Source organism: Streptomyces sp. CA-249302, from assembly GCF_050936785.1.
In the GTDB taxonomy this organism is placed as follows: domain Bacteria; phylum Actinomycetota; class Actinomycetes; order Streptomycetales; family Streptomycetaceae; genus Streptomyces.
Genome location: NZ_JBNJMG010000001.1, coordinates 2,162,522 through 2,217,591, shown reverse-complemented (window position 1 = coordinate 2,217,591; position 55,070 = coordinate 2,162,522). Strand labels below are relative to the sequence as shown.

Annotated in this window: 55 protein-coding genes and 1 pseudogene (2 of these 56 running past the window's edge); 30 read left to right on the top strand and 26 right to left on the bottom strand. The window is 71.8% G+C overall.

Annotation, left to right across the window (positions count from 1 at the left end):
• Positions 1-321: pseudogene (locus tag ACQEWB_RS09950) on the top strand (Zn-dependent alcohol dehydrogenase) (it extends 758 nt beyond the left edge of the window).
• On the opposite strand, the gene ACQEWB_RS09945 reads toward ACQEWB_RS09950, so the two are convergent.
• The 3 genes from ACQEWB_RS09945 to ACQEWB_RS09935 all read right to left on the bottom strand — a co-directional run bounded on the left by ACQEWB_RS09945 (position 311) and on the right by ACQEWB_RS09935 (position 2,701).
• Positions 311-1,240, bottom strand: a complete 930-nt coding sequence (locus tag ACQEWB_RS09945; RefSeq protein ID WP_432843724.1) for a DMT family transporter — start codon at positions 1,238-1,240, stop codon at positions 311-313. The pseudogene ACQEWB_RS09950 and the gene ACQEWB_RS09945 sit on opposite strands and share 11 nt — an antisense overlap.
• A 62-nt stretch (positions 1,241-1,302) precedes the next feature.
• Positions 1,303-2,013 carry an ArsR/SmtB family transcription factor gene (locus ACQEWB_RS09940; protein ID WP_432829205.1) on the bottom strand — a complete coding sequence of 237 codons (711 nt, stop codon included), beginning with the start codon at positions 2,011-2,013 and terminating at the stop codon, positions 1,303-1,305.
• Positions 2,014-2,059: 46 nt separating this feature from the next.
• A complete protein-coding gene (locus ACQEWB_RS09935; protein ID WP_432829203.1) occupies positions 2,060-2,701 on the bottom strand; it encodes a TetR/AcrR family transcriptional regulator in 642 nt (213 codons plus the stop codon).
• A 79-nt stretch (positions 2,702-2,780) separates the two neighbouring features.
• Here ACQEWB_RS09935 and ACQEWB_RS09930 point away from each other — a divergent pair, with 79 nt between their 5' ends.
• The 3 genes from ACQEWB_RS09930 to ACQEWB_RS09920 all read left to right on the top strand — a co-directional run bounded on the left by ACQEWB_RS09930 (position 2,781) and on the right by ACQEWB_RS09920 (position 4,934).
• On the top strand, positions 2,781-3,932 hold the full coding sequence (locus tag ACQEWB_RS09930) for an acyl-CoA dehydrogenase family protein (protein WP_432829201.1): 1,152 nt from the start codon (positions 2,781-2,783) through the stop codon (positions 3,930-3,932).
• 59 nt (positions 3,933-3,991) lie between these two features.
• On the top strand, positions 3,992-4,237 hold the full coding sequence (locus tag ACQEWB_RS09925) for a YiaA/YiaB family inner membrane protein (protein ID WP_360840954.1): 246 nt from the start codon (positions 3,992-3,994) through the stop codon (positions 4,235-4,237).
• A gap of 73 nt (positions 4,238-4,310) precedes the next feature.
• Positions 4,311-4,934: a TetR/AcrR family transcriptional regulator gene (locus ACQEWB_RS09920; RefSeq protein WP_432829198.1), complete on the top strand. Its 624-nt coding sequence runs from the start codon at positions 4,311-4,313 to the stop codon at positions 4,932-4,934.
• 25 nt (positions 4,935-4,959) lie between these two features.
• Here the strand turns inward: ACQEWB_RS09920 and ACQEWB_RS09915 are convergent, their stop codons facing one another.
• Entirely contained in the window at positions 4,960-5,421 is a 462-nt protein-coding gene (locus ACQEWB_RS09915; protein WP_432829196.1) for a MaoC family dehydratase, read from the bottom strand.
• Positions 5,422-5,528: 107 nt separating this feature from the next.
• Between ACQEWB_RS09915 and soxR the strand changes: the two genes are divergently transcribed.
• A complete protein-coding gene (gene soxR / locus ACQEWB_RS09910; protein ID WP_432829194.1) occupies positions 5,529-5,996 on the top strand; it encodes a redox-sensitive transcriptional activator SoxR in 468 nt (155 codons plus the stop codon).
• 18 nt (positions 5,997-6,014) lie between these two features.
• Here soxR and ACQEWB_RS09905 read toward each other — a convergent pair whose 3' ends face one another.
• On the bottom strand, positions 6,015-7,082 hold the full coding sequence (locus tag ACQEWB_RS09905) for an RNA ligase (ATP) (RefSeq protein ID WP_432829192.1): 1,068 nt from the start codon (positions 7,080-7,082) through the stop codon (positions 6,015-6,017).
• 159 nt (positions 7,083-7,241) lie between these two features.
• On the opposite strand from ACQEWB_RS09905, the gene ACQEWB_RS09900 reads away from it, so the two are divergent.
• Positions 7,242-7,976, top strand: coding sequence for a hypothetical protein (locus tag ACQEWB_RS09900; protein WP_432829190.1), 735 nt, complete (start codon positions 7,242-7,244; stop codon positions 7,974-7,976).
• Here the strand turns inward: ACQEWB_RS09900 and ACQEWB_RS09895 are convergent.
• Together ACQEWB_RS09895 and ACQEWB_RS09890 are read right to left on the bottom strand one after the other, a co-directional pair.
• Positions 7,940-8,662 carry a 3-keto-5-aminohexanoate cleavage protein gene (locus tag ACQEWB_RS09895; protein WP_432829188.1) on the bottom strand — a complete coding sequence of 241 codons (723 nt, stop codon included), beginning with the start codon at positions 8,660-8,662 and terminating at the stop codon, positions 7,940-7,942. The genes ACQEWB_RS09900 and ACQEWB_RS09895 overlap by 37 nt on opposite strands.
• Before the next feature lie 129 nt (positions 8,663-8,791).
• Positions 8,792-9,394, bottom strand: a complete 603-nt coding sequence (locus ACQEWB_RS09890; protein ID WP_432829186.1) for a hypothetical protein — start codon at positions 9,392-9,394, stop codon at positions 8,792-8,794.
• Positions 9,395-9,617: 223 nt separating this feature from the next.
• On the opposite strand from ACQEWB_RS09890, the gene ACQEWB_RS09885 reads away from it, so the two are divergent.
• Complete coding sequence (locus ACQEWB_RS09885; RefSeq protein WP_432829184.1) at positions 9,618-12,398, top strand: penicillin acylase family protein; 2,781 nt, start codon at positions 9,618-9,620, stop codon at positions 12,396-12,398.
• A gap of 46 nt (positions 12,399-12,444) precedes the next feature.
• Here the strand turns inward: ACQEWB_RS09885 and ACQEWB_RS09880 are convergent, their stop codons facing one another.
• Entirely contained in the window at positions 12,445-13,770 is a 1,326-nt protein-coding gene (locus ACQEWB_RS09880; protein WP_432829182.1) for a serine-threonine protein kinase, read from the bottom strand.
• Positions 13,771-13,851: 81 nt separating this feature from the next.
• Entirely contained in the window at positions 13,852-15,090 is a 1,239-nt protein-coding gene (locus tag ACQEWB_RS09875) for an exo-beta-N-acetylmuramidase NamZ family protein (protein WP_432829180.1), read from the bottom strand.
• 133 nt (positions 15,091-15,223) lie between these two features.
• Here ACQEWB_RS09875 and ACQEWB_RS09870 point away from each other — a divergent pair, with 133 nt between their 5' ends.
• The 3 genes from ACQEWB_RS09870 to ACQEWB_RS09860 are packed head-to-tail and all read left to right on the top strand — an operon-like array spanning position 15,224 to position 18,302.
• On the top strand, positions 15,224-15,997 hold the full coding sequence (locus ACQEWB_RS09870; protein ID WP_432829178.1) for an SDR family oxidoreductase: 774 nt from the start codon (positions 15,224-15,226) through the stop codon (positions 15,995-15,997).
• Positions 15,994-17,682: a class I adenylate-forming enzyme family protein gene (locus tag ACQEWB_RS09865; protein ID WP_432829176.1), complete on the top strand. Its 1,689-nt coding sequence runs from the start codon at positions 15,994-15,996 to the stop codon at positions 17,680-17,682. Before ACQEWB_RS09870 ends, ACQEWB_RS09865 begins: the two co-directional genes overlap by 4 nt.
• A gap of 26 nt (positions 17,683-17,708) precedes the next feature.
• The gene (locus ACQEWB_RS09860) at positions 17,709-18,302 is read left to right on the top strand and encodes a TetR/AcrR family transcriptional regulator (protein WP_432829174.1); all 594 of its coding nucleotides are present in this window, start codon (positions 17,709-17,711) and stop codon (positions 18,300-18,302) included.
• On the opposite strand, the gene ACQEWB_RS09855 is transcribed toward ACQEWB_RS09860, so the two are convergent.
• Positions 18,299-19,336 carry a response regulator gene (locus ACQEWB_RS09855; RefSeq protein WP_432829172.1) on the bottom strand — a complete coding sequence of 346 codons (1,038 nt, stop codon included), beginning with the start codon at positions 19,334-19,336 and terminating at the stop codon, positions 18,299-18,301. The genes ACQEWB_RS09860 and ACQEWB_RS09855 overlap by 4 nt on opposite strands.
• A gap of 58 nt (positions 19,337-19,394) precedes the next feature.
• Positions 19,395-21,386, bottom strand: coding sequence for a histidine kinase (locus ACQEWB_RS09850; protein ID WP_432829170.1), 1,992 nt, complete (start codon positions 21,384-21,386; stop codon positions 19,395-19,397).
• A gap of 185 nt (positions 21,387-21,571) precedes the next feature.
• On the opposite strand from ACQEWB_RS09850, the gene ACQEWB_RS09845 reads away from it, so the two are divergent.
• Entirely contained in the window at positions 21,572-22,147 is a 576-nt protein-coding gene (locus tag ACQEWB_RS09845) for an LGFP repeat-containing protein (protein WP_432829168.1), read from the top strand.
• A gap of 76 nt (positions 22,148-22,223) precedes the next feature.
• Here ACQEWB_RS09845 and ACQEWB_RS09840 read toward each other — a convergent pair whose 3' ends face one another.
• The 7 genes from ACQEWB_RS09840 to ACQEWB_RS09810 all read right to left on the bottom strand — a co-directional run bounded on the left by ACQEWB_RS09840 (position 22,224) and on the right by ACQEWB_RS09810 (position 27,221).
• Entirely contained in the window at positions 22,224-23,438 is a 1,215-nt protein-coding gene (locus tag ACQEWB_RS09840) for an acyl-CoA dehydrogenase family protein (protein ID WP_432829166.1), read from the bottom strand.
• Between the two features lie 6 nt (positions 23,439-23,444).
• On the bottom strand, positions 23,445-24,467 hold the full coding sequence (locus ACQEWB_RS09835; RefSeq protein WP_432829164.1) for a phosphotransferase family protein: 1,023 nt from the start codon (positions 24,465-24,467) through the stop codon (positions 23,445-23,447).
• A 166-nt stretch (positions 24,468-24,633) separates the two neighbouring features.
• Entirely contained in the window at positions 24,634-24,930 is a 297-nt protein-coding gene (locus tag ACQEWB_RS09830; RefSeq protein WP_432829162.1) for a hypothetical protein, read from the bottom strand.
• A gap of 97 nt (positions 24,931-25,027) precedes the next feature.
• Entirely contained in the window at positions 25,028-25,351 is a 324-nt protein-coding gene (locus tag ACQEWB_RS09825) for a DUF202 domain-containing protein (RefSeq protein ID WP_432829160.1), read from the bottom strand.
• The gene (locus ACQEWB_RS09820) at positions 25,348-25,740 is read right to left on the bottom strand and encodes a YidH family protein (RefSeq protein WP_432829158.1); all 393 of its coding nucleotides are present in this window, start codon (positions 25,738-25,740) and stop codon (positions 25,348-25,350) included. The genes ACQEWB_RS09825 and ACQEWB_RS09820 overlap by 4 nt, the downstream gene beginning before the upstream one ends.
• A 23-nt stretch (positions 25,741-25,763) precedes the next feature.
• Positions 25,764-26,288, bottom strand: a complete 525-nt coding sequence (locus tag ACQEWB_RS09815) for an NUDIX hydrolase (protein WP_432829156.1) — start codon at positions 26,286-26,288, stop codon at positions 25,764-25,766.
• 39 nt (positions 26,289-26,327) lie between these two features.
• Positions 26,328-27,221, bottom strand: a complete 894-nt coding sequence (locus tag ACQEWB_RS09810; RefSeq protein ID WP_432829154.1) for a DMT family transporter — start codon at positions 27,219-27,221, stop codon at positions 26,328-26,330.
• A 399-nt stretch (positions 27,222-27,620) separates the two neighbouring features.
• On the opposite strand from ACQEWB_RS09810, the gene ACQEWB_RS09805 reads away from it, so the two are divergent.
• From ACQEWB_RS09805 to ACQEWB_RS09790, 4 genes are all read left to right on the top strand, one after another.
• On the top strand, positions 27,621-28,562 hold the full coding sequence (locus tag ACQEWB_RS09805; protein WP_432829152.1) for a hypothetical protein: 942 nt from the start codon (positions 27,621-27,623) through the stop codon (positions 28,560-28,562).
• Positions 28,563-28,595: 33 nt separating this feature from the next.
• Positions 28,596-30,134, top strand: a complete 1,539-nt coding sequence (locus ACQEWB_RS09800) for an APC family permease (protein ID WP_432829150.1) — start codon at positions 28,596-28,598, stop codon at positions 30,132-30,134.
• Positions 30,135-30,248: 114 nt separating this feature from the next.
• Complete coding sequence (locus ACQEWB_RS09795; RefSeq protein ID WP_432829148.1) at positions 30,249-31,007, top strand: molybdopterin-dependent oxidoreductase; 759 nt, start codon at positions 30,249-30,251, stop codon at positions 31,005-31,007.
• Positions 30,991-31,617, top strand: coding sequence for a cytochrome b/b6 domain-containing protein (locus ACQEWB_RS09790; RefSeq protein WP_432829146.1), 627 nt, complete (start codon positions 30,991-30,993; stop codon positions 31,615-31,617). The genes ACQEWB_RS09795 and ACQEWB_RS09790 overlap by 17 nt, the downstream gene beginning before the upstream one ends.
• Here the strand turns inward: ACQEWB_RS09790 and ACQEWB_RS09785 are convergent.
• From ACQEWB_RS09785 to ACQEWB_RS09765, 5 genes are all read right to left on the bottom strand, one after another.
• Complete coding sequence (locus tag ACQEWB_RS09785; protein ID WP_432829144.1) at positions 31,528-32,643, bottom strand: hypothetical protein; 1,116 nt, start codon at positions 32,641-32,643, stop codon at positions 31,528-31,530. The genes ACQEWB_RS09790 and ACQEWB_RS09785 overlap by 90 nt on opposite strands.
• A gap of 108 nt (positions 32,644-32,751) precedes the next feature.
• Positions 32,752-33,789, bottom strand: coding sequence for an L-idonate 5-dehydrogenase (locus ACQEWB_RS09780; protein WP_432829142.1), 1,038 nt, complete (start codon positions 33,787-33,789; stop codon positions 32,752-32,754).
• Positions 33,789-34,547: an SDR family oxidoreductase gene (locus tag ACQEWB_RS09775; RefSeq protein WP_432829140.1), complete on the bottom strand. Its 759-nt coding sequence runs from the start codon at positions 34,545-34,547 to the stop codon at positions 33,789-33,791. Before ACQEWB_RS09775 ends, ACQEWB_RS09780 begins: the two co-directional genes overlap by 1 nt.
• 10 nt (positions 34,548-34,557) lie before the next feature.
• Positions 34,558-35,955 (bottom strand): gluconate:H+ symporter, encoded by a 1,398-nt coding sequence (locus tag ACQEWB_RS09770; RefSeq protein WP_432829138.1) that lies wholly within the window; start codon positions 35,953-35,955, stop codon positions 34,558-34,560.
• Positions 35,956-36,000: 45 nt separating this feature from the next.
• Entirely contained in the window at positions 36,001-36,519 is a 519-nt protein-coding gene (locus tag ACQEWB_RS09765) for a gluconokinase (protein WP_432829136.1), read from the bottom strand.
• 142 nt (positions 36,520-36,661) lie between these two features.
• Here ACQEWB_RS09765 and ACQEWB_RS09760 point away from each other — a divergent pair, with 142 nt between their 5' ends.
• Positions 36,662-37,363 carry a FadR/GntR family transcriptional regulator gene (locus ACQEWB_RS09760; RefSeq protein ID WP_432829134.1) on the top strand — a complete coding sequence of 234 codons (702 nt, stop codon included), beginning with the start codon at positions 36,662-36,664 and terminating at the stop codon, positions 37,361-37,363.
• 3 nt (positions 37,364-37,366) lie between these two features.
• On the opposite strand, the gene ACQEWB_RS09755 is transcribed toward ACQEWB_RS09760, so the two are convergent.
• A complete protein-coding gene (locus ACQEWB_RS09755) occupies positions 37,367-38,119 on the bottom strand; it encodes a hypothetical protein (RefSeq protein WP_432829132.1) in 753 nt (250 codons plus the stop codon).
• Between the two features lie 4 nt (positions 38,120-38,123).
• On the bottom strand, positions 38,124-38,543 hold the full coding sequence (locus tag ACQEWB_RS09750) for a LuxR C-terminal-related transcriptional regulator (RefSeq protein WP_432829128.1): 420 nt from the start codon (positions 38,541-38,543) through the stop codon (positions 38,124-38,126).
• 230 nt (positions 38,544-38,773) lie between these two features.
• Between ACQEWB_RS09750 and ACQEWB_RS09745 the strand changes: the two genes are divergently transcribed.
• The 7 genes from ACQEWB_RS09745 (at position 38,774) to ACQEWB_RS09715 (ending at position 48,642) form a co-directional block, all read left to right on the top strand.
• A complete protein-coding gene (locus ACQEWB_RS09745; protein WP_432829126.1) occupies positions 38,774-39,727 on the top strand; it encodes a hypothetical protein in 954 nt (317 codons plus the stop codon).
• A 22-nt stretch (positions 39,728-39,749) separates the two neighbouring features.
• Positions 39,750-40,733 carry a hypothetical protein gene (locus ACQEWB_RS09740; protein WP_432829124.1) on the top strand — a complete coding sequence of 328 codons (984 nt, stop codon included), beginning with the start codon at positions 39,750-39,752 and terminating at the stop codon, positions 40,731-40,733.
• 330 nt (positions 40,734-41,063) lie between these two features.
• Positions 41,064-42,281: a hypothetical protein gene (locus ACQEWB_RS09735; protein WP_432829122.1), complete on the top strand. Its 1,218-nt coding sequence runs from the start codon at positions 41,064-41,066 to the stop codon at positions 42,279-42,281.
• Positions 42,278-42,751 carry a hypothetical protein gene (locus ACQEWB_RS09730; RefSeq protein WP_432829120.1) on the top strand — a complete coding sequence of 158 codons (474 nt, stop codon included), beginning with the start codon at positions 42,278-42,280 and terminating at the stop codon, positions 42,749-42,751. The genes ACQEWB_RS09735 and ACQEWB_RS09730 overlap by 4 nt, the downstream gene beginning before the upstream one ends.
• A 22-nt stretch (positions 42,752-42,773) precedes the next feature.
• The gene (locus ACQEWB_RS09725) at positions 42,774-45,818 is read left to right on the top strand and encodes a carboxypeptidase regulatory-like domain-containing protein (RefSeq protein ID WP_432829118.1); all 3,045 of its coding nucleotides are present in this window, start codon (positions 42,774-42,776) and stop codon (positions 45,816-45,818) included.
• Positions 45,819-45,830: 12 nt separating this feature from the next.
• The gene (locus tag ACQEWB_RS09720; RefSeq protein WP_432829116.1) at positions 45,831-47,045 is read left to right on the top strand and encodes a hypothetical protein; all 1,215 of its coding nucleotides are present in this window, start codon (positions 45,831-45,833) and stop codon (positions 47,043-47,045) included.
• 97 nt (positions 47,046-47,142) lie between these two features.
• Complete coding sequence (locus ACQEWB_RS09715) at positions 47,143-48,642, top strand: M20/M25/M40 family metallo-hydrolase (RefSeq protein ID WP_432843722.1); 1,500 nt, start codon at positions 47,143-47,145, stop codon at positions 48,640-48,642.
• Here the strand turns inward: ACQEWB_RS09715 and ACQEWB_RS09710 are convergent.
• Positions 48,639-49,064 (bottom strand): YchJ family protein, encoded by a 426-nt coding sequence (locus ACQEWB_RS09710; protein WP_432829114.1) that lies wholly within the window; start codon positions 49,062-49,064, stop codon positions 48,639-48,641. The two genes, ACQEWB_RS09715 and ACQEWB_RS09710, sit on opposite strands and share 4 nt — an antisense overlap.
• 374 nt (positions 49,065-49,438) lie before the next feature.
• Here ACQEWB_RS09710 and ACQEWB_RS09705 point away from each other — a divergent pair, with 374 nt between their 5' ends.
• The 7 genes in view from ACQEWB_RS09705 to ACQEWB_RS09675 are tightly spaced (at most 49 nt apart) and all read left to right on the top strand, a layout consistent with a single transcriptional unit that may run on beyond the window.
• Positions 49,439-51,304, top strand: coding sequence for a phage tail sheath subtilisin-like domain-containing protein (locus tag ACQEWB_RS09705; RefSeq protein ID WP_432829112.1), 1,866 nt, complete (start codon positions 49,439-49,441; stop codon positions 51,302-51,304).
• A gap of 25 nt (positions 51,305-51,329) precedes the next feature.
• Complete coding sequence (locus tag ACQEWB_RS09700) at positions 51,330-51,854, top strand: phage tail protein (RefSeq protein WP_432829110.1); 525 nt, start codon at positions 51,330-51,332, stop codon at positions 51,852-51,854.
• 32 nt (positions 51,855-51,886) lie between these two features.
• Positions 51,887-52,627, top strand: coding sequence for a hypothetical protein (locus ACQEWB_RS09695; RefSeq protein WP_432829108.1), 741 nt, complete (start codon positions 51,887-51,889; stop codon positions 52,625-52,627).
• Positions 52,620-53,237, top strand: a complete 618-nt coding sequence (locus ACQEWB_RS09690) for a hypothetical protein (protein ID WP_432829106.1) — start codon at positions 52,620-52,622, stop codon at positions 53,235-53,237. Before ACQEWB_RS09695 ends, ACQEWB_RS09690 begins: the two co-directional genes overlap by 8 nt.
• Positions 53,213-53,338, top strand: a complete 126-nt coding sequence (locus tag ACQEWB_RS09685) for a hypothetical protein (RefSeq protein WP_432829104.1) — start codon at positions 53,213-53,215, stop codon at positions 53,336-53,338. The genes ACQEWB_RS09690 and ACQEWB_RS09685 overlap by 25 nt, the downstream gene beginning before the upstream one ends.
• Positions 53,339-53,387: 49 nt before the next feature.
• Positions 53,388-54,212, top strand: coding sequence for a DUF4255 domain-containing protein (locus ACQEWB_RS09680; RefSeq protein ID WP_432829102.1), 825 nt, complete (start codon positions 53,388-53,390; stop codon positions 54,210-54,212).
• A gap of 6 nt (positions 54,213-54,218) precedes the next feature.
• Positions 54,219-55,070, top strand: the beginning of a protein-coding gene (locus ACQEWB_RS09675; protein WP_432829100.1) for an ATP-binding protein. It continues 1,104 nt past the right edge of the window; 852 of the gene's 1,956 nt are visible here — the first part of the coding sequence; it begins with the start codon at positions 54,219-54,221; its stop codon lies off the right edge, out of view.

Sequence of the window (55,070 nt, the reverse complement as noted above, 5' to 3'; positions counted from 1 at the left end):
CGTGGGCCGAGCGGTCACCATCCGCACGGCCTGGGAGTCCACCCGCCGCGGCGGCCGCACGACGGTGGTCGGCATCGGCGGCAAGGACCAACAGGTCACCTTCAACGCCCTGGAGCTCTTCCACTGGGGCCGGACCCTCGCGGGCTGCGTCTACGGCAACTCGGACCCGTCCAAGGACCTCCCGATCCTGGCCGACCACGTCCGGGCGGGCCGCCTGGACCTGGCCGCCCTGGTGACGGAACGGATCGCCCTGGACGGCATCCCGGCGGCCTTCGAGAACATGCTGGCGGGGAAGGGGGACGGGCGCTGGTCACTTTCTGAGTGGTTCGGCGTCGCCCGACGATTCGAGCGTCCGCGGCGCCCGGGTACGGGGGCGCGACCGGGACACGGCCACACCCGCCAGGCACAGCACGCCCCCGCCCAGCGTCATCAACCCCGGCACCTCACCGAGCGCCAGCCACGACATCAGTACGACCAGGGCGGGCACGGCGTACGTCGTCGCGCCCATCCGGCCGGCCGTCGTACGGGCCAGTGCGTACGCCCACGTGGTGAACGCGAGCGCGGTCGGAAACACGCCCAGATAGACCATGTTGAGCGTCGCCGACACCGGCGCGTCCGCCGCCTCGCTCACCAACTGCCCGGCGAACGGCAGACACCCCACGGCCCCGACCAGACACCCGAACGTGGTCACCTGGAGCGCACTCCCGTGCCCGAGGGCCGGCTTCTGCGCGACGACCCCGCCCGCGTACGCGACCGCGGCGAGCAGACACAGCACGACACCCAGCACCGAGGACCCACCGCCCCCGGACATCGACAGCCCGACGGCCACGGCCCCCGCGAACGACACGGCCATCCCCGCCAGCAGCCGGGGCGGCATCGCATCCCCGAGCAGCCGGGCCCCGAGCAGCGCGATCAGGATCGGCCCGATGTTCACGACCAGCGCGGCGGTACCGGCGTCGACCTGCTGCTCGCCCCAGTTCAACGCGACCATGTAGAAGCCGAACCAGAGCACCCCGGATATGGCGATCCCCCGCCAGGCGGCCCGCGGCGGCAACCCTTCCCGCCGTACAAGACAGAGCACCCCCAGCGCCAACAACCCGGCCGACAACCGCCCGAGCGCCAACGCCCCCGGCGAGTAGGCGTCCCCCGCACTCCGGATGGAAACGAAGGCGGAGGCCCACAACACCACGGTGACGACTGCGGCAGCGGGGGCGAGCAGGTGGGTGTGACGGGGGTTCATCATGCTCCAGAGGCTAGGGGCGGTACGAGACGGAGGCTGGCGGATTTCGGACGGGGTGCTGTTCATCGCAACGCCGACGCATCGATGCCGAGGAGTTCCTGAAGTGCCTGCTCACCCGCCGTCGTAACCCTCACCGCCCGCCCCGACCCGACCCGCACACACCACCCCGCACCCAGCGCATGAGCACACAGCGCCGCCCCCGCGGCCCCCGCCAGATGCGGCCGCCGCTCGGTCCAGTCGAGGCACCCCCGCACCAACGGCCGCCGCCCCGTCCGCGCGAGCGGGATCCCCGCCGCCCCGAACCACCCCACCCCCGCCTCCGTCAGCGCGAACCCGGTGTCCTGTACCAACAACCCCCGTACCGTCATCGCGTCGGTCACCGCGATCCCGATCCGCCCCGCCAGATGGTCGTAACAGGTCCGCCCCCGGGCCATCGCGGCCCCCGCGCTCGACTCCCGCAACCCCCGAGGCGGTACGACATCCCCGGGCTCCACCTGCGCGACCAGATCCTCCACCAGCTGGGCCACCCGCCCGTCCGCGAACCGTACGTACCGGTGCCGCCCCTGCCGCTCCTCGGCCAGCAGCCCACCCGCGACGAGCTTGCCCAGGTGCTCGCTCAGCGTCGACGCGGCGACCCCCGCGTGCCGCGCCAGTTCGCCCGCCGTCCACGCCCGCCCGTCCAGCAGCGCCAGCAGACACGCGGCCCGCGTCTCGTCCGCGATCAGGCCGGCGAGGCGGGCGAGGCCGGGTGCCTGGTTCTCCCTGGTGGTCATGGGGCCAGCATGCGGTACGGACACTTCGGCGCCGGCCGAAGTGTCGTTACGTCGGCTGCCGCAGCTGCTCGTACTGTCCCGCCAGCCCGTCGAGCAGCGCGGTGAGGCCCGTCTCGAAGGCCCGCTCGTCGATCTTCTCCTGCTGCTCGGCGAGCAGATGCGCCTGCCCGAGGTGCGGATAGTCCGCGGGGTCGTAGGCCTCCGCGTCGTCCACGAAGCCGCCCGCGAACGAGCCGAGCGCGGAGCCCATGATGAAGTACCGCATCAGCGCGCCGATGGACGTGGCCTGCGACGCCGGCCATCCCGCGCGGACCATTGCGCCGTACACCGCGTCCGCCAGCCGCAGCCCGGCCGGCCGCCGCCCGGGCCCCTGCGCGAGGACCGGGACGATGTTGGGGTGGTCGCGCAGGGCGGCCCGGTAGGAGACCGCCCAGTCGTGCAGCGCGGTCCGCCACTCGCGGCCGTCCTCGAACATCGACAGGTCGACCTGCGCGCTCACCGAGTCGGCGACGGCCTCCAGGATCTCGTCCTTGGTGCGGAAGTGGTTGTAGAGGGAGGGGCCGCTGACCCCGAGCTCGGCGGCGAGCCGACGCGTGGAGACGGCCGCGAGGCCCTCCGCGTCCACCAGCGCTCGTGCCGTCTCGACGATCCGGTCGGTGCTGAGCAGGGGCTTGCGCGGTCGGGCCATGGCGCACATAGTAGGGCTGCACGACCGAAACTAGCAGTGCTAATTTAAATGTGCAGGATCTCGAGTGGGGTGACCGGTCATGAATCTGGGGCTCAGCGACGAGCAGGAAGCCGTCCGGCGGCTCGCCAAGGACTTCGTGGACCGCGAGATCGCCCCGCACGTCATCACCTGGGACCGGGCGGAGGAGGTCGACCGCTCGATCGTGAAGAAGCTCGGCGAGGTCGGCTTCCTGGGGCTGACCGTCGACGAGGAGTACGGCGGCTCCGGTGGCGACCATCTTGCGTACTGCCTGGTCACGGAGGAGCTGGGGCGCGGTGACTCGTCCGTGCGCGGGATCGTGTCGGTCTCGCTCGGGCTGGTCGCCAAGACGATCGCCGGGTGGGGGAGCGAGGAGCAGAAGCGGCGCTGGCTGCCAGGGCTCACCGCCGGCGAGTACGTCGGCTGCTTCGGCCTGACCGAGCCGGGCACCGGCTCCGACGCGGGCAACCTCACCACGCGCGCGGTGCGCGACGGTGACGAGTACATCGTCAACGGCACCAAGATGTTCATCACGAACGGCACTTGGGCCGATGTGGTGCTGCTGTTCGCCCGCTCCACCGACGCGCCGGGCCACAAGGGCGTCTCCGCCTTCCTGGTGCCGACCGACACCCCCGGCCTGACCCGCCGCACCATCCACGGCAAGCTCGGCCTGCGTGGCCAGGCCACCGCCGAGCTGGTCCTGGAGGACGTACGCGTGCCCGCCTCGGCGATGCTGGGCGAGGAGGGCAAGGGTTTCTCGGTCGCCATGTCGGCCCTCGCGAAGGGGCGGATGTCGGTCGCGGCGGGGTGCGTCGGCATCGCCCAGGCGGCGCTCGACGCGGCCGTCCGGTATGCCGGTGAGCGCGAGCAGTTCGGGACGCCGATCGCCGGGCACCAGCTCGTCCAGGAGCTGATCAGCGACATCGCCGTCGACGTGGACGCGGCCCGACTGCTGACCTGGCGGGTCGCCGACCTCATCGACCGCGGACAGCCCTTCGCCGTCGAGTCCTCCAAGGCCAAGCTCTTCGCCTCCGAGGCCGCCGTCCGCGCCGCCAACAACGCCCTCCAGGTCTTCGGCGGCTACGGCTACATCGACGAGTACCCGGCGGGCAAACTGCTGCGCGACGCCCGCGTGATGACCCTCTACGAGGGCACCAGCCAGATCCAGAAGCTCCTCATCGGCCGTGCCCTGACCGGGATTTCGGCGTTCTGAGTAGCGTCTAGGTACTTGCGCGGATGTGGGACCGGCCACATCCGTCGACCCTTGTCCCCATGAGTGACACACCGGGCAAGCAGCAGAACACGGCCGCCTTCTACGGCCAGGCCGTCGCCTCCTTCGCCGTGGCGATGGCCGCGACCGCCATCGGCATCTTCAAGCTGAACGCCGACGCATGGGTACGGGCCTTCCTCGCCATCGCCGTCCTGTACCTCGTCACCTCCGCCTTCACCCTCGCCAAGGTGATCCGCGACCGGCAGGAGGCCACCGAGCGGGCGTTCCACCCCTTCGAAAAGCTCTGAGCGGGCACTCTAAGCGGTTGCTCACCTTCAGCGGTATGGTTGGGGTCCTGTCGGTGAGAGGGGCGAGCGAGCGATGACTACGGCGGAGGAGACGGCCGGCGGCGAAGTGGCGCCGTGGGGTGAGGTCACGCCCGACGCGGCCCGGCGTTTGCTGATGGCCGCCGTGGAGGCCTTCGCCGAGCGCGGCTACCACGCCACGACGACCCGCGACATCGCGGGCCGCGCCGGCATGAGCCCGGCCGCGCTCTACATCCACTACAAGACCAAGGAAGAGCTGCTCCACCGCATCAGTCGGATCGGCCACGAGAAGGCGGTGGACATCCTGCGCACGGCCGCCCGGCGCGAGGGCACGCCGACCGAGCGGCTCGCCGACGCGGTCAGCTCCTTCGTACGGTGGCACGCGGGCGGCCGTACCACCGCCCGGGTCGTGCAGTACGAGCTGGACTCGCTCGGGCCCGAGGCCCGCGCCGAGATCCTCGCGCTGCGCCGGCAGTGCGACGCCGAGGTGCGCGGGATCATCGAGGACGGCATCGCGGCGGGCGAGTTCGACGTCCTGGACGTCAAGGGCACCACCCTCGCGGTGCTCTCGCTCTGCATCGACGTGGCCCGCTGGTTCAACATCGAGGGCCCCTGGACGCCCGACGAGGTCGGCGCGCTCTACGCCGACCTCGTGCTGCGGATGGTGGGGGTCAAGTAGCCCCCGTTGAGAGGCAGAAGCCCGGCTAGAGGTAGAAGCGGGCCACCGACTCGGCGACGCAGACCGGCTTGTCGCCGCCCTCGCGCTCCACGCTGTAGGCGACGGCCAGCTGGACCCCGCCGGCCACGTCCTCGACGCTGCTGATCGTCGCCGTCGCCCGCAGCCGCGAACCGACCGGGACGGGGGCCGGGAAACGGACCTTGTTGGTGCCGTAGTTGACGCCCATCTTCACGCCCTGGACCTCGATCAGCTGCGGGCCGAACAGGGGCAGCAGCGACAGGGTGAGGTACCCGTGCGCGATGGTCGTGCCGAACGGGCCCGCCGCGGCCTTCTCCGGGTCCACGTGGATCCACTGGTGGTCGCCGGTGGCCTCCGCGAAGAGGTCGATCCGCTTCTGGTCGATCTCCAGCCAGTCGGTGTACCCCAGCTGCTCGCCGACCGCCGCCTTCAGGTCGTCGACGGACGTGAAGATCCTCGGCTCTGCCATGTCTCGGCCTCCTCTGCCACTGATGTCTAAGCAACTGCTTAGCATGGTCGGCCGGGAAACCAATGTCAACGGACGGTGGCCCGGGCGGGGTGGGTAGGGTTCGAGGGGTGCCCCAGATTCCTGAGAAGATCCACGAGCTCACGGTCGGCCAGCTCGCCGCGCGGAGCGGGGCCGCCGTCTCCGCCCTGCACTTCTACGAGTCCAAGGGGCTGATCAGCAGCCGCCGCACCGCGGGCAACCAACGCCGCTACCACCGCGACGCGCTGCGCCGGGTGGCCTTCGTCCGCGCCGCCCAGCGCGTCGGCATCCCGCTGGCCACCATCCGCGAGGCCCTCTCCGCACTCCCCGAGGAACGCACCCCCACCCGCGAGGACTGGGCCCGACTCTCGGCGGCCTGGCGCACGGAACTGGACGAGCGCATCAAGCAGTTGAACCGCCTCCGGGATCACCTCACGGACTGCATCGGCTGCGGCTGCCTCTCCCTGGACACCTGTGTCCTGTCCAACCCGGACGACGTCTTCGGCGACCGGATGACGGGCTCGCGGCTGATGGTGGAGCGCCGGAGGGCCAGGTAGCCGTCGCGCGGCCCGTGGTCACTCGTACTCCGTCCCGCCCTTCCGCGTCAGATACGCCGGACTGACCGCCTTGGCGATCGCCCGGCCCCCGGTCACCGGGCTGTACCGTTCCACGGCGGGCCGGATCACCACGCCCTCCCGCAGGTGCAGCCCCCGGCCGGACACCGTCTCGCGTCCGCTCGCGACCTCCAGCACCCGCTCGATGTCGTACGCCCCCTCGTACAGCCGGGGCACCGACGGCAGCTCCCCGTCGAGCAGTTCGGCCGGGTCCAGCCAGCGCACCGTGCCGTCGATCTCCGCGGACACGTCGAAGACGGCGTAACCGAGGCTCTCCCGGCGTCCGTCCGCGCCGTACGTCAGGTCCTGCACCCCGGCCCCGTACACCTCGCCGAAGATGCCGACCCGTCGCGCCCCGAGCCGCTCGGCCAGCCGCGCCGCGACCCCGGCGACCCCGTGCCCGTGCACCGCACGCCAGTAGAGGTTGCGCGGATCCTCCTTCAGGGCGAGGGACTTGGCGCCGAAGCCCTTCGACGAGACGTGCACCCGGTCCTCGCCCGCGAGATACGTCAGCAGACAGGCCGAGCCGTGCAGCTTCTCGGTCAGGACCACAGCCTCGCCCGGTGTGAAGATGTCCGGAAACCGCTGGATGTTCTCGATGTCCACCCAGGGCAGCAGATCGGGCGCGGACTCGACGTCGCCGTTCATCGTGGGCGGGATCGGCGGCACCCACTTGGTGATGCCGAGCAGCTCCGCGAAGTCCGTCCCGTCCAGGGCGGCCCGCGCCAGGTCGACGCCGTCCAGCGCCTTCGGCCGGCACACGATGCCCTGCGACAGCTCGCCGCGCAGCCGCACCGCCTTCACCCGGTCCGAGTTGCTCCCCGCGAGGCGCCCGGTCAGCCCCAGCTCGTCGATCAGCCCGGCCGGCAGCACGGACTGCTCGGGGATGTAGACGGCGGTGTCGCCGGTGCGGTACGCGCCCTTGACGACGACGGCCCGGTACAGGCCCACCTGGGCCAGTTCGAGCGCATCGGCGTTGGGATGCTCGTGGACGGTCAGCACTTCGGCGGTGACGCGCAGCGTCGACATGGGACAGACACCTCGGTTCCTGGGTCGTTCAGTTCGGTTTCATCGCCTCCCAACTGTCCGGACGGGAAAGGGGTGGAGCGAGTGGATTAGTGGCTGGTAACGTCGTGATCTTCGGCCGGCCGAGACGCCGCGCACGGAGTCCTGACGGGACCAACTCCCTTGTCCTCTCCCGCCCTTGACGCCGCCCTCGCGGACATCGACACCGTCTTCAACGGGTTCGCCAGCCTTGCGGAGACCGGCTGCGGCCACTGCCACGCGCCCGAGGAGACGGCCTATCTGCGCACGCCGTACGTGCCGATACCGGTGGACGTGGTCCGGTACTACCTCTACGAGGTGCCCGACCACTTCGACGACCACCCGGCATCGATGCGCCGCCTCCTGCCGCAGGCCGCGCGGGCGATGGCCGACGGCTCCCTGGGCTCGATCGCATACGGAGCCCACGGGCTGACCCGCGCGGACTGGCGCTCCTGGCCGGCCGCGCAGGTCGCCGCGATCGAGGCCTTTCTGCATGCCTGGTGGCAGGACGCGCTCGCGACGCCCGAGCCGCCGTACGGCATAGAGGACATCTTCGAGACCTGCGTGACGATCGCCCGGACCGTGACCCCGTTCCTGAAGGGGTGGGTCGGCGGTCCGGCGGCCGACGCGCACCTCGTCCACATCGCCGACGTCTGGCTCTACGACCTGCTCTCCGACGCCTCTCCGTTCTCCTGGTGGGACGACGACAGTGAGGACGCGGGTGTCGCGGACCTGCGCGCCTGGTTGGCCGGCCCGGGTGCCGCCCGGCTGCGCGCGGCGGGCGAGGACGATCTCGCCCTGCGCTGCGAGCTCCAGGTCCTCCCCGAGGGCGAGCGCTGGGCTCACCCGTACTGGAGCAGCCCCTCGGCCACCAACTGAGCGTTGGACAGGGCCCGTTGTCCGTCCGGCAGGAGCAGCGTGTCCTCCAGGCCGATTCGGGTCGCCAGGCCCAGCCGTCCGGCCAGCCGCAGCACCGGCCAGGCGCCGCCGTCCTCGCCGTGCAGGAGTACCGGGCGGCCGTGGGCGGCCGGGCCGAGGTCGGTCAGAAGGCCGCGCGCGGTCCGCTCCGCCGTGTCCGGTGAGGTGTCCGTCACCTCGGCCAGCACCCTCAGTACCCGTGCGGCGAGCGGTGAGGCGGCGAAGCGGGCCGCGCCGTCCGTGCCGGACCAGATGCCGGCCTCGACGCCGATGCCCAGGTCCAGCAGCGCGGCGGCGATCTCCTCGGCGCCCTGCTCATGCCAGTTGACGGAGGCGTGGTCGGGCAGGGCTGACAGGCTCGCCCAGCTCCGTATCCGCTCCAGGCGGGCCGCCGGATCCGGTTCCGCCCATGCGCCCGTGGTCACGCCGACCGGCACCGACACCCGCGCCCGGATCGCCGCCAGCGTCGGCGCGAGCACCTTGGGCGACAAGGAGTCGTCCCCGCACGGGCTCTTGGGATGGACGTGCACGTCCGTGGCCCCGGCCGCGACCGCCCGCGCCGCGGACTCGGCCATCGCCTCCGGAGTCAGCGGCACCATCGCGCCGTCGGCGGATCCCCGCGATCCGTTCAGACACACCTGCACCATGCCCCAAGCCTGCCAGCTACCACTGACAACAGCCCGGCGGACAATTGCCGTAAAGGAGCCTTGCGTCGATCCGTTTCGCAGAAAGGGGACAAATAGGGGGTGCGGCATCCCCGGCGCACCCCCGCCGTGCTAGGCCGACACCAGCAGCCTTCCGCGCCTTGCGTCCGCCAGGGCCTCGGGCTTGAGCACGGGCCGTGGTACGAGAATTCCGCAGTGAGTGCAGACCGGACCCGCCGAGGGTTCGTGGTCCAGGTCGTACTTCCAGATCAGGCGCTCCCCGCCGCACACCGGGCACCCCGAGCCCGGTTCGCGCTCCAGGGCGGACGTCAGCCGGCGCAGCACCTCGGCCAGCGACTCACGGGGGTGCACCCGCGGGTCGTCGCACCAGGCGACACCGAAACCGCCCCAGGTCAGCCGGTGCCAGTCGTCCACCGTGCCCGGCCTGCGCAGTCCGTCGTGCTTTTCCTTCCGGCGCCGCTCGGCGAAGTCGACCTCATAGGCCAGCCACACCGAACGCGCCTCCTCCAACTCCTCCAGTGCGGCCACGAGCCGCACCGGGTCGGGAGAACGGTCCTCGGGACCGAAACCTGCCCGGGAACTCAAGTGGTCCCAGGTCGCCCTGTGCCCATAAGGAGCGAACCGCTCCAGGCACTTGCGCAGTGAGTACCGCCGCAGTGCCAGATCGCACCGCGGATCGCGGACCTGTCTCGCCAGACTCCGGAAACCGGCCATCGCCCTGCACCTCCGTCACACCTGCACCTGTACTTCGGTCACTTCGGCGTCGTCGTACGGACGTCGCCGAATAGACGTATCGACAAGCGATTCGGCTCCATCCGATTTCCGATGACCCCCATAAGCCGCCTCACCGAGTACCAAAACTTGACGCATGTTCATCTTCAAACCCGGGGATACCGCCGGTAACGTCCCGGCTCACCCCCCGTCGGTTGGAGCTGCCATGCCACGACGCACCTCGCGTACCACCCTTGACAGACTGAGAACTCCCGGCAGGCTCACCGGGTTCCTGAAGGGCGCATCGATATGCGCCCTGATTGCTGCCCTTCTGTCCCCGCTTGCCCAGGCGCCGGCGGCGGCCGCGGCCTCGAACGACTACTGCGGCGGCCAGTGTTCCGACATCCTGCCGCCGGGCGAGAACGGCAACGCGACCCTCGCCCAGATCCTCCTCAACCAGGCCTTCGGCACCCAGCCCGACCACGCCGAGGACCAGCTCGGCCCCTACGCCAACCTGGCCAAGGGCGCGTCCACGCTCACCGATGCCACGATCAACACGTTCTTCAACGACGCGTCGTTCGGGGTCGCTTCCGATCAAGTCGCCTCCACGGAGAAGCCTGCGAACCGCAGCGACGTGACGATCGTCCGCGACAAGAAGACGGGCGTACCGCACATCACCGGTACAACTAGGTACGGCACCGAGTTCGGGGCCGGGTATGCCGCCGCTGAGGACCGGCTGTGGCTCATGGATGTGTTCCGGCACGTGGGCCGCGGCCAGCTCACCACCTTTGCCGGTGGCGCCGCCTCCAACCAGGGCCTGGAGCAGGAGTTCTACCGCAACGCCCCCTACACCGAGGCCGACCTCCAGGCGCAGATCGACAACGCCGTCGCCAACAACGGCACCCGCGGCCAGCAGGCTCTCACCGACGCCAACGCCTACCTCGACGGCATCAACTCCTACATCGACGCCTCCGACAGCGGCCGCTACTTCCCCGGCGAGTACGTCCTCACCGGCCACAAGGACTCCGTCACCAACGCCGGCACGATCGACCACTTCAAGATCACCGACCTGGTCGCGCTGGCCTCCGTGATCGGCTCGCTCTTCGGCGCCGGCGGAGGCGGCGAGGTCAACAACGCGATCTCGCTCATCGCCGCCCAGTCCAAGTACGGCGTGGAGGCGGGCACCAAGGTCTGGGAGTCCTTCCGTGAGCGCAACGACCCCGAGGCCGTCCTCACCGTCCACGACGGCACGAGCTTCCCGTACGCCACCAAGCCGACCGACCCGCAGGGCGAGGCGCTGCCCGACTCCGGTTCGGTGACGACCGAGCCCCTCGTCTACGACGCCACCGGCACCGGCGCGAGCCAGTCCGCCACCGCCGCCTCCGAGACGGCGACCGCGACCGCCCTCAGCTCGGCCAGGCGCGGGATGTCCAACGCCCTCGTGGTGAGCGGCAAGTACACGGCCAGCGGCCACCCCATCGCCGTGTTCGGCCCGCAGACCGGCTACTTCGCACCCCAGCTGCTCATGCTCCAGGAGATCCAGGGCCCGGGCATCAGCGCCCGCGGCGCCTCCTTCGCGGGCCTGAGCATGTACGTCGAACTCGGCCGCGGCCAGGACTACTCGTGGTCCGCGACCACTTCCGGCCAGGACATCATCGACAGCTACGCCGTCGAACTGTGCACGGACGACTACCACTACCTCTACCACGGCACCTGCACCGCCATGGACAAGGTCGAGCAGACGAACTCCTGGGCGCCCACCACGGCCGACAGCACGGCCGCGGGGTCGTACACGATGAGAGTCTGGAAGACCAAGTACGGACCCGTCGAATACCGGGCGACCGTCGGCGGCAAGAAGGTCGCCTACACCACCCTGCGCTCCTCCTACATGCACGAGGCCGACTCGATCATCGGCTTCCAGATGCTCAACGACCCGAGCTATGTGAACAGCCCGCAGACCTTCCAGAGCGCGGTGCAGCACATCAACTACACCTTCAACTGGTTCTACGCCGACTCCTCGCACACCGCGTACTACAACAGCGGCAACAACCCGGTGCGCGCGAGCGGCGTCGACGCCGACTTCCCGGTGTGGGGCCAGGCCGCCTACGAGTGGAAGAACTGGGACCCGACCACCAACACGGCCGACTACACGGCCGCTTCGGCCCACCCCAACTCCATCGACCAGGACTACTACATCTCCTGGAACAACAAGCAGGCCCTCGACTACGCGTCCGCGCCCTGGGGCGACGGTTCCGTGCATCGCGGCAACCTGCTCGAGGACCGGGTGAAGAAACTGGTCGCGGCCGGCGGGGTGACCCGGACGAAACTGGTGCAGGCGATGGCGGACGCGGCCCTCGCCGACCTGCGCGCCGAGGACGTGCTGCCGAAGCTGCTGAAGGTCGTCAACAGCAGTACGGTGACCGACTCCACGGCCGCGGCGGCGGTGACCAAGCTCCAGGCGTGGGTGACGGCGGGCGCCAAGCGCACGGAGACGTCGGCAGGTTCGAAGACGTACGCCAACGCCGACGCGATCCGCATCCTCGACGCGTGGTGGCCGCTGCTGGTGAAGGCCGAGTTCCAACCGGGCCTCGGCAGCGACCTCTACACCGCGTTCAGCAACAACCTGCCGATCGACGAGTCCCCGTCGGCCGCGCACGGACCCACCGGCTCGCACGCGGGCAGCTCCTTCCAGTACGGCTGGTGGAGCTACGTCGACAAGGACATCCGCTCGGTGCTCGGCGAGACCGTGCAGGGACCGCTGGCGCAGACGTACTGCGGCGGCGGAGTCCTCAGCTCCTGCCGGGACATCCTGATCAGCACCCTCAAGACGGCGGCCGGGACGTCGGCCTCGACGGTCTATCCCGGGGACTCGCTGTGCTCGGCGGGCGACCAGTGGTGCGCGGACTCGATCGTCCAGCGGACGCTGGGCGGGATCAAGCACTACAACATCAGCTGGCAGAACCGGCCGACGTTCCAGCAGGTGGTGGAGTACACGTCACACCGGTGACATGGCAGACGTGTCATGTGGTATGTGACATAGCACTGACGGTGGGTCAGATGATGCGGCCCGCCGTCAGTACCACCCGCGCGAGTTCGGGGTGCACGATGTCGCTGTGCGCCCCGGACGGCGGGCCGCCGCGGTTGACCACCGCGGCCGCGTCGACGTTCACGCAGCCCGACGCGGGCAGCGGGCCGGCCAGGGCCCGGGCCAGATCCAACTGTTCAGTCCCCGACACGGCCTGCACCCCGTCGTGGCCCATCGCCCCCCACTCGGGTCCGAGGGTCCGCCCGAGGTCGAAGCCGGCGACCGCGTTGTTCTCGTTCGCCATCCGCGAGGCAAGTGGGTAGAGCGTGCCGAGCGCCTGGTCGAAGTGGGAGTAGCAGCACACCAGCGGACCGTCGATCCGGTTCTGCTGACCCTGCAACACCCCACCCGCGCGCGCGTCCTGAGGCAGCCGGGCCGCGAACGCGTAGTGCGAGAAGGCCCCTTGGAGCAGCGTCACCGACTTCACCGAGTGCACGCCCTCCGGCAGCCCGCGCAGCGCGAACGACACCAGCCGCCCGCCGAAGCTGTGCCCCACCAGATGCACCCGCACCTCCGGTGCCGCGGCGGCCAACTGCCCCACCACCCGGCCGAGTCCACGCTCGCCCACGGTCCCCGCGCGCCGCTTCATCGCGTAGTACGCCGCCTGCCGCAGCAGTTCCTTCGCCCCGTCCCAGGGATTCGGCAACGAGAACCCCTCCGGGTCACCACCGGACCGCAGCGACGCCAGCGCCTGCGCGAACTCGTCGCACAGCGTCGCCGCGTCCCCGGTGAACAGCACGGGCTCGCTCTGCGGGACGCCCTCCGCGAGGGTGTCCGCGGCGAAGAGCGGCTGGGGTCCGCCCGGCACGACCTCCACCAGCAGCCGCACCAGCCGCCCGAACTCATCGAGTTCGTTGTCCGGCCGCTGGTCCAGCATGCGGGCGATCTGGTCGACCACGGTGGCCCGCCCGGGGAACGCCTCGAACAGCGCGTGCCGGGTGTCCTTGTCGAGGGCCGACTCCGACGCCGGGGCCGCCTCCGCTTCCATGGCCACCACGGACTTCGGGAAGTCGGGGATCGGCTCGTCGCAGAACCGCATCGACGGCCAGACCACGCCCACGTACCCGATCTTCGCCTTCGGCGCGAGCTTCGGGATCGGCGCGAAGAACCGCCGGTAGAGGGAGGTCGCGCCCGAACGGTCGTTGTTCCAGCCGTGCGCGAAGACGATCAGGTCATGCACGCCGCGGTCCGGGACCTCGGCCAGCAGCCGGTCGCGCTCCCGCCCGTCCGGGTCCCCGTCCGCGTCGAAGGTCAGCTCCCAGTAAGGAGTCACGCTCATTGCGGGCTGTGCCATGACTGGCCCCCTCGTCCCCCGTAGTGGTGCGATGTGGGCGCATCGTCCTCCCACCGGGCAACGATGGCCATACGCCGCGAGTCACTTGTAGAGGAGGTATTCCTTTCGAATCCGCCGGAATCCCGCCAGTTCCTCCTGCCAGCCCGCCACCACCTCGTCGGTGCTCGCGCCTGCGTCGATCCGTGTCCGCACGTCGGTGGAGCCGGTGAGTCTGTCGATCCAGTTGTCGGAGCGCCAACCGAAGCCGCTCCACACCTTCTTGGCGGTCACCAGCAGGGCGACTCCGGTACGGACGGGGTCGTACGACGTCCGGTCGTGCACGTGGATCTGAACGCCGCCGATGGTCTTGCCCTGGAACTTGGAGAAGGTCGGCGCGAAGTACGCCTCCCTGAAGTGCACGCCGGGCAGGGCGAGTTCGTTCGCCGCGGCCGCCCAGCGGCCGTCGATGCCGTCCGCGCCGAGGAGTTCGAAGGGGCGGGTGGTGCCGCGGCCCTCGGAGAGGTTCGTGCCCTCGAACATGCAGGTGCCGGAGTACACGAGCGCGGTGTCGGGGGTCGGCATGTTGGGGCTCGGCGGGACCCAGGGGAGGGCGGAGGCGTCGTAGAACTCCGAGCGCTGCCAACCCGTCATGAGGACGGTCTCCAGGGGGACGGGGGCGGCGAGGAACTCGCCGTTGAACAGGCGGGCGAGCTCGGCGACCGTCATGCCGTGTGCCTGGGAGATCGGCTGCCGGCCGACGAACGTCGCGAACTCCCTGTGCAGGACCGGGCCTTGGGCCGTTCGGCCGGTCACGGGGTTGGGGCGGTCCAGGACGACGAAGCGTTTGCCGGCCAGCTGGGCCGCCTCCATGCAGTCGTAGAGCGTCCAGATATACGTGTAGAAGCGGGCGCCGACGTCCTGGATGTCGAACACGACGGTGTCGACGGCGGCGCTGGTGAAGATGTCCGCCAGGGGCCGGCCGCTCTTGAGGTACGTGTCGTAGACGGGGAGGCCGGTGGCGGGGTCGTCGTAGCGGCCCTCGGAGCCGCCGGCCTGGGCCGTGCCGCGGAAGCCGTGCTCCGGGCCGAAGACGGCGACGAGGTTCACGCGGGGGTCTTTGTGCATGACGTCGACGATGTGGTGGGCGTCTCTGGTGATGCCGGTGGGGTTGGTGACGATTCCTACGCGTCGGCCGTCCAGTCGTGCGTAGCCGCCGGCTGCGAGGCGTTCGAAGCCGGTGTGGAGGGGGTTGCGGCGTTCGGCTGTGGCGGTGGGGGCTGCTGCGGTGAGGGATGTTGCTGCCGTTGTCGCTGCGAGGAGGGCTCGTCTGGATAGGCGCATGGGGGGCAAGGTATTGCTCCCGCGGGTTGATCGATACGGCCCCGCGCCCCTGAGGTGGGGACAGTCACCCTTCCCTGTTACATACCGACTGGTTAGTCTGGGCCGCACCGCAGGCCGTAGTCGAAGGAGACTCATGGTGGGAGCCGTTCAGGGTGCTGGTGTGGTGGTCACGGGGGCTGGAGGAGGTATTGGGGCTGCCCTTGCCCGGCGGTTTGCCGCCGAGGGGGCCCGGGTCGTCGTGAATGATCTCGACTCTGACCGGGCCAAGGCCGTTGCCGACGAGATCGGGGGGATCGCAGTCGCCGGGGACGCCTCCGCGATCGTTGCCGATGCTCGGGACGCGCTCGGTGGTGTCATCGACGTCTACTGTGCCAATGCCGGTGTCGCCTTCGATGACGGGGACGTCGACCAGGTTCTCGACGAGAAGACCTGGGCCACCTCCTGGGACGTGAACCTCATGGCTCATGTCCGGGCCGCCCATGAGCTGCTTCCCGCCTGGCTGGAGCGGGGGAGTGGGCGGTTCGTGTCGACCGTTTCCGCTGCCGGGCTGCTGACCATGATCGGGGCGCCCTCGTACAGCGTCACCAAGCACGGGGCCTACGCCTTCGCCGAGTGGCTCTCGTTGACGTATCGGCATCGTGGGATCAAGGTGCACGCCGTTTGTCCGCAGGGGGTGCGGACCGACATGCTGGCCGCCACCGGTAGTGCGGGGGATCTCGTGCTGCGGCCCACCGCCATCGAGCCGGGGGATGTGGCCGACGCGCTGTTCCGGGGGATCGAGGAGGACCGGTTCCTGATCCTGCCGCATCCGGAGGTCGCCGGGTACTACCAGGCCCGGGCCAGCAGTCCTGATCAGTGGCTGGACAGCATGAATCACATCCAGAAGCGGTGGGAGGAGGCGCGATGACCGAGTCCCGCTATGCGGCCAAGCCCTGGGTGGCGCTGCTCAACGAGGCGCAGAAGGCCCCCATCCGCCCGGTCGACTCGCTGGTGCACGCGTTGCGGCGGGCCGTCGCCGAGGATCCCGAGCGGGTCTTCCTCGCCTACTTCGACGGGCGGCTCAGCTATCGCGAGGTCGACGAGCTGAGCGACTCCGTCGCCGGGCACCTGGCCTCGCGGGGGCTGGAGCGCGGGGACCGGGTGGCGATCCTGCTGCAGAACTCCCCGCTGTTCGTGATCGCCCTGCTCGGTGCGTGGAAGGCCGGGGCGACCGTGGTGCCGGTCAACCCCATGTACAAGTCGGGGGAGGTCGGGCATGTGCTGCGGGACGGGGAGGTCGCCGCGCTCGTCTGCTCCGACCGGGCCTGGGAGTCGTATCTGCGCGAGACGGCCGCCGACTCGCCGGTGCGGATCGTGCTGACCGGGTGCGAGCTGGACTTCCAGACACGCGGCGACGCGCGCGTGCTCTCCTTCGAGCGGCTGCCGCAGCCCGTCGACGCCGCCGATCTGACCACCGTGGCTCGTGCCGGGTACGAGGCGCCCGAGGACCGTGACCCCGGGCCGTCCGACATCGCCCTGATCAGCTACACCTCGGGCACCAGCGGCACGCCGAAGGGCGCCACCAACACGCACGGCAACATCATGCACAACGCCGAACAGCAGAGCGTGGGGATCGCCCTGCCCGAGGCGCCCGTGTACTTCGCGATGGCGCCGCTGTTCCACATCACCGGCATGGTGTGCCAGCTCGGCGGCTGCCTGAACAGCGCGGGCACGCTCGTCCTGGCGTACCGCTTCGAGGCGGGTGTCGTCCTCGACGCGTTCGCCGAGCACAAGCCGCACTACACCGTGGGTCCCTCGACGGCCTTCATGGCGCTGGCCGCGCACCCGGCCGTCACCCGGGAGCACTTCTCCTCGTTCCAGGTGATCTACTCCGGCGGGGCGCCGCTGCCGCCCGCCCTGGTGGAGAAGTTCCGGGCGGACTTCGGGCCGTACATCCGCAACGGCTACGGCCTGACCGAGTGCAGCGCGCCCTGCGCCTCGGTGCCCCCGGGTCTGGAGGCGCCGGTGGATCCGGCCTCCGGGACGCTGGCCGTCGGGCTGCCGGTCCGGGACGCGATCGTCCGGATCGTCGACGAACAGGGCGCCGAGGTGCCTTTCGGGGAGCAGGGCGAGATCGTGGTCAGCGGACCGCAGGTCGTGCCCGGTTACTGGCGGCGGCCCGACGCGACCGCGGAGACCTTCCCGGACGGGGAGCTGCGCACCGGCGACATCGGGTTCATGGACGAACAGGGCTGGCTTTACGTCGTCGACCGCAAGAAGGACATGATCAACGCGTCCGGCTTCAAGGTCTGGCCGCGCGAGGTCGAGGACGTGCTGTACACGCATCCTTCGGTGCGTGAGGCGGCCGTCGTCGGGGTGCCGGACGGGTACCGCGGCGAGACCGTGAAGGCGTACATCAGCCTGCGGCCGGGTGCCGAGACGGACCCGGATGAGCTCGCGGTGTACTGCAAGGAGAGACTGGCCGCCTACAAATACCCGCGGCAGGTGGAGATCCTGCCCGACTTGCCGAAGACGGCGAGTGGGAAGATCCTCCGTCGGGAGCTTCGTTCCCGCAGGCAAGCAAGCGAACAGAACACGTCAGAACAAGGCTGAACGCTCGGAAGGCAGGTGGCGGCAGGGTGCCCAGGACGACGGACGGCGACGGTACGCCCGTCCCGCAGCGGCTGCTGGCCGCCGCCACCCGGCTCTTCGCGGAGCAGGGCTACGACCGCACGTCCGTGCAGGAGATCGTCGAGGCGGCCGGCGTCACCAAGGGGGCGCTGTACCACTACTTCGGCTCCAAGGACGACCTCCTGCACGAGGTGTACGCGCGCGTGCTGCGCGTCCAGCAGGAGCGGCTCGACGCGTTCGCGAACGCCGACGAGCCGATCGAGAAGCGGCTGCGGGCGGCCGCGGCGGACGTGGTCGTCACGACGATCGAGAACCTCGACGACGCGATGATCTTCTTCCGCTCCATGCACCATCTGAGCCCGGAGAAGAACAAGCAGGTGCGTGCGGAGCGCCGGCGCTACCACGAGCAGTTCCGTGCGCTGGTGGAGGAGGGGCAGGAGTCCGGGGTCTTCTCGAAGGCGACCCCGGCCGACCTGGTGGTGGACTACCACTTCGGGTCGGTCCACCACCTGTCGACCTGGTACCGGCCGGACGGGCCCATGGGCGCGCAGGAGGTCGCCGACCACTTGGCCGACCTGTTGTTGCGGGCGCTGCGGCCCTAGGCTTCCGGGGCTTCCGGGGTGGTGGGGCCGAGGCCTGCCTCGCGGGCCCAGGCCGCCGCCTCGGTGCGGTCGGCGACGCCCAGCTTCGCCAGGACCGCCGACATGTGGTTGCTGACCGTCTTCGGGGACAGGCCGAGGCGGGCGGCGACCGCGGAGTTGGGCCGGCCTTCCGCGATCAGGGTCAGTACGTCCCGTTCCCGCGGAGTGAGTGTCGGGCACGGGTCGGGCGGTGGTGCCGGGCGGCCGAGCTGCCCCAGCACGCGCCGGGCCACGCCGGGGCCGAAGATCGCCTCGCCCGCGGCGACCGCCCGGATCGCCCGCACGATCTCGTCCTGACCGGCCCCCTTGAGCACATAGCCGCGGGCGCCGGCCCGCATCGCGGCGAACACCGAATCGTCCTCCTCGACCATGGTGAGCATCAGCACCGCCACCGACGGGGCGACCCGGCCGATCTCCCGGGTCGCGTCGATACCGTTCTGGTCGGGCATCCGGATGTCCATCACCACCACGTGCGGCCGCAGCGTCACCGCCGCCCGCACCGCCTCCCGCCCGGTGGCCGCCACCCCGACCACCCGCACCCGCGGCCGCCCCTCCCGCACCGACTCCAACAGCGCCGCGAGCCCGGTACGGACGACCGGATGGTCATCGGCCAGCACGACCCGCAACACGTCGGCCTCCGGCGGTTCCACGAGATGCTCCGCCGACCCGACGCCGGGGTGGCCGGTGCTCGTCTCCGGCCACGGCGCCATCGCGCCTTCCGGCCCGGCGCCGGCGCGGCTGCTCCGCGCCACGGGTTGTTGTGCCGTCACGCTTTCCCGCCCGGCGTCGGTGTGGCCGCCGTTCGCCCCAGGTTGTTGTGCCGTCACGCTCTCCTGCCCGGCGTCGGTGTGGCCGTCGTTCGCCTCGGGTTGTTGTGCCGTCACGCTTTCCGGCCCGGCGTCGGTGTGGCCGTCGTTCGCCCCGGGTTGTTGTGCCGTCACGTCCTCCCGCCCGGCGCCCACGTCGCTGCCGTTCGCCCCGGGCCGCTCCGCCATCACGCCCTCCAGCCCGGCGCCGACGTCGCCGCTCGTCCAAGTCCGGCCCGGTGTCTCGTCATGTCGTTCCTCCCAGTGGGAGCGTCGCCGTCACCCGTCCCCGGCCCGCCACACAGCGGCCGCCGAGTTCCGCCGCGCGCTCCTGCATCGACGTGATGCCGACGCCCGGCTGCCACTCCGTCTCCTCGGCCGCCGCCCGGCCGTCGTCGCAGACCTCCAGGCACAGGCCGTCGCCGATCTCGATCCGCAGGTCCACGTTGGACGCCTTGGCATGCCGGGCGGCGTTCGTGAGCGCCTCGACCGCGATGCGGTACGCGGCCACCTCCACCGCGGCAGGCAGCGTCGGCAGCCGTTCGGGCGCCCGGATCCGCACCTGGAGCGGGATGCCGTCGGCCCGCCACGACAGCAGGGCCGCCCGCTCCCGCAACGCGCCGAGCAGCCCCAACTGGTCCAGGTCCGGCGGCCGCAGCCCGTCCACCAGCCGGCGCACCTCGACGACCGCGCCCCCGATCTCGGCCCGCAGCTCGGCCAGCAGCCCGGCCGCCCGCTCCTGGTCGAAGGCCAGCAGATTGCGCGCCGCGTCCGTCTGGAAGGCCGCCCCGGCGAGCGTCGGCCCGAGCCCGTCGTGCAGATCCCGCCGGATCCGCCGCCGTTCCTCCTCCCGCGCGGCCACGATCCGCTCCCGGGACTGCTGCAACTGCCGGGACAGATCGGTGGCGTGCAACGCGGTCGCCAGGGGTACGGCGAGCAGCTCCAGGACGGCCAGATCGGCGGGCGCCGGCTGCTGCTCGCCGGGGCGCAGGCCGACCACCAGGGCGCCGACCGTACGGCCGTCGTAGTCGAGCGGCACGGTGTGCAGGGGGTCGACGGAAACCCCCCAACTCCCGTGCGCTACCCCCGACTTCGACTCCACCCGCACATACGGCAGCCGCAGCGCCTCGCCCACCGCCTCCGGCACCGCGCCGACACCGGTCCCGGCCAGCCGCTCACCGATCCGGGACACCGCGCGCACCGGGTCGTGCCGGTCGCCGTACAGCGCCCGGTCCACCGTGCGCTGGAGCAGCCGCCGGGCCGGTTCGAAGGCCAGGGCGAGGACGACGGTGATCAGGGCGGGGCCGAGGAGTTCGGGCCGCGGGTCGAGCAGCGACTGGAGGAAGGTGACGAGACCGACGTAGGCGGCTACCACGCCGACCGTCAGGGCGCCGTACAGGAGGCTGCGGGAGACGACCACGCGGATGTCGAGCAGTTCGTGGCGGACGACGGCGATCATGATGGCGACGGGCATGGCAAGGGTGCAGTACGACGTGTAGACCGGCGGGAAGCCGAAGGTCTGCAGCCCGAGGCTCAGTGCCAGTGGCATCATGCCGGCGATCAGCCACAGCATCCGGCGCCGGTCCTGCTCCCCGCCGCGCCGGTAGCGCAGGGACATCACGCTGCACACCGCCACCAGCAGGAGGCAGGACTGGGCGGTCTGGACGTTCCGCAGCACGGGCAGCCAGCCCGCCGGCACCGGCAGGTAGGAGGCCTGGGCCGCGGTGCCGCGGAACAGACCCCAGTCGGCGCGGCCCCAGACCGCCAGGCTGAGAGGCAGGGTGAGGACCTGGGCGACCAGCACCCAGCGCCAGCGTCGGTCGGGCAGCCGTCCGTCCGGGAACAGGAGGAACACCAGCACGAATCCCGTGGTGCCGACGATCCACGTGTGCCGTCCGACGGTGGTGAGCGTGCTCAGCACCCCCGGGGACCAGCCCGCCCGGAGTCCCTCGACGGCCAGCCCGATCGACAGCCCGGTGAACGCGTGGCCCAGTCCGTAGGCGATCAGCAGCCAGCCGATGGGGTTGCGCGGCCGGTGCAGCGCGATCACCGTGCCGCACACGGGGTAGGCGAAGCCGACGGCCAGGTCGACCACCATGTCGTAGCGGACCAGGTCCCGAGGCGGCACCCCGGCCAACGCCAACGCCCCTACGCCCGCCGCCACTTGGGCCAGCGCCACCCCCAACAGGGCATACGCCGTCACCCTGCGACGCCGGGTTCGCCCTTGCGCGTCCTCCATGTGGGCCATCGTCCCGGTTCGCCCACCCGGGTGTCACGGGAACGGTTCCCGGTCCACCCGGGAGAGCTTCCGGGGCGTGCCCGGTGGATTCCTCTCAACTCCCGGCCGGGGCGGGCGCGATGCTCAGGGCAGCGGAACGGCGGGACCCACCGCCGGCCCGAACGGAACAACGGGGGAGAACAACCATGCTTTCACTGAAGCGGCGTGCTGCCGGGGTCGTACTGGGATCGCTGCTCGCACTCGGCGGCACGGCGGCGGTACCGGCCGCGGCCGTGACCGACGCTCCGCAGGCGCCCGCGAAGAAGCTGTGCCTGGGCGGCCACCGCATCGACAACGCCTTCATCTACCGGCGCTGGCAGCAACTGGGCGGCTCGGACGGCGCCATGGGCTGTCCCGTGAACGACAACTTCACCCTCCCGAACGGGGCCGAGCGGCAGACCTTCGAGCACGGGCAGCTGGCCTGGTCGCCCGACCAGGGGCACCGGATGGTGGTGGCCGCCTGGCAGAGCGGCGGCTACGCCTACTTCACCTGGGGCCCGACGGACCCGTACCACTACGACACCTTCCTGGTCCGCTACACCAGTGCCGCCAACCCGTTCGGCACCCAGAAGGAGCTCGGCAAGGGCAACCAGGGCGGGATGTGGGTGCAGCGGCGCACCACCGGCAGCTACAAGTTCATCGTCGAGGGCTGTGACGTCGGCGGCTCCGGCCACACCTGCCGGCAGGGCTGGACGACCTCGGTGCGGACGTACCCGTACTGACCGCCGGGACGGGGGGGGGAATCGGGGCCGGTGCGGGCGTGGGGGACGCCCGTACCGGCCCGCTGTGTGCTCCGGACTACAGGTACTTCTTCAACTCCCGCCGCGCCAGCGAGCGTTGGTGCACCTCGTCCGGGCCGTCGGCCAGCATCAGGGTGCGGGCGCCGGCGTAGAGCTCGGCCAGCGGGAAGTCCTGGCTGACACCGCCCGCGCCGTGCAGCTGGATCGCCCGGTCGATGATGTCGACGACCGTGCGCGGGGTGGCGATCTTGATCGACTGGATCTCGGTGTGGGCGCCGCGGTTGCCGACGGTGTCCATCATCCAGGCCGTCTTCAGGACCAGCAGGCGCAGCTGCTCGACGGCCACGCGCGCGTCCGCGATCCAGTTCTGGACGACGCCCTGCTGGGCCAGCGCCTTGCCGAAGGCGGTGCGGGAGACGGCCCGGCGGCACATCAGCTCGATCGCCCGCTCGGCCATGCCGATCAGCCGCATGCAGTGGTGGATCCGGCCGGGGCCGAGCCGGGCCTGGGCGATGGCGAAGCCGCCGCCCTCCTCGCCGATCAGGTTCGTCACCGGCACGCGCGCGTTGTCGAAGATCACCTCGGCGTGGCCGCCGTGGTAGTGGTCCTCGTAGCCGAAGACCTGCATGGCGCGCTTGACCGTGACGCCGGGGGTGTCGCGGGGGACCAGGACCATGGACTGCTGGCGGCGGATGTCCGGACCCTCCGGGTCCGTCTTGCCCATCACGATGAAGATCCTGCAGTCCGGGTTCATCGCCCCGGAGATGTACCACTTGCGGCCGGTGATGACGTACTCGTCGTCCTCCCGCCGGATGAGCGTGGTGATGTTGGTGGCGTCCGAGGAGGCCACCTCCGGCTCGGTCATCGCGAACGCCGAGCGGATCTCGCCCGCGAGCAGCGGCTCCAGCCACTGCTTCTTCTGCTGCTCGTCGCCGAACTGGGTGAGCACCTCCATGTTCCCGGTGTCCGGCGCCGCGCAGTTGAGGGCCGTGGGCGCCAACTGCGGGGAACGGCCGGTGATTTCGGCGAGCGGGGCGTACTGGAGGTTGGTGAGCCCGGCGCCGTACTCGGAGTCCGGGAGGAAGAGGTTCCACAGGCCCTGCCTGCGCGCCTCCGCCTTCAACTCCTCGACCACGGCCGGGGTGTCCCAGGGGGACGCCAGCGCGGCGCGCTGCTCCTCGGCCACCGCCTCGGCCGGATAGACGTACTCGTCCATGAAGGCGAGCAGCTTGGCGCGCAGTTCCTCGGTGCGCGCGTCGAACGCGAAGTCCATTGCGGGTCAGCCTTCCTGAAGGGTTGTCAGGCCGTGCTCGATGAAGACGGGGACCAGGTCGCCGATGCGGTCGAAGCCCCGGCCGACCGTCTGGCCCAGCGTGTAGCGGTAGTGGATGCCCTCGAGGATCACGGCGAGCTTGAACCACGCGAACGCCGTGTACCAGGAGACGGCCGAGACGTCACGCCCCGAGCGGGCGGCGTAGCGCTCGATCAGCTCGGCGGGGGCGGGGTGGCCGGGGGCCTCGGCGGTGGTGGAGACGGGGGAGTCCGGCATCCCGAGCGGCATGCTGTACATGACCAGGAGACCCAGGTCGGTGAGCGGGTCGCCGAGCGTGGACATCTCCCAGTCCAGAATCGCCTTGATCCGGTCGTCGTCGCCGATCAGGACGTTGTCGAGGCGGTAGTCGCCGTGGATCACGGTCGCCGTGGGGGACTGCGGGAGCCGGCGGCCGAGGGTCGCGTGCAGCTCGTCGATGCCGGCCAGCTCGCGGTTGCGGGAGGCGTCCAACTGCTTGCCCCAGCGGCGCAGTTGGCGGTCCAGGAAGCCCTCGGGGCGACCGAAGTCGGCCAGGCCGACCGCCTCGGGGGCCACCGCGTGCAACTCCACGAGCGTGTCCACCAAGGACAGCACCGCGCCCCGGGTGCGCTCCGGGCCCAGCGGGGCCAGCTGGTCGGCGGTGCGGTACGGGGTGCCGTCGACGAACTCCATGACGTAGAACGGTGATCCGAGCACCTCCTCGTCCTCGCACAGCAACACCGAGCGCGGTACCGGTACGGCCGTCTCGTGCAGCGCGCTGATCACCCGGTGCTCGCGCTTCATGTCGTGCGCGGTGGCCAGCACATGGCCGAGCGGGGGCCGTCGTACGACCCACTTCGACGTGCCGTCGGTGACCGCGTAGGTGAGGTTCGACCGTCCGCCCTCGATCAGCCGGCCGGACAGCGGGCCGTGCACCAGGCCGGGGCGCTCGCGGTCGAGCAGGCCCTGCAGCCGGTCGAGATCGAGACCTGGCGGGTGGTCGGGGCTCATCGGGGCTCCTTCGCGGGCGCGTGGACGGGGCCCCACCATCATGCCGACTGGTCGGTATGTCGTCCAGTGCGAGGGGCCAACGTGATCGGGGCCACCATAGGCCGACAGCTCCCGGCCGGGTGCGGCGAGGAGCTGTCGGTGGGTGTGTCCCGGGCGGCGACGGCCGTCAGTGGTCGTCCCAGTGGCCGTCGTGCGCGGCGTGGCGGTGGCCGTCGTGCAGGTAGTCGACGTGGTCGCCGTGCAGCACGCTCTCGTGACCGCAGTCCTCGCCGTGGCGGTGGTCGTGGCTCTCGTGCGCGACATGCCCCTCGGGCTCGCACTCGTCCCAGTGGCCGCCGTGCTCGCGGTGCAGGTGGCCGCCGTGGGCGTAGTCGACGTGGTCGCCGTGCGGGACGGGGGTGTGACCGCAGTCGGGGCCGTGGGTGTGGGCGTGGGTGGCGTGTTCCTGGTGGAGTGTCGTCATGGGGTCACTCACCTTCGGGGTGGGGGGATGACGTCGGACAGGCTGCCATGAGGGCGTCATGTTTCCGGGCATCCGACGCATTCCGGCTGCGTGGCGTTCAGAACACCAGCGCTGCCCCGCACACCGCCATCGCCACCGTGCAGAGAATCGCCGCCGTCGCATGGCGGGGAGCCAAGGCGCGGGGGACGGGCCTTCCGGCCAGGGCGCGGATACGCCGGTGCGCCACGAACAGGAAGGTCAGCCACAAGCCGCAGACCAAGGCGCACGTCACGACGCCCGCCGCCGACGCGCCCCCGTGCAGGGACGTCTTCATGGCCAGTACCGCGGCCACCGTCGCCGCCAGGGTCGTCCGGCGCCACGCCAGGCGGGTCCGCTCCGGCTGGAGACCGGGGTCCCGCTCCTCGGTCGTGGGACGGGTCACCCCTCCCACCCGACCAGCACGACGACCACCATCGCCACCGCCACCACGGCCACGACCAGGCTGAGTACCGCCGGGAAGCGGGACACCGGCAGGTCCTCGCCGCGGCGCATCGCGCGTTCGCACCGCATCCAGTGGTTGACCGCGCGCAGGGAGCAGAGGACGCCGGCGCCGAGGAGGGCGAGGGCCAGGCCGACGCGCCAGGCCCAGCGCAGGTCGGGCAGGAACTGGTCGACCGCGAAGCCGCCGCCGATCAGGGCCATGGCCGTGCGCAGCCAGGCCAGGAAGGTGCGCTCGTTCGCCAGCGAGAAGCGGTAGTCCGGGGTGTCGCCCTCTTCGCGGATCTCCTGGGGCTCGAACCAGAGGCGCACGTTCCGTGCGAATTCGATCACGGGCTGGACTTTATCCCGCGGCCTCATCCCGATGCCCGGGACCTGTGCTCCTTCAGGCGCCCGTACGCCGCCAGCCCGTCCGGCACCCACTCCCATTCGCCCAGCCGCCGCTCGACCTCCGCCTCCGGCAGGAAGTCGTGCCAGGCCACCTCCTCGGCCTGCGGCCGGACCGGGAGCTCGCAGCGGACCTCGTACACCGCCGACCACCAGCTCTGGCCCGCCCCGTTGTCGTACAGGAACTTGAAGAGGAAACGCGGGGCCGGGAGGCCGGTGACGCCCAGTTCCTCCTCGGCCTCGCGCAGGGCCGCCGTGTCGTAGGACTCGCCCGCGCCGACCACTCCGCCGACGAACATGTCGTAGAGGGAGGGGAAGACCAGCTTGGTCGGGGTGCGGCGGTGGACGAAGAGGCGGTCGTCCGCGTCCTTGGCCTGGATGAAGACGCAGCGGTGGCGCAGGCCCTTCGCATAGGCCTCGCCGCGCGGGGACCGGCCGATGACCTGGTCGTTCTCGTCGACGATGTCGAGGATCTCGTCAGCTGGGGTCGTCATACCGCCATCAAAGCAGTACGGCGGACCGGTCGTCCGGGGTCAGTTCGGCTGGAGGTCCCGGACCCGCTCCGGCTTGCCCGCTCCCGTCGGCATGCACGGGTGCAGGCCCAGCAGCACGATGCCGCCGACGATCGCCGCGAGGCCGACCGCCTCCCAGGCCAGCGCGCCGGTGTCGGTGCGCAGCCGGTCGCCCAGGAAGCCGACCCCGCAGACGATGCCGGCCAGCGGCTGGGCCGCGGTGAGGGCGGGGAGGGACATGCGCAGGGGCGCGGTCTCGAAGGCGCTCTGGACCAGGACCAGGCCGGTGACGCCGAGCGCGAGGACGGCGTACGGCTGCCAGCCGGTCAGCAGCTCCGTCAGGCCGCCCGCGGAGAAGCGCTGGCCGCTGACCCGGGTGAGGGCGTCCTGGAGGCCGTAGAGGACACCCGCGGCGAGGGCGAGCAGGACCGGGCCCGAGCTCAGGCGGGAGCGCTTCGCGTACGTCGTGAGGAGGAGGGCGAGGCCCAGCATCGCGCCGATGATCAGCCAGTGGCGGAACGGGTCGGTGACCGCCGTGCCGCCGCGCGGCTCGCCCGCGACGATGAAGGCCGTGACGCCGCCCGCGAGCAGCAGCAGGCCGGTCCAGCCCTGGCGGCCCAGGGACTGCCGGGTCTGCCGGCGGGAGAGGGCGAGCGCGAAGAGCAGGTTCGTGGCGAGCAGCGGCTCGACCAGGGAGACCTCGCCCTGGCTCAGCGCGACGGCGCCGAGGACCATGCCGACCACCATCAGGCCGATGCCGCCCAGCCAGCGCGGCACCCGCATCAGGTCGAGGAGCAGCCGGGGCGAGAGGAAGTCGCCCAGGGGTGCGTGTTGGGCCGCGTTCTGCTGGAGCACGAAGCCGAAGCCCAGGCAGCAGGCAGCGCTCACGGCGAGAACGAGAACCAGGACGGACACGCTGCGTACCTCGATCGGATAGGCCGGGCCACGGGGTGCGTAGTGGGTGACTGTAGCGTCCCAGAGCCCGGCGTGCCCCTGGGAGTGCCCGGATCCGGGCGGTCGAACCGGTCACGGTGCCCGGCGGCCGAGGACGGTCGGGGGCGGCGGCGTGGCCGTTCCGCCATGGTGAGGGGCCCGGGAGGCTCGCGCCATGGCGTACGCCACACGTGTGGTGCCCAGGGGCGGGGTGACGGTGGTTGTCCGGATCACAACTACCCCATGCGTAACGGAAGTTGACGCGTGTAACAACTCATCGGGCCTTGACGTAAACCATTGGCTGCGGGTTTGCTGTCCGTGATCAGATGACGGCAATCCGAAACCTTGACGCCGAGGCGCGTCGCGTGAGGAAGTCCCGCGGTGTCACCTCCCCCGCCACCTCTGGGCCGGGCCCGCAAGCGAGCGGCCCTGGCCCTGGACACGGCTTTGGACGACGCCGAACTCGTCGCCGCCCGGGCCGCGTTGGCGCAGGGGCGGTGGCAGGTCGCGCGGTCGCTGCTCGTTCAGACGGGCGACGACTGGGACCGTCGCGGACACCGGGCCGTCGTCCTCGCGCAGGAACGGCACAGCGCCGCCTGGGCCCGCGACTGGCTGGTCGCCGAGCCCGACTCCGGCGATGCCTCCTTACTGCTCGCGCTGGCCCTGGTCGAGCGCGCGCTCCAGGGCAAGGAGAAGCCGGACCGGGCCCGCGAGGCCTGCCGGGACGCCGCCGAGGTGCTGCCCGGCGATCCCACGCCCTGGCTCGGACTGCTCCTGCTGGAGCGGAACTGGGGCGAGGCCGAGCGGCTCTTCGGGGAGATCCGGGTCCGCTACGCCGACCACCACCACGCCCACCACCTGATGGTCGCCCGGCTCGCCGAGCAGCACCCCGGCGCCGGCCGCGACCCGCTGCACGAGGTCTACGACTTCGCCAACTGGGCCGCCGAACAGGCCCCCGCCGACTCGCCGCTCGCCATCCTCCCGGTGATCGCGCACGCCGAGCGCTACCGCGTGCTGGCCGCCGCCGGGCACGAGCCCGCCGACCCCGCCGCCTCCGGCCACTGGACCGGACGCCGGGCCCGGCAGGTGATGAAGGCCGCCTTCGACTGGTGGCTGGAGTGGGAGCACGAGGGGCACCCGCGCCGCCTGGTCGACCTCAACTTCCTCGCCCACGCCAAGGTCTGCGAGGGCCGGGGCGCCGAGGCCGCGGCCCTGTTCCACCGGATCGGCGAGCACCCCACCGCCGCCCCTTGGTCGTACCCGGACCGGGATCCGTACTCCGCCTTCCGTGCCGCGCGGGCCACCGCGCTCGGCACGGCGTGACAGACCCGACGTCGAGAGAAGGATGGTCCTGCGATGACCACGGGCAACGCCAGCGCCGGCAGACCCGCCGCCGGCATCAGTACGTTCAAGGGGCAGGAGCGCGCGCTGCGCGCCGACCGCCTCGGCACGGGGGGCCTGCTGCTCTCCGTGCTCGCCGCGACCGCACCGCTCATGGTGGTCGCCGGTGTCATGCCCACCACATTCGCGGTGATGGGGATCGTCGGCCAGCCGCTCCTCTTCGTCGTCCTCGGCCTCGTGCTGGTGCTCTTCAGCGTCGGATACGCCGAAATGAGCCGCCACGTCCACAACGCGGGCGCCTTCTACGCGTACATCTCCCGCGGCCTCGGCGGCACCGCGGGCGCGGGCGCCGCGCTCGTCGCCCTGGTCGCCTACAACGCTCTCCAGATCGGCATCTACGGCATCTTCGGCTTCGAGGTCTCCGGACTGATCGCCAAGTACGCCGACGCCGAGGTGTCCTGGTGGATACCGGCCCTCGTCGCCCTCCTGATCGTCGGCGCACTGGGCTGGCTGAAGATCGACATCAACGCGCGCGTGCTCGGCGTGCTGCTGGTGATCGAGGTGATCATGGTGGTGATCTTCGACTTCGCGGCCATCGGCGACCCGGCGAGCGAGGGCCTGTCGCTGCACGCCTTCAACCCGGACACGCTCACCGGCGCGGGCGTCGGCACCGCGCTGTGCTTCTGCATCGCCGCCTTCCTCGGCTTCGAGCAGGCCCCGGTGTACGCGGAGGAGACCAGCCGCCCGCACATCCTGGTGCCGCGCGTGATGTTCTTCGCGGTCGCCGGCGTCGCCGTCTTCTTCGCCGTGAGCAGCTGGGCGCTGACCGTCGCGGCCGGCCCCGCCAAGGTGGTCGGCGTGGCCCAGAAGGAGAGCGCCGGGATGCTCTTCACGCTGACCGACGACCGGCTCGGCTCCACCTTCACCGACATCCTGCACATCCTCTTCGTGACCGGCATGTTCGCGGCCCTGCTCAGCTTCCACAACGTCGTCGCCCGCTACACCTTCGCCATGGGCCGCGAGGGCCTGCTGCCGAGCACCTTCGGCCGTACGACCGGTTCGACCGGCGCCCCCGGCACCGGCTCGCTGCTGCAGACGGCCGTGGCCGCGGTGATCGTGATCGTCTTCGCGATCGCCGACGACAAGCCCGTCGGCGACCCCACCGCGTCCGTGCTGCACCTGTTCACCTGGTTCGGCAACATCGGCGCGCTCGGCGTGATCCTGCTGATGGCTGCGGCCTCCGTGTCGGTGATCGTCTTCTTCGTCCGGCGCGGGGCGGCCGGCGTCCAGGCCTGGCGCCTGGGCACCTCCGCGCTCGCCGCCGTCGCCCTCCTGGTGATCGCCGGCTACACGGTCAAGGACTTCGACGTCCTGGTCGGCTCGGGCCCCGACTCGGCCCTGAGCTGGGTGCTCCCCGGCACCGTCCTCCTCGCCCTGGTCGTCGGCCTCCTCCAGGGCCTGTTCCTGCGCGCCCGCGCACCCGAGCGGCACGCCCGCATCGGCCTGGGCAACGAGGCGTTCCAGCTCGACAAGGCGGCGCAGGAGACGGCATAGCACCCTGAACCGGTTTCCGGGAGCGCCGGTTTTCTGAGAACGCCGTAAGAAGTGATTACGGAACCCTGACGAGCATCCGCGATTCCTGGCCCCGCCGGGGTCGCGGGTGTTCGAATGGAATACGTGAACCCCGAACAACCCGCGGAGCCGGGCGAGGACCGGTCACCGGAACGCGGAACTCCGGTCGGCCGCCGCGTCCTGCTCGGCACCATCGGCCTGGGCGCCCTCGGCGTGGTCGCCGCGCCCGGCCTGCAGCGCGCCCTGGAGGGCTTCCTGGGCGCCGCGGCCGACAAGGACCCGACCGGCCTGACCGGCCTGCTGCCCAACGGCGGCGGCTTCCGCTACTACTCGGTGGCCTCCTCCGTACCGCACAAGAACGCCACGAACTACCGGCTCACCGTCGACGGCCTGGTCGACCGCCCGAAGACCTACACCCTCGACGACCTGCGCGCCCTGCCGCAGACCAGGCTGGTCAAGGACGTGCAGTGCGTCACCGGCTGGCGGGTCCCGGACACGCCGTTCGAGGGGGTGCGGCTGTCCCGGCTGCTGGACGCCGCGGGAGTGCGCGCCAAGGCCGGGGCGGTCCGCTTCACCTGCTTCGACGGCACCTACACCGAGAGCCTCACCCTCGACCAGGCCCGCCGCTCCGACATCCTGGTCGCGCTGCGCATGCAGAACAAGGACATCGGCCACGCCCACGGCGGCCCGGTCCGCCTCTACGTGGCGCCCATGTACTTCTACAAGTCCGCCAAGTGGCTCTCCGGCATCCACGTCACCGAGAAGGTCGAGCCCGGCTACTGGGAGCATCTGGGCTACGACGTCGACGCCTGGGTCGGCAAGTCGAACGGGCGGGACGATGACCCTACGAGCTGAGGCACACACCCCGCAGGCCACCGAGGTCCGCCGCTTCGGCCCGGTCCAGAAGTGGGTGCACCGCACGACGGCCGCACTGATGGGCGTCTGCGTCGTGACGGCCGCCTTCCTCTACGTCCCCGAGCTCGCCGAACTCGTCGGCCGCCGCGAGCTGGTGGTCCGCATCCACGAGTGCGCCGGGCTCGCCCTGCCCGTACCCGTCCTCGCGGGACTGGTCTTCCGCGCCTTCCGCGCCGACCTCGGTCACCTCAACCGCTTCGGCCCGCACGACAAGGTCTGGCTGCGCGCCGCCCTGCGCCGGGACAAGCGGCGGTCGCAGCGGCCGGCGGCGAAGTTCAACGCCGGGCAGAAGATCTACGCCGCCTGGATCGCCGGCGCCTCGCTGGTGATGCTCGGCACCGGGCTGATCATGTGGTTCACCCACCTCACCCCGATCATGTGGCGCACCAGCGCGACCTTCGTCCACGACTGGCTGGCCCTCACCATCGGCATCGTCCTCGCCGGGCACATCGGGATGGCCCTAGGGGATCCGGAGGCGCGCAGCGGGCTGCGCACCGGCAAGGTGAGCCGGGAGTGGGCGCAGCGAGAACATCCCCTCTGGCGTCCCTGAGGAGAGGCTCGGCCCGGTCTGCGGCGGCTCAGACGACCCGCCGTCGGCCGGCGGGAGCACGGCGGGCGACTCGACCGTGAGAGCGTCGGGCAGGCGTGCCTCCGCGCTGCCGTAACGGACGACCACGTCGGCCTTCTTCGGGTAGTCGTCGAGCGGCGGTACCACGACGGACAGCACCAGTTCGTCGCCCGACTCGGACTTCAGCACCGGCGGTACGGGCGGCTGCTCGCCGCCGATCGACACGCTGCCGTAGCGCAGCAGTTCGGCGTGGTCGAAGTACGTGCCGCGCAGGTCGATGTCGATCACGTCACCCGGCTTGGCGTCGGCGGCGTCGACTCCGGCGACGCGGTAGGAGCAGGCCGGTGTGCCGCCCGAGGAGGCCTTCAACCGGACGGTGGCGGACGGGTGTTGGCGGTGGAAGTCGAGCAGCCCGCCGAGCACGGCGTAGGAGGCGCGCCCCTTGCAGGTGTCCGCCTTTCCGGCCAGCGCGAGGTACTCCTTGCCCGCCGTGTCCCAGCTGCCGCCCTGGCCCTGCACCGCGAGACAGGCGGAGGCGAGGGCGCGCAGCAGCCGCCACTGAGGGTCCGCCGAGGTGGGCGGGGCGGCGCTGAGGGCGGCCCGGCACTGGCCGGGATCCCGGAGCTGGTCGTAGACGCTCGAGGGGTCGGGTGCGGGGTCGGAGTTGGGGGAGACCGGACCCGGCGGGAGCCAACTGGGCGTCAGGAGAAGCTTGTTGGTCGCGGTGGGGGAGGCGCTCGGGATCGCCGTGGTGCCTTGGGTGTGGGCCGGTATGTCCGGCGGAACGGTCGGGCCGGCCTCGCCCGCCGGGGACTGGCGGGGCGTGGGCGACGCGGGTGCCGTACGGGAGTGGGCCTCGTCCGAGGGGCCCGCGGTCACCACGGTGCTGCCGCCGCCCCTGCCGTCCGGCGTGCCACTCCCGTCACCGCCGAAGGCCGCGACGGCCACCGCCACCGCCCCGACCACGAGCAGCCCCGAGATACGCATCCCGAGGGAAACCGCCATCATGCCCCCCGACACGGTCGGCCCCCGGAGGTCCCATGTCCGGGGGTCCCCTCATCATCGGGCCGACGGTGCCGCCGGGGAAGTCACCTTGGGTTGATCCTTGGGGAAAATTCAGGATTCAAAGTCGAGCAGAACCTTGCAGGAACGGCTGCGGTCCGCCGCCAGTACGAACGCCGACTCCGCCTCCCGGACCGGGACCACCGCGCTGACCAGGGCGTCGAACGCGGGCTCGGCCGCGAGCAGCTCCAGCGCCGCGTCGAACTCCGCGTCGAAACGGAACGCCCCGCGCAGCTCGATCTCCCGGCTCACGACCAGATTCCCGGCGAACGGCGACTGTCCCGGCGGCAACATCCCGAGCTGCACCACCACGCCCCCGCGCCGCACCAGCCGCAGACAGGTGTCCAGACCGGCGGCGACCCCGGACGCCTCGACGGCCGTGTCCACCTCGTACTCCTCGGCCGGCCACCCGGCATCATCCGGATCATCGGCCCGTACGACGGTGTCGGCGCCGGCGGCCCGCGCGTACCGCAGCGCCTCCGGGAGCAGGTCGGTCACGGTCACCTGGGCCGCACCGGCGGCCTTCGCCGCCGCGACCACCAGGCAGCCGATGGGCCCGGCACCGGTGACGAGGACATGCTTCCCGGTGACCTCCCCGGCCCGCCGCACCGCGTGCAGCGCGACGGACAGAGGCTCGGCGAGAGCGGCCCGGCGCAGTCCGAGACCCTCCGGGACCGCCCTCAACTGCTCGGCCGGTACGACCACTTGGGCCGCGAACCCGCCCTGGACATGGGGGAAGCGAGCCGCGCTGCCGAGGTAACGGGTGTCCCGGCAGACGTTCCGCCGCCCGTCGGCGCACTCCGGACACACCCCGCACGGCGTGGCGGGGTGCACCGCGACGGCCGTACCGGGAACCGGACCCGAGGCACCCACGCCGTACGCGACGACCGTCCCGACCACCTCGTGCCCGAGCACCATCGGCTCCCTGAGCCGGAAGTCCCCGACCCCGCCGTGGAGCCAGTAGTGCAGATCGGAGCCGCAGACCCCGCCGTACCGGACGGCGACGAGAGCCTGCCCGGGACCCGGCGTCGGAACGGCCAACTCCTCCACCCGCAGGTCGCCCTGCCCGTGAATCACACAACCCGGAGTCATCACAGCACGCTCGTCATTCCACCGTCGACGTACAGCACCTGTCCGCTCACGAAGTCCGCTGCGGGCGAGACCAGGAACAGCACGCCGCCCACCAGGTCCTCGGTACGGCCCCACCGGCCGGCCGGGGTGCGGCGGCGCACCCAGGCGCTGAACTCCTCGTCCTCGACCAGGGGTTGGGTCAATTCCGTCTCGATGTAGCCGGGGCCCAGGCCGTTGACCTGCACGCCCTGCGGTCCCCAGTCGGCGCACATGCCCTTGGTCAGCATCTTCAGCGCGCCCTTGGTGGCCGCGTAGGGCGCGATGCCGGGGCGGACCACCTCGCTCTGCAACGAGCAGATGTTGACGATCTTGCCGTGGCCGCGGGCCGTCATGTGCCGGGCCGCCTCCCGGCCGACCAGGAACGCGCTGGTGAGGTTGGTGTTCAGGATGCGGTGCCAGTCCGCGTCGGTGAACTCCAGGAGCGGGGCGCGCAGTTGCATGCCCGCGTTGTTGACCAGGATGTCCAGCGGGCCGACCCGCTGCTCGACATCCGCGATCCCGGCCGCGACCGACGGGCCGTCGGTCACGTCGAACACCGCCGTGTGGACGTCGCCGGGCAGCTCCGCGGCCGCCTTGGTGAGGCGCTCGGCGTCCCGTCCGTTGAGGACCACCGTGCAGCCCGCCTCCGCCAGGCCCCGGGCGAGGGCCAGGCCGATACCTCGGCTGGAGCCCGTGACCAGGGCCGTGCGGCCGCTGATGTCGAACAGAGGGTGACTCATCCCCGTACCCCTAAATGACCAGTGAGAGAAGGAGGACCAGGCCGCCCGCGACCACCGAGATGATCGTCTCCATGACGGACCAGGTCTTGATGGTCTGGCCGACGTTCAGGCCGAAGTACTCCTTGACCAGCCAGAACCCGGCGTCGTTGACATGGCTGAAGAAGAGCGAGCCGGCGCCGATGGCCAGGACCAGCAGGGCCGCGTGGGCGGTCGACATGTCGGCCGCGAGCGGGGCCACCAGGCCGGCCGCCGAGACGGTGGCCACGGTCGCCGAACCGGTCGCGAGCCGGATGATCACCGCGATCAGCCAGGCGAGCAGCAGCGCCGGGATCGACCAGTCCTTGGAGATGTCCAGGATCATCTGGCCCACGCCGGTGTCGATCAGCGTCTGCTTGAAGCCACCGCCCGCGCCGACGATCAGCAGGATGCCGGCGATGGGCGCGAGCCCCTTCTCGACCAGGGGGGTGAGACGTTCGCGGCCGAAGCCGGCGGGGCGCAGCAGGGTGAAGATGCCGAGGAGGACGGCGGCGAGCAGGGCGATCAGCGGGGAGCCGACGACGTCGAAGACGCGCTGGGTGAGGTTCGCGGGGTCGTCGATCACGATGTCGACCAGCGCCTTGGAGAGCATCAGGACGACCGGGAGGAGGATCGTGGCCAGGGTCGCGCCGAAGCCGGGGCGCTTCTCCAGTTCCTCCGACGGGCGCTGCGGGATCATCCGCTCCGGTGCGGGTACGTCGACCCAGCGGGCGGCGAACTTCGAGAACAGCGGGCCCGCGATGATCACCGTCGGTATGGCGACCAGGACGCCGAGGGCGAGGGTCACGCCCAGGTTGGCGCCGACCGCGTCGATCGCGACCAGCGGGCCGGGGTGCGGCGGGACCAGGCCGTGCATCACGGAGAGGCCGGCCAGGGCCGGGATGCCGATGCGCATCAGGGAGTAGTTGCCGCGCTTGGCGACCATCAGCACGACCGGGATCAGCAGCACCACGCCGACCTCGAAGAACAGCGGCAGACCGATCACCGAGGCGATCAGCACCATCGCCCACGGCATCGCCCGGCCGCCGGCCTTCGCGAGGATGGTGTCGACGATCTGGTCGGCGCCGCCCGAGTCGGCGAGCATCTTGCCGAGGATCGCGCCCAGCGCGATCAGCACGCCGACGCCGGCGACCGTGGTGCCGAGGCCGGCGGTGAAGCTGGCGATCACCTTGTCGAGGGGCGCCCCGGCGATCGCGCCCAGCGCCAGCGACCCGATGGTCAGCGACAGGAACGCGTGCAGCTTGAACTGCGTGATGAGGACGACGATGACGGCGATGCCCGCCAGGACTGCGATGCCCAGCTGTGCGTGGCCCGCCGAGGTGATTGGCTCGACGGCGTCCGCTGCCAGCATCTCGACGCTGAGTCTGGTCACGGTGATTCCCTTGCAGGTACGGGGATGGGGGAGGGTCGTGCGGGGTTACGCGGCCGGGTGGGGGAGCGCGTTGAGCGCCCTCGCGGCCCGTTCGGTGATCTCTTCGGGGGTGCCGGTGACGTCCACCGCGACGCCCGCCTCGTCCGGCTGGAGCGGTTGGAGCGTGGCGAACTGGGAGTCGAGCAGCGCCGTCGGCATGAAGTGGCCCTGCCGGTGCGACATCCGGTCCTCGATCAGGGCGCGGTCGCCCGTCAGATGCACGAAGACGACACCGGGGGCGGCGGCGCGCAGCCGGTCGCGGTACGACCGCTTCAGCGCCGAGCTGCTGACCACCCCGCCGAGCCCCGCCCGACCGTGCGCCCAGGAGCCGATGGCGTCGAGCCACGGCCACCGGTCGTCGTCGTCGAGCGGGACGCCGGCCGACATCTTGCTGATGTTGGCCTGCGGGTGGAAGTCGTCGCCCTCGGCGTAGGGAACGCCGAGCCGGGCGGCCAGCAGCGGACCGATGGTGGTCTTGCCGGTGCCGGCGACGCCCATGACCACGACGACGTGGGGGGTGCTCATCGCTTGCCTCGCTGTCCTCTTCGACATCTGGACGCCATCGGGCGTCGACGCAACTGAAACCGATTAGGTACGACTAATTCAAGACCCTGTGACGAATAAGTCTGACTTTTTACGGCTGTGATGCGCCACGTACTCTGAGTGCATGAGCACACCGGGCCGGGGGCTGCACGGCCATGTACTGGACACCCTCGGCCCCGCGATCACTGCGGGCGAGTACCCGCCGGGCTCCGTTCTGCGCACGGACGAGCTGGCCCAGCGTTTCGACGTGTCACGCTCGGTGATGCGGGAGGCGGTCCGGGTCCTGGAGTCCATGCACCTGGTCGAGTCGCGCCGGCGCGTGGGCGTGACGGTGCAGCCGAAGACGGCGTGGAACGTCTACGACCCGCAGGTCATCCGCTGGCGTCTGGAGGGCGCCGACCGCCCCCACCAGCTGCGCTCGCTGACCATGCTGCGCTCGGCGATCGAGCCGGTCGCGGCGGGCCTGGCCGCGAAGCACGCGACCGCCGAGCAGTGCGCCGAACTCACCGAGTGCGCGCTCGGCATGGTGGCCAACTCGCGCGGCCACCAGCTGGAGGGCTACCTGGTCCACGACATGGCCTTCCACCGGGTGATCCTCGTCGCGTCCGGCAACGAGATGTTCGCCCGCCTCGGCGACGTCGTCGCGGAGGTCCTGGCCGGCCGCACCCATCACGAGGTCATGTTCGAGGACCCCGACCCGGCCGCCGTCACCCTGCACGTCCAGGTCGCGGAGGCGGTACGGGAGGGCGACGCGGCCCGCGCGGAGGAGCTGACCCGGGAGATCACGGTGGGAGCCCTCCAGGAGCTGGACATCCTGGCGCCCTGACGGCTATCCGCCGGTGCCCTGCGCCGACACGGTGAGGGGAAGGGCGAGGAAGGCGTCGGCCTCGGCGTCGGCGGGCCATGAGCCGGCCGGCAACTCGACGGGGGCCCTGTCCCCGACGCTGAACCTGGCGTGGGACAGCAGCGCCCCGCCCGTCCGGCCTCCGCCGCGCACGGGCTCGGCGGTGAAGTACTGCACGAGCAGCGCCCCCGTGACCCGGGTGCCGACCTGCTTCAGGAGCTCGCGGGGGAGAGTCCACTCGACGCCGTAGTACGGCTCCCCCTCCACGGTCCGGTGAACCCTGCGCACGTACCACGCGTCCTTGCCGACCTGTGGCGCGCTGCGCAGCTTCAGATGGGCGATCGCCGTCGAGGCCGCGCTGAGCCCGGGCAACGGGACCAGGTTGGCCGCCAGCTCACCGGCCAGGCCCACCGTCGGAGCGAGCGCGTTGAGGTCCTCGGCCAGGGCGGTGCGCCATACCCGCTCCTCCTGGACCGGAGGCAGGTGGTACACCACCGCCTGCACGTCCTTCACCCGCCAGTGGTCGACCGCCGGGAACAGCAGCCGGACCTCCGCCTTGTCGGGCACGTCGCCCGTGTAGCCGAGCGTCCAGACGTAGAGATACGCGGTGAACTCCTGCGCGGCCGCGGGGTCGGTGCAGAACAGGCTCGCCAGCGGGACGGAGACGGGGTCGCACTCGCCGTAGATCTCCAGCCAGTTCACGTCGTCCGGCCGGGACCGGTCCCATCGGGAGACCACGCCGCTATCCCTCGGACATCAGCTGAGGCTGCGTCAGCTCGACCGGATCGGGCCCCAGTTGCTGATCTCCCGACGTCAGTCGGCTGACCATCGCCGCCCGGGACGTCACATCCAGCTTCACGAAGATGCGGCGCAGATGGGACGCCACCGTCCAGGTGCTGATCTCCAGCACCGAGGCGATCGTCTTGTTCGGATGCCCGCACGCGACCATGCGGGCGATCTCCAGCTCGCGCGGGCTCAGTAAGGAGACGGGCCCCGTACGTTCGCCGCGCAGGACCAGACAGCGCACCCCGTCTATCTCCAGATCCAGCAGCACATGTCCGCCGGCCGACGCGAGCTTCGCGATCAACTCCACGGCCAGCGCCTCCACTTCGGCGCCGGTCTCCTCCCTGGCCAGTAGTCCGGTACCTGCCCCGTCCTTCATCGCCAGCCCCCTTGCCTTCAGCGGACCGGAACCTCACCCGGTTCCACGCCCCTCGGCATGCAGCGCACTTTAACAGCGCGTGTGCCCCCGCTGTGCCCCATTTGCGTGTAGCACGTCCGAGGGACGCTCATCCGAACGCGACCGGTACGGCCGACCGCAGGATGTGTGACTGGTGGTCCAACTCGCGGGTGACAAAGGTGAGTTGTCCGACCGCGTGACGAGAGGCGGCGATGCAGATGCGCCAGGCCGAGCTGGAGTACGAGGACGAAGCCGCCCTGGAGAGCGAGTTCGAGGGCGCCGGTGAGGAGGAGTACCTCTACGAGGAAGAAGGCGAAGAGGAGGGCGAGGAGTTCCTCGGCCGGATCGCCGGCGCGCTCGGGGGGCTCCTGGGCGAGGGTGAAGGCGAGTCCGAGGGGGAGTACGAGGGCGAGTGGGAGGGCGAGTACGAGGGGGAGTTCGAGGAGGAGGCCTTCTTCCGCCGTATCCGCTCCTTCGTCCGCCGCGCCGCCCCGATCCTGCGGCGCGTCGCCCGCGTGGCCGCCCCCGCCCTGGGGACCGCGGTCCTGGGACCGCTGGGCGGCCCCATCGCGAACGCCGCGATCCGCGCCCTCGGCGAGGGCGAGTTCGAGGAGGAGTACCTCTACGAGGAGGAAGGCGAGGAGGAGTTCGAGGCGGAGGCCGAGGAGGAGTCGACCCGGCCGCTGACCCAGCAGGAGGCGCTGGCCGAGATGATGGCCGCCGTCGCCGCGCAGGCCCAGACCGAGGCCGAGGCCGAAGCGATGATCGGCGCCGCCACCGTGACCGCGCTGTCCGCCCGGGACCGGGCCGCCCTGCGCCGGCTGCTGCCGCACCTGGTGCGGGCCACCTGCGTGCTCACCCGGCTGCTGCGCCGCCAGCGCGCCACCCGGCCCGCCGTGCGGACCGTACCGCTCATCGTCCGCCGTACCGCCCGAGTCCTCGGCGCCCGCGCCGCGGCCGGCCGGCCCGCGGACCGCCGTACCGCCGCGCGGGTGCTGGCCGGGCAGACCCGCCGGGTGCTGGCCAGCCCGCAGCAGACGACCCGCGCCCTTCAACGCAACGTCCGGGCCGCGACCGCGGTCCGTGCCGCCGGCCCCGCCGCCCGCACCCGCCGCCCCTACGCGGGTGGGCGACCCCGCCGCCCCGGCCACTCGGCCCTGCGCTGAGCCCTAGGGAAGGACTGTGGCCATGAGTACGACCACCAACGGTGTCGGTCCCAGGACGTCCGGCGCGGCGCCGCTCCCCGAGCTGGAAGGGGAGTGGGAGAACCTGTACGAGGCCGAAACGGAGGACGAGGGCGAGGAGTTCCTGTCCTCCCTCGCCGGACTCGCCGGCCGGGCGGCGCGCTCTGCGCTGGGTGCGCTGGGCGGCGGCGACTCGGAGGGGGAGTATCTCTTCGAGTCGGAGGGCGAGTTCGAGGAGGAGTACGAGGAAGAGGGCCTGTACGAGGGGGAGTTCGAGGAGGAGTCCCTCTACGAATACGAGTACGAGGGTGCGGGCGAGTACGAGTCCGCCGAGTACGAGGCCGAGGGGATGACCAATCCCCTGCGCCGGGTCTATCCGGACGCGCTGATGGAGCACCTGGGGCATGCCGCCGCCGAGACGGAGTCCGAGGAGGAGGCCGAGGCGTTCATCGGGGCGCTCGCGCCGATCGCCGTGGGGCTGGTCCGCCGGGCCGCGCCGGCCGTCATCCGCAGCGCTCCGCAGCTCGTACGCGGTCTCGCGGGCGTCACCCGCACGCTGCGCCGCAATCCCGCGACCCGGCCGCTGGTCCGGGCGCTGCCCACGATCGCCGTACGCACCACGCGCAGCCTGGCCCGCCAGGTCGCCCAGGGGCGGCCGGTCACGGCGCGTTCCGCGGCCCGCACACTGGCCGGGCAGACCGCGGCCGTGCTGTCCGATCCGCGGCGGCGTCGTGCGGTGTTGCGGCGGGCGCGGGCCGTGGATCGCCGGTATCACCGGGCTGTGCGGTCCGGTACGGGCGCGGTGGCGCCGGTGTCGACTGCCGCGGTGCGGTCCGTGGCGGCGCCTGTGCCTGCGCGGCGCGGGCGGCCGACGGTTCCGGGTGCGCGGCGACGGTATGCGCCGCCTGGGGGCGCCGGGCTGCCGCCGATGTCCGTTGCGTGGGTCCCGGTTCCTGTCTACCGGCCGGGTCGCTCGCGGCAGCCGTAGGGCGTGTGACTGAGGCCGGGGCTGGTTTGTCGGAGGTGGGTGCCGCGCGATGTCGTGGGGCGGGTGCGGGTTCGTTGTGGCTGGTCGCGCAGTTCCCCGCGCCCCTGTGGGGGCGCGTAGTGGGCCTGCGTTTGGAGGATGGCGATGAGTGCGTCGACTGCCCGTGACCGGGTTCGTGTGCCGAGGAAGGCGGTGCTGGCCGCTCAGGTACGGCCGGCCGCTCCGGTGCGGACACCCGATCCCGGTACCGCCGTCGTTCAGAGCGGGCGGGCTGCTCCACGGAGCCCGACCCGTGTTCCCGTTCGGCAACCCTGGCTGCGGGCCCAGGGGTTGAACGTCACCCGGCATGCCGCCGCGCTGCGGCCCTTCCGGGCCGGGGAGTTCGGTACCGGAGCTGCCGCGCCCACTGCTGGTCATCTCCAGGCCGTCAACGCGCTGTTGGGGCAGTTGCGTGGTGAACTGCTGCGGCAGAGCGGGCAGGTGCGGGAGCTGGCCCGGAGTGCGGTGGCCAGGCCGGACGCGCGGCGGATGCAGGGGCTGCTCACCGCCAAGGAGCAGGCGCACGACTGGGTGCGTGAGGTCGAGCGGATCTGGGACTTCTACTTCGAGTTGTTCGGGCAGCGGCAGTCGGGCTTCGCCGATGCGCTGTTGTCCTGCGACCGGATCGCCCTGTCCTGTTACCAGGCCGCCTATCTGGGGGTGGGGGAGGCCAAGCCGCTGCCCGCCCCGCCGCCGTTCTCCTTCATGCGCACCGGGTTCTCCCCGGCCACCTTCCGGCGTGGCATCCCACTGCGCCGGCTCGGCCGCCGGCTCAACCCGTTCCCGCTCGTCCAGCTGCCGTACCACCGCCTGGTGAACCCCTGGACCCTGGGCGCCGTCCTCCACGAGGTCTCCCACAACCTGCAGAGCGACCTCGGCCTCGACAAGGCCGTGCCGCGGGCCATCGCCCGCCGGCTCCTCGACGAGGGCTGCCCGCCCGCCGTCGTGCGCACCTGGGTGCGGTGGAACCGGGAGATCCACGCCGACCTGTGCGCCCTGCTGCTCGGCGGCCCCGCCGTGGTCGGCTCGCTGCTCGACGTGATCGGCCGCGCCCCGGCGACCGTGCTGACGTACAGCCCGGTCGGCCCGCATCCGACACCCTGGTTCCGGGCCTGGATCTCGATCGAGCTGCTGCGGCGGATGGGGTTCGGCGAACAGGCCGAGCGGTACGGGCGGTTGTGGGGCACGATCTATCCCGATCCGCGGGCCGGGAGCCTGCCGCGCGAACTGGTCGCGACCTTCGCCGCCGCCCATCCGGCGGTCGTCGACGCCCTCTGTTTCCGGCCGTTCCCGCAGCTCGGCCGCCGTACCCTCGCCCAGGTGCTGCCCTTCGGCGGCAAGGAGTACGCGATGCAGCGGGAGGCCGCCGAGCGGCTCGCCGCCGGCACCGACCCCGGGATCATCCCGGCCCGTTTCCTGATCGGCGCCGCACGGTCCGCCCTCGACCGCGGCCTCGCCCGCCCGGGCGTGATCACCCGCAACTTCTACACGGAACTGGCGAGGCGATGACGGTGACCCTCCAGTCCGCTCACACGGCCCTCACGGCGGCCCTGCACCGGCTGCGCGACACCACGCGCGAACTGGAACTGATCGCCGTGTCCGACCAACCACGGGGTGGGGGAGTGGTGTTGGTGGACGAGGTGGGCAATGCCGCACTGGAGATCAGCGGTGCGTCCGAACGCGCGGCGACCGCACTGCAGGGTCGCGACGCCACCGCCGTCGCGCTGTGCCAGTCCTACGTCCACTTCCTCGGCAGCGTCCTGACCGCCCAGCTCGCGGCCCCCGAGCGCCTCGCCGATCTGGGCACGTTCGGCGGCGAGCGCGGCCGGGAGGCGACCGCCTGGGCGGACGAGGTGGTCACCTGCGTCCAGGCGTGCCAGCGGTCGTTGTGGAACGACGTGCTTCCGGCGACTCTCGGCTACTGGCAGGAGATCGCCGCGCAGACCAGCCCGTGCTCCACGTCCGGCGTCGGCCGCTGACCTGGAGAGGAAGGAGAGCACGATGTCGAAACTGACGATCCGGGTCTTCCTCAGCCCGCGCCGCGTCAAGGAGAAGGAGCCCGAGCGGTGGCAGGAGGGCTGGCCCACGCCCGCCGGTGTCGTCCTGACACTGACCCGAGGCGCTCCACACGGCGACGAGGAAGCGGCGCACCGCGGGCCGATCACCCTCGACGCCTCCGACGAGGAGGGCCTCGTCCACGCCAAGGGGCTGCCCTGCGGGCGCTACCGGGTCGACGTCCTGCCCGGGGACGGTCCCGCCGAGTTCACCGAGGCGCTCGTCGCGCACGGCGCCGCCGACGACCGGCACCACATCGAGATCCCCGAGCACGGCCGCGCCGACGTGGAGGTCGTGCTCACCCCGGGCAACGACCGGCGGCTGTTCCTGCTGTACGCCCTCCTCGAGTCCGGCGAGCCGCTCGCCGGAGCCGAGATCAAGGTGGACGGCCACACGAAGGGGGACGTCCACACCTTCACCAGCGCCTCCGACGGCGCCGTCTACGCCGCCTGCCGGGACGCGGAGGTGACCGTGATCCCGTGCGCCCACCGTGGCGCCCGGGTCGTCCCGCGCGACGGGCAGTTCGAGATCGACCGGCGGACCGTGGGCGAGGGCCGGCCGCCCGAGTACTCCGTCGACGTCTACTACCTGCCCGCCCCGGCCGAGCTCTCCGTCACCCCGCTCCTGAACGACACCCCGCTGAACGGTGTGGTCTTCGAGCTGACGCGGGCGGACGGCCGTACCGACGAACCCGAGCGGGTGACCACCGACGCGATCAACCCGACCTGTGTCTTCGAGGACGTCGCGGCCGGCCGGGTCACCGTCGCCGTCGTCGACACCTCCGCCGTCGCGTACGGCACCACCCGGCTGCCCGTCGAGGCGGTACCCGGCCGGCACCGCGCCAACGTCACGGTCCGGGCCGGAGACGAGACCGACCTGTCCGGTTCCTTCGCGTTCCGGCTCGCCACCACGGCGACCGGACACCTCGAAGGGGATGTGACGGACGGCGCCGGAGTCCCGTTGAGTCAGGTCGCGATCGCCGCCCGGCAGGAAGAGGACGACCGGCTGGAGAAGGCGGTCACCGACGCGCAGGGGCACTACGCCTTCCGTAACCTGCCGGTGGGCAACTGGCAGGTGAAGCCCGCGCGGCAGCCCGTCACCGTCGGCGGACGCAAGCTGCTCGCGGATCCGCCCGAGGGCGTCACCGCGACCGTCACCGAGCAGCGCACGACCCTGGCGCCCGACCTCGTCCTCGACGAGGAACCGCACGTGATCTACGGCTTCGTGCGCGACGAGACCGGCGCCGAACTCGCCTTCGCCACGGTGGAGTTCTTCAGCGCCGACGGCGCCGCCCGGCTCGGCACCACGCAGGCGAGTGACAAGGGCTACTACGAGTGGCATGCGCCCTCGGCGGGGCGGTTCCTGGTGGCGGTGGCCAGTCAGGACGGCCGGCCGATGCGCCGGTTCCCGGTGGAGGTGCACTCCCGCATGCAGGTGGACCCCGTTTACTACCTCGACGGCAACTCCGGTACGCCGTCCGGCGGTTCGGCCCCGCCCGCGCCCGACCCGAACATCGTCGACCTGTCCACCTTTCCCGTGCTGACCGAGGAGATCGGCGGCGGGGGCCGGGCGGCGGTGGGCGGCGGTGTCGTCGACCGCGCCGCGTCCTTCGGCCAGACCGTGGAGAACGCCCTGCGGGACGTCCTCGGCTGGCGTCCCGGCTCCAACACCTCGGGATTCCAGGCCGCGTTGGCCGGCGCCTTCGAACTGCGCGACGTGCAGGGCCACACCGAGTTCACCTGGCATCCGCGCGGCTACGCCGTCCAGGCCGACCTCGGCGCCCTCACCGGCGCGCAGGCCAGCATCTACCAGCGGGCCAAGAACGCGCTGGACCAGATCGTCCCGCTGCTCGACGCCCTCGTCCCGCTCGACCCGGCCGCCGACCCGCAGGACACCGAGGCGGTCCGTACCATCGTGCGGGCGGAACTCGGTGAGCTCGTCGACGAGTTGGCGGTGGAGGGCGGACCGCGCATCCGGCGCGTGGACGAGCTGTTCACGCTGCTGCTCGGCAACCGCAACCCCGGCATCAAACTCGACCCGGACGCGGTGGGCGGCCAACTCGCCCAGCTGCGTGACCGGTTCGGACTCAGCACCGCACGCATCGGCACCCTCGACGAGGAACGGATCGTCACCAACTTCCGTATCGTCGTCGACCACGTCCTCGCGCTCGCCGCCGGCTGGGAGGTGGACCGCGCCCTGTTCTCCGGCACGAGTGACCAGACCGCACTCGGCACCGTGCTGATCCAGCTGTCCCGCAGCCTGGACGTCGTGGCCCAGTCCGTGGAGGAGACCGTCTTCGCGCTGGACTCCGTCTTCGTGGACGCGGCCCAACGCCAGACCATCCAACTGCAGTTCAAGGACGGCGACCCGAGCACCACGCCACCGACCCCGCCCACTCCGCCGATCCTCCTGTCCGACCTGCTGGACTGGGTGGTGCGGGTCTCCACCGCCGAGGGGCCGCGGCTCATCCAGGACGCCGGCAAGGACGGGGTCATCGCGATCGCGCCCATGCTGAAGGAGCTGGCCCGACTGGTGCTCCTCACCGAGGGGCTGGCCGCACCGCTGAACCAGGGCGGCGACCGCAACCTGCCGGAGGGCATGCGAACTCCGCGCGTCCGGCGGGCCCTCGGCGAACTGCGCACCCAACTCGATGACACGGTACGGCTGTCGAGCGCCGTGCAGCGCCCCGAGACCCTGGAGATCGTCTTCGTCGACGACGTGGTCCGGGACGAGACGACCGGCACCCGGACCGTGACCGTCGTGGGCCGCGGCTTCCAGACCGGCTCGCGGGCCGTCCTCGTCCCGGAGGGCCGGGCGGAGCTCGGTGAGGTCCGATCCACGGACGCGGTGGACCTCAGCCGTGCGGGCCGGGCGGGCTTCACCTTCGGCTTCCTGCCCGCCGGGACGCCGTCGGCCCCCGTCACCTGGCTGATCACCGTGGTCAACCCGGGCGGCATCCGCAGCAACACGGTCGACGCCCTGACGACCTGACGGAGGAGACCCATGGCGAACGAACAGGACTACCAGGCCTTCCTCGACCGCATCGCGGCCCTCCGGGAGACCGTCACCGACCGGCTGTCCGCGCAGCTCGTCGCCGATCCGCAGCTGGCGGACGTACTGACGAAGCAGATCGACGACCTGCTGCAGTCCGCGGTCAAGGCCGACCTGGAGCAGAAGCCGCCGCCGGACAAGGGCCTCGCCCAACTGGTCGGCATCGGGGAGCAGGCCGCCGACGCGCTCGGCAAGACGCGGCTGCCGCAGGCCATCGAGCCGTACGACGAGACGGTGTCGTCCGAGCGGCTCGTGGCGATGGCCGACCTCTACTACATCTACCAGCACGAGATGATCGGCGTGTTCCGCGCCGTGCAGAAGCTCCAGGAACTGTTCCGGGCGGGTGCCGTGTACCTGTCCAGCGGGTCGGGCGCGTACGCGCTCTACCAGTTCGACCGGCGGGAGGTGCTGCGCTACACCCGCCGGGACCGGCTGGCCGCGTACCGCCGTGCCTTCGGCTACGGCCGGGCGCCGGTCCCCTCCGGCTCCCGAGCCAACAGCGACTTCCACGGCCTGTTGGAGCAGTTCGTCAACCAGGTCGCCCTCTTCCACCGCGACAAGCGGATCGCGGACGTGGTGCGGGAGCGGGCCTACGACCCGAGCTTCGGCAGCATCGCCGTCGTCCGCCGGGCCGGCCTGGACCTGCGCAACAACCTCAAGTTCACCTCGTACGGCCATGTCAACGTGCTCCGCGTCGAGGTCATGCAACTCCTCGACGAGGCGTACCGGATCCTCGGCTCCGACGACATCAGGCGGCTCTACGGCGCCGACACCGCGTGGGACGTCGTCGAGATCGTGCTGGCCCAGTACTTCGGCGAACGCCTGGTCACCTCGCCGCGGCAACGTATGGGCATCGCCGGCCGGGACGTGCTGCGCTGGCTGGCCCAGCCGCACCTGCTCCAGACCCAGCGCGCCAAGTTCGAGACCCTGCTCCTGGAGATCGCCGAAAGCGCGGAGGAATGGCTGACCAGCGCCCAGTCACTGGGCGTCGCGGTCCGCCAGGAGGACCGCCGGGGCATGCCCTGGGACCGCTCGTCGGCCCCCACGGCAGGCGCCCAACGCGTCACCCGCTCCCGCCCACCGGCCCCACCGGTGGCCCGCGGCACCGGCCCGGCCGGCGGGACGCGAGGCCGCGCTCCCGCGCACCTCAACGGGGCACGAGTGTGATCGAAAGCCGTGAGGCCGCCTCCGCCGGGGCGGTCTCTCCGGCAGAAGCGCAGCGAATCCGGCTGCTCGGGACTGTTCCGGCCACCGGGGGTGAGCGATCGACGCCGTCCGCGCGGGTGCACTCCCGCCTTTCAAGGACGCCCGCCCGGGTGCCGTCCGGCTCCACGGCCGGTCCCCCACCGCCTCCGCCCGGGCTCTGGGCCGGGCCCCCACCGCCTCGGCCCGGCTCCTCGGCAAGGCCCCCACCGCCTCCGCCCTCCGCCACGCCCACGCCCGCCGCCCCGACACCCTCGCTCTCCTCCTCGACCTGCTCCGCCACCCCACCGTCAGCGCCAGCCCCGCCCACCGTCGTGACCTGCACGGTTGCGCCACCCGACTCGCCGCGTACCTCCGGCGCATCGGGCTCGACGCCGTCGCCGTGCGGCCGGGGCGGGTCGCTCCCGTCGTCACCGGTGAGTGGCTGCGGCGGCCCGGTGCCCCCGTGGTGCTCGTCTACGGCCATTACGACGTCCAGCCCGCCGGATCCCGGAGCGCGTGGGTCACCGAGCCCTTCCGGCCGACGGTCCGCGGCGGATACGTACACGCCCGCGGCGCCAGCGACGACAAGGGGCAGCTCGTCGCTCAACTCGCCGCCATCGAGGCCTGGTTGGCGACCGGTGGGCCGCCCGTCAATCTGCGGGTCGTGCTGGACGGGGAGGAGGAGATCGGCAGCCCCACCCTCCGGGACACCCTGCGCCGCGGCTCCGCCCACCTGCGTGCCGATCTCGCGGTCGTCTCCGACACCCGGATGCGGGATCCGTACACCCCCGTCCTCGTCACCGGTCTGCGCGGCTCCCTCTCCGTCCGCCTCGAGGTGACCGGCCCCGCCACCGACCTGCACGCCGGCGCCTACGGCGGTGCGGTGGCCGAGCCCGCGCAGGTGCTGTCCGCCGCGGTGGCCGGCCTGCATCGCCCTGACGGTCGTATCGCAGTCGACGGCTTCTACGACGACGTAAGGCCCCTGAACCCGGCCACCCGTGCCCGCCTCACCCGTGACGGACCCACCGACCGAGGACTCCTCGCCGCGGCCCAACTCCCTTACGGACACGGCGAACCCGGGTACTCCGCCTTCGAGCGAGCCACCGTCCGCCCGGCCGTGGTCGTCACCGCGCTGCACGCCGCGGCCCGTGCCGCCGTCCCGCGCGCAGCCACCGCCGAGCTCAGCATCCGCCTGGTCCCCGATCAGCGACCGGTCGCGGTGCTCCGGGCCCTCCGCGCCCATCTGGAGCGGCGTATCCGGCACGGAGGAGTCCGGGTGCGGCTCATCCCCCTGGCCGCCTGCCCGCCGTACACCCTCGACCTCCGCGATCCGGGCGTCGCCGCCGCGTGCCGGGCCACCGTCCCCGTCTTCGGCCGGCCTCCCCTCCTGCTGCCCTCGGGCGGCTCCATCCCCTTCGTCGGCGACCTGGCCACCATCACCGGCACCCAGACCCTCCTCCTCGGCTTCGGCCTCCCCGGCGACCGCATCCACGCCCCGAACGAACGCTTCGCCGTCGCCCGCCTGCACCGCGCCACCGACACCTGTGTCCGGCTGTACGGGGAACTCGGCGCCCGCTAGCCGTCGAGGAACTCCCCGTCCACGTACACCCACGCCCCCTCCACCCGCTCGAACCGGCTGCGCTCGTGCAGCGAACCGCCCTTGAAGGAGGCGCGGAAGGTCACCGTGCCGGTGGTGTGGAAGGCCGTGCCGTCGGTCGTGCCCAGGATCTCCAGGCCGGTCCAGCGCGTCCCGGGGTCGAAGTCGACCGTCGCCGGTCGGGTGCTGGGATGCCAAGTCCCCAGCAGATAGCGCTCGTTGCGCTTCACGAAAGCGGTGTAGCGCGAACGCATCAGTGCCTCGGCGGTGGGCGCCGCGGCCTCACCCCCGTGGAATCGGCCACAGCACTTCTCGTACGTCTCCGCAAGACCGCAAGGGCAGGAGGGCTTGTGAACGGGGGCGGAGCCGTGCTGCCGCCTGGATTGCGAGGTACGTCGGGACATGGACTCCATTGTGCTGCACCAGAGCCTGTGTGAAATCTGTGAAGCGCCTGTTCCGACACGCGCACATCCGGTGTGGGTCGTGCGCGCCGTACTTCATCGAAACTCCTTTCGGACTGGCGTGAACCCGCCTTGCTCCTGCAACGGCCAACTCCCCAGGGTGGAATGAGCACTTGAGCATCAGGAGTCACAAGCGTGCTTGCTTGACCCGGGCGGCCGTCCGTCCGGGGCAATGACGGGGGAAAACTGATACGGGGTGTACGGACCGGCGCGTCGGCTCGCGTCGGGTGACTGCCGCACGCCGTCGTGGAGTGACCTCTCCCTCTGCCGCCTCTTGGTGCCTGCCAACCGGTGCCTGAGCAGGGATAGGAGGGGGAATGCCGACGAATGCCGTGAGCGCCGCGAGGCCGACTTACCCGGGCGTCTACGTCGAAGAGCTTCCCAGCAGCACCCGCACCATCTCCGCCGTGACGACCTCGGTGACCGCCTTCGTGGGGCACACCCGCCGCGGCCCGCTGAACGAGCCGGTGCGCGTCACCGGCTTCGCCGACTTCGAGCGGCGCTTCGGCGGCCTGAGCGCGCAGAGCCCGCTCGCCTACGCGGTCCACCAGTTCTTCGGCAACGGCGGCTCGGTCGCCGTGATCGTCCGGGTCGCCAAGGCCGGCAGCGGCAAGGCCGCCTGCGTCGTCCTGGAGTCCACCGAGGGCCACAGCGAGAGCCGGGTCCTCGAAGTGCACGCCAAGGAACCCGGCGTGTGGGGCAACGGCCTGCGGGTCGCCGTCGACTACGACACCCCGTGCCCCGACGAGACCTTCAACCTGCGGGTCTACGACGCCAAGGGCGACGCCCGCGAGAGCTTCACCGGGCTGTCGACGGATGCCGACAGCGGCAGTTACGCGCCCACCGTCATCAACGCCGGCTCGCGGCTCATCCGCGTCGAGGTCGTCGGCGAGGGGCGGCCGGATCCCTCCGGTACCGTCTCCAAGCCCTTCGGGCACGAACTACCCGACCTGGCCGTCGACCTGACGGTGAAGATCGGCGACGTGGAGCGCGAGTTCAAGCTCTACGACGCCGACTGCGACGGCGAAGCCCCGTCCACCGTGGCCGAGTTGGCGCTGCTGCTGGAGCGCAAGCTGCGCGCCCTGCCCGACGCGCCCGGCAAGCACGCCTTCGCCGGCGTCGAGGTCACCGCCTTCGGCCGCCGTATCCAGGTGGTCGCCGGTTCCACCGACCCCGAGGACGTCGTCCGCTTCCTCGGCGAGTGCGCCAACGACCTCGGTCTGGAGGCCTCGGTCAACCCGCCGGTGTTCCCGCTCGAGGGCGGCGAGGACGGGGCGGCCCCCGGCCCGCGCGACCTCATCGGCTCCGAGGCCGACAAGACCGGCATCCAGGCGCTGCGCGGGGTGGCCGACGTCAACCTGCTGTCGCTGCCGGAGCTCGCCTCGTACGAGCAGATCGAGGACGCGCTGACGGTCGTATCCGCTGCTCAGCGGCTGTGCGAGGAGCGGCGGATCTTCCTGCTGGTCGACGCGCCCGCCACCTGGGTGAGCGTGGACGGCGCCCGCGCCGGGCTGTCCGCCTTCGACGCCGTGCGCGGCAACCACGCCGGCCTGTACTTCCCGCACGTCCAGCTCACCGACCCGCTCACCGGTCGGCTGCGCGCCTTCCCGCCGTCCGGCGCGGTCGCCGGCGTCATCGCGCGCACCGACTCCGAGCGCGGGGTCTGGAAGGCACCCGCGGGTACGGAGGCGCAGCTCGTCGGAGTGCACTCGCTGACCGTCGATCTGACGGACCGTGAGACCGGGCTGCTCAACCCGCTCGGCGTCAACTGCCTGCGCACCTTCCCGGTCACCGGGCCGTTGGTGTGGGGCGCACGCACCCTTGAGGGCTCCGACGCGCTCGACAGCGCCTGGAAGTACGTGCCCGTGCGGCGGCTCGCGCTGCATGTGGAGGAGAGTCTCCAACGCGGCCTCCAGTGGGTCGTGTTCGAGCCCAACGACGAGAGCCTGTGGCAGCAGATCCGGCTGTCCGCCTCCTCGTATCTGCACACGCTCTTCCGCCAGGGCGCCTTCAAGGGCAGCACCCCGCGGGAGGCGTACTTCGTCAAGTGCGACAGCGAGACCACGACGGACGAGGACGTCGCGAACGGCGTCGTCAACGTGCTGGTCGGCATCGCACCCGTGCGGCCCGCCGAGTTCGTGGTCGTCAGGATCCAGCAGACGTCCGGGCAGTTCGCGCTCTGAGGCCAGGGATACCGAGGAAGTAGAGATGGCTGAGTTCACGGTCAACGCGCACCGCTTCGACCCCTACAAGAACTTCAAGTTCCTTGTCCTGTGGGACGGTCGGACGGTCGCCGGCATCAGCAAGATCAGTCCGCTCAAGCGGACCACGGAGGTCGTCAAGCACCGGCACGGCGGCGACCCCTCCTCCCCGCGCAAGTCGCCGGGGCGTTCGGAGTTCGAGGGCATCACCCTGGAGCGCGGGGTCACCCACGACCCCGAGTTCGACCGCTGGGCCAACAAGGTCTGGCAGGTCGGCGCGGGCGTCGGCTCCGAGGTGTCCCTGGCCGACTTCCGCAAGGACATCGTCATCCAGGTCCTCAACGAGGCCGGGCAGGTGGCTGTTTCGCACAAGCTCTACCGGACCTGGCCCAGCGAGTACCAGGTCCTCGGCGAGATGGACGCCAACGCCAACGCGGTGGCCATCCAGTCGCTGAAGCTCGAGTGCGAGGGCTGGGAGCGGGACTACGAGGTGCCCGAGCCGGAGGAGCCGTCGTTCCTCAACCCGGCCTGAAGCAGGGCTGGTTGAGGGAAGCGGGGGAGGCGATGACGATCAACGGGGTGAACGGGCGGCCGGCCGGGCTGCTGGCCACCTGGGAGGCCGGGCTCGGCGAGGCGGCGGCGGGGCGCGCCCTGCTGCTGCACCGCACGGCCCGCCCGGAAGCCGACGCGGCGGCTCTGCCGGCCCTGCCGGTGGGCGAACGGGAGGCCGACCTCCTCACGCTGCGCCGGGCGCTGTTCGGCGAGCGGATGCAGGTACGGCTGGCCTGCGCGGCGTGCGGCGAGGACATGGAGTTCGAGCTGGACGCCGGGGAGTTGGCCGGATCGTTCGGTGGGCGCGGTGACTCGGTCGTCCGGGTCCGACAGGACGGCTGGGACGTCGAGTTCCGGCTGCCCGGCATCGCCGACCTGACGGCCGCGACCCGCTCCGCGGACGCGCGCGCGGCCCTGCTCGCCCGGTGTCTCGTATCGGCCTCCCGCGACGGTACGGCGGTGTCCGCGGCCGAGTTGCCGGTGGCCGTGCAGCGCCGGATCGCCGAGGCCGCCGAGGCGGCCGACCCCGGCGCCGACCTGGCGCTCAACGTCGCCTGCCCCGAGTGCGGCGCGGCCACCCGGGCCGAGCTCGACATCGCCTCCTACCTCTGGACCGAACTGGACGCCTGGGCACGGGACGTGCTGCTCGACGTCCACCTGCTCGCCACCGCCTACGGGTGGAGCGAGCCGGAGATCCTGGCGCTCAGCCCCACCCGGCGCCGCTACTACCTGGAGCTGTGTGCGGATGCCTGACTCCCCGGACGCGCCGACCGGCCCCGACTTCCTCGACCGGCTGCTCGCGCGGCACACCGCCCCGCGGCCGGCCGCGGCACGGGTACGGCCCCGGCTGCCCGGCCCCTTCGAACGGGTCGAGGCGGTCCGGGCCACCGCACCCGCAACGGACGAGGACGCGCTGCTGTGGCCGGCCACTTCGCCGGCGGCCGTATCGCCGGCGGAAGGGCCGCGCCCGGCGGCCGCGGAGACAAGGACGCACACGGAACGCGAGCGGACCGTCGTACGCACCGAACGGGACCCGGAGCGGCCCGCCCCGCGTCCCGCCGTGCCGGACCGCGCCGAGGCGCCGCTGCTGCGGCCCGCGGCAGCCGTCGTACCGGCGCCCCGGCCGTTACCCGAGGGCGGGCGGCGGGCGGTGGCGCGGGCCGAGCGGGCGCCCGCACCCACTGCGGCGGCCGTGCCCGTCCCCCGGGTACGGACGCCGCTCCCGACGCCGTGTCGGCGGCGCTGCGACCCAGCGCCGCCGACACGGCGGCAGCCCGGGACGCCGTACGGCAGGCCGCGGCCCGGCGGCCCGCGCGGGGTGCCGAGCAGGTGGTCCAGGTGCAGATCGGGCGGCTCGAAGTGACCGCGCGGCCCGCCGGCGGCGGACGGCCGGGGGCGCCCGCGAAGGCGCGGGCCGGGGCGAGTCTGAGCCTCGCCGAGTACCTGGCCCGGGGGCGCGAGTGAAGCACGGAACAGGGATCAGCAGGCCGAGAGGAACCGAGGAACCGACGTCATGAGCAACGCACTTGCCATCGCCCATGTCACCCAGGCCCTCGCGCTGCTGATCGAGAACAACGTGGGCCCGGAGTTCGGCGAGGCCGTCAAGGTCGAGCCGCGCAAGCCGCCCGCCGACCCGCAGCTGGAGCAGCCCACCATCTCGGTCTTCCTCTACCAGGTCACCCCCAACAGCTCGCAGCGCAACAACGACCTGCCGACCCGGGCGCCCGACGGCACCCTCGTCAAGCGGGCCGCCGCCGCGCTCGACCTGCACTACCTGATCAGCGCCTACGGCGACGAGAAGGAACTCGTCGGGCAGCGGCTGGTCGGCTCCGTCGTACGCACGCTGCACGAGATCCCGGTCCTGCCGAAGGACGTCATCGAACAGGCCGGTGAGCGGCCCTACTTGGCGGGCAGCGACCTCGCCGAGGCGGCGCAGCGGGTGCGGTTCACGCCGATGGTGATGGACGTCGACGAGACCTCGAAGCTGTGGGGGATGCTCTACCAGACGCCGTACACCCTGTCCCTCGTCTACCAGGCCACGCTCGTCTACATCGACGGGCGGCAGATACCGGTGGCGGGCAGGCCGGTCGAACGGCCCGAGGTGCGGGTGCTGCCGTTCGGGGCGCCCGGGGCACCGGTCCCTCCGGGGGCGGAGCCGAGTGGTGATGGGACATCAAGTGGGGTTCCGTCAGACGGTGTTGAGGAGAAGCCCGTCAAAAAGGTCACGAAGGCTCCCGCGAAAACCGTCGCCAAGACCGCCCCCAAATCCCCCGCGCGCACCCGTAAATCCGCGGCCCGGACCACCCCGCGGCGCGGCGACTCCGGCACGGAGAAGTGAGGCGGGATGACGGCGACGGGGGCAGGTGACGGCATGGGGACGGACGGGCACGGTACGACGCTGACCGCGGAGATCCGGCGCGTACTGGCCCGCGTCGACGCGCACGCGGCGCGGGTCGCGGGCGAAGAGACCGCACCCGGCGCCCAGTTGGTGCCCGCCGAAGGCCCCGGGACCGCCCCGCTCGACGCCCTCGTTGCCTGCTTCAGCATCACGCCCTTCGAGCGGGACCTGCTACTCCTCGCCGCCGCCCACGAGTTGGAGCCGACCACCGCCGTCCGGTGCGCCGCGGCCGCCGGTGATCCCGAGCGGGCGTATCCGACCTTCTCGCTCGCCCTCGCCGCGCTCGCCGAGCCGCACTGGAGTGCGCTCACGCCCGTCGCGCCGCTGCGGCGCTGGCGGATCGTCGACCTGGACGACGAGTCGCGGCTGACCACCTCGCGGCTACGGCTGGACGAACGCATCCTGCACTTCCTGCTCGGCTCGCCCTATCTGGACGCCCGGCTGCACGGGCAGCTGCGCCGCACCCCGGTGCCGACGGCGCTGACCGCCTCGTACGACCTGGCCGCGAACCGGCTGGCCGAGGGCTGGACCCACGGCGCCGAGACCTCGCTGGTCGAGGTGACCGGCGGGGATCTGCGCAGCCGCGCCGACATCTCCGCGACCGCGGCCGCCCGCGCGGGCCTCGGGCTCTACTCGATGAGCGCCGAGGACATCCCCGCCGACCCGGCCGACCGCGACCGGCTCGCCCGGCTGTGGCAGCGCGAGGCGATCCTGCTGCCGGCCGCGCTGCTCGTCGAGGCCGGCGAGCTGGACCGCGACCAGCGGGCGGCGACCGAGTCGTTCCTGGCCGGGGCGGCG

What these genes read in the sequence shown, in the direction of transcription:
- ACQEWB_RS09945 (WP_432843724.1), bottom strand. Translation starts at nt 1,240, where the DNA reads ATGAACCCCCGTCACACCCACCTGCTCGCCCCCGCTGCCGCAGTCGTC.
- ACQEWB_RS09940 (WP_432829205.1), bottom strand. Translation starts at nt 2,013, where the DNA reads ATGACCACCAGGGAGAACCAGGCACCCGGCCTCGCCCGCCTCGCCGGC.
- ACQEWB_RS09935 (WP_432829203.1), bottom strand. Translation starts at nt 2,701, where the DNA reads ATGGCCCGACCGCGCAAGCCCCTGCTCAGCACCGACCGGATCGTCGAG.
- ACQEWB_RS09930 (WP_432829201.1), top strand. Translation starts at nt 2,781, where the DNA reads ATGAATCTGGGGCTCAGCGACGAGCAGGAAGCCGTCCGGCGGCTCGCC.
- ACQEWB_RS09925 (WP_360840954.1), top strand. Translation starts at nt 3,992, where the DNA reads ATGAGTGACACACCGGGCAAGCAGCAGAACACGGCCGCCTTCTACGGC.
- ACQEWB_RS09920 (WP_432829198.1), top strand. Translation starts at nt 4,311, where the DNA reads ATGACTACGGCGGAGGAGACGGCCGGCGGCGAAGTGGCGCCGTGGGGT.
- ACQEWB_RS09915 (WP_432829196.1), bottom strand. Translation starts at nt 5,421, where the DNA reads ATGGCAGAGCCGAGGATCTTCACGTCCGTCGACGACCTGAAGGCGGCG.
- ACQEWB_RS09905 (WP_432829192.1), bottom strand. Translation starts at nt 7,082, where the DNA reads ATGTCGACGCTGCGCGTCACCGCCGAAGTGCTGACCGTCCACGAGCAT.
- ACQEWB_RS09895 (WP_432829188.1), bottom strand. Translation starts at nt 8,662, where the DNA reads ATGGTGCAGGTGTGTCTGAACGGATCGCGGGGATCCGCCGACGGCGCG.
- ACQEWB_RS09890 (WP_432829186.1), bottom strand. Translation starts at nt 9,394, where the DNA reads ATGGCCGGTTTCCGGAGTCTGGCGAGACAGGTCCGCGATCCGCGGTGC.
- ACQEWB_RS09885 (WP_432829184.1), top strand. Translation starts at nt 9,618, where the DNA reads ATGCCACGACGCACCTCGCGTACCACCCTTGACAGACTGAGAACTCCC.
- ACQEWB_RS09880 (WP_432829182.1), bottom strand. Translation starts at nt 13,770, where the DNA reads ATGGCACAGCCCGCAATGAGCGTGACTCCTTACTGGGAGCTGACCTTC.
- ACQEWB_RS09875 (WP_432829180.1), bottom strand. Translation starts at nt 15,090, where the DNA reads ATGCGCCTATCCAGACGAGCCCTCCTCGCAGCGACAACGGCAGCAACA.
- ACQEWB_RS09870 (WP_432829178.1), top strand. Translation starts at nt 15,224, where the DNA reads ATGGTGGGAGCCGTTCAGGGTGCTGGTGTGGTGGTCACGGGGGCTGGA.
- ACQEWB_RS09865 (WP_432829176.1), top strand. Translation starts at nt 15,994, where the DNA reads ATGACCGAGTCCCGCTATGCGGCCAAGCCCTGGGTGGCGCTGCTCAAC.
- ACQEWB_RS09855 (WP_432829172.1), bottom strand. Translation starts at nt 19,336, where the DNA reads ATGGCGGAGCGGCCCGGGGCGAACGGCAGCGACGTGGGCGCCGGGCGG.
- ACQEWB_RS09850 (WP_432829170.1), bottom strand. Translation starts at nt 21,386, where the DNA reads ATGGAGGACGCGCAAGGGCGAACCCGGCGTCGCAGGGTGACGGCGTAT.
- ACQEWB_RS09845 (WP_432829168.1), top strand. Translation starts at nt 21,572, where the DNA reads ATGCTTTCACTGAAGCGGCGTGCTGCCGGGGTCGTACTGGGATCGCTG.
- ACQEWB_RS09840 (WP_432829166.1), bottom strand. Translation starts at nt 23,438, where the DNA reads ATGGACTTCGCGTTCGACGCGCGCACCGAGGAACTGCGCGCCAAGCTG.
- ACQEWB_RS09835 (WP_432829164.1), bottom strand. Translation starts at nt 24,467, where the DNA reads ATGAGCCCCGACCACCCGCCAGGTCTCGATCTCGACCGGCTGCAGGGC.
- ACQEWB_RS09830 (WP_432829162.1), bottom strand. Translation starts at nt 24,930, where the DNA reads ATGACGACACTCCACCAGGAACACGCCACCCACGCCCACACCCACGGC.
- ACQEWB_RS09815 (WP_432829156.1), bottom strand. Translation starts at nt 26,288, where the DNA reads ATGACGACCCCAGCTGACGAGATCCTCGACATCGTCGACGAGAACGAC.
- ACQEWB_RS09800 (WP_432829150.1), top strand. Translation starts at nt 28,596, where the DNA reads ATGACCACGGGCAACGCCAGCGCCGGCAGACCCGCCGCCGGCATCAGT.
- ACQEWB_RS09795 (WP_432829148.1), top strand. Translation starts at nt 30,249, where the DNA reads ATGGAATACGTGAACCCCGAACAACCCGCGGAGCCGGGCGAGGACCGG.
- ACQEWB_RS09790 (WP_432829146.1), top strand. Translation starts at nt 30,991, where the DNA reads ATGACCCTACGAGCTGAGGCACACACCCCGCAGGCCACCGAGGTCCGC.
- ACQEWB_RS09785 (WP_432829144.1), bottom strand. Translation starts at nt 32,643, where the DNA reads ATGATGGCGGTTTCCCTCGGGATGCGTATCTCGGGGCTGCTCGTGGTC.
- ACQEWB_RS09780 (WP_432829142.1), bottom strand. Translation starts at nt 33,789, where the DNA reads ATGACTCCGGGTTGTGTGATTCACGGGCAGGGCGACCTGCGGGTGGAG.
- ACQEWB_RS09775 (WP_432829140.1), bottom strand. Translation starts at nt 34,547, where the DNA reads ATGAGTCACCCTCTGTTCGACATCAGCGGCCGCACGGCCCTGGTCACG.
- ACQEWB_RS09765 (WP_432829136.1), bottom strand. Translation starts at nt 36,519, where the DNA reads ATGAGCACCCCCCACGTCGTCGTGGTCATGGGCGTCGCCGGCACCGGC.
- ACQEWB_RS09760 (WP_432829134.1), top strand. Translation starts at nt 36,662, where the DNA reads ATGAGCACACCGGGCCGGGGGCTGCACGGCCATGTACTGGACACCCTC.
- ACQEWB_RS09750 (WP_432829128.1), bottom strand. Translation starts at nt 38,543, where the DNA reads ATGAAGGACGGGGCAGGTACCGGACTACTGGCCAGGGAGGAGACCGGC.
- ACQEWB_RS09745 (WP_432829126.1), top strand. Translation starts at nt 38,774, where the DNA reads ATGCAGATGCGCCAGGCCGAGCTGGAGTACGAGGACGAAGCCGCCCTG.
- ACQEWB_RS09740 (WP_432829124.1), top strand. Translation starts at nt 39,750, where the DNA reads ATGAGTACGACCACCAACGGTGTCGGTCCCAGGACGTCCGGCGCGGCG.
- ACQEWB_RS09730 (WP_432829120.1), top strand. Translation starts at nt 42,278, where the DNA reads ATGACGGTGACCCTCCAGTCCGCTCACACGGCCCTCACGGCGGCCCTG.
- ACQEWB_RS09725 (WP_432829118.1), top strand. Translation starts at nt 42,774, where the DNA reads ATGTCGAAACTGACGATCCGGGTCTTCCTCAGCCCGCGCCGCGTCAAG.
- ACQEWB_RS09720 (WP_432829116.1), top strand. Translation starts at nt 45,831, where the DNA reads ATGGCGAACGAACAGGACTACCAGGCCTTCCTCGACCGCATCGCGGCC.
- ACQEWB_RS09710 (WP_432829114.1), bottom strand. Translation starts at nt 49,064, where the DNA reads ATGTCCCGACGTACCTCGCAATCCAGGCGGCAGCACGGCTCCGCCCCC.
- ACQEWB_RS09705 (WP_432829112.1), top strand. Translation starts at nt 49,439, where the DNA reads ATGCCGACGAATGCCGTGAGCGCCGCGAGGCCGACTTACCCGGGCGTC.
- ACQEWB_RS09700 (WP_432829110.1), top strand. Translation starts at nt 51,330, where the DNA reads ATGGCTGAGTTCACGGTCAACGCGCACCGCTTCGACCCCTACAAGAAC.
- ACQEWB_RS09695 (WP_432829108.1), top strand. Translation starts at nt 51,887, where the DNA reads ATGACGATCAACGGGGTGAACGGGCGGCCGGCCGGGCTGCTGGCCACC.
- ACQEWB_RS09690 (WP_432829106.1), top strand. Translation starts at nt 52,620, where the DNA reads ATGCCTGACTCCCCGGACGCGCCGACCGGCCCCGACTTCCTCGACCGG.
- ACQEWB_RS09680 (WP_432829102.1), top strand. Translation starts at nt 53,388, where the DNA reads ATGAGCAACGCACTTGCCATCGCCCATGTCACCCAGGCCCTCGCGCTG.